This is a genomic window from Escherichia sp. KTE52, assembly GCF_000408325.1.
GTDB lineage: Bacteria > Pseudomonadota > Gammaproteobacteria > Enterobacterales > Enterobacteriaceae > Escherichia > Escherichia marmotae.
Window position 1 is genome coordinate 1080727 of sequence record NZ_KE138680.1, and the last position, 57671, is coordinate 1138397.

Here is a 57671-nt window from a genome sequence, read left to right on the forward strand (position 1 = left end):
GGGTCAGTACATTGATGGCAAACGGCAGCGCGCGCCAGCGACCGGTGCCTATTGCATAGCCATCACGAAAACGTGGGTGCGCTTCAGCCCAGTTAAGGATTTTCCGCGCCATAAATGACGGCATACGAATCACAATACCGAACATTGGTGCAGTTAGCGCAATGGCGTCACATACACCTGGATGGCGTTGCAGAAATAATGTGGAGATCGCGCCGCCCATCGAATGCGCCAGTATATAGCGTTTACGCCACGGGCCTGGCTGGATCTCTTGTTGCCAGAATGCCGCCAGGTCATCGACATAATCATTAAACTGGTTCACGTGTCCGAGATGCGGATCGGCTAACAGACGACCGGAGCGTCCCTGCCCTCGATGGTCGATGATTAACACATCAAACCCCAGATGGAACAGGTCATAGGCTAGTTCGGCATACTTTACATAGCTCTCAATGCGCCCCGGACAAACGACGACTACCCGGTCATGTTGCGGAGCGCAAAAACGGACAAAGCGCACCGGAATATCATCCACGCCAATAAACTCTGCCTCGTCCCGCTGACGCCAGAAGTCAGTCAGTGGCCCCATCGTAAAAGCAGCAAACGCTTTTTCTCTTGTTTCCCAGTCTTTTTGCTGCTGAAACATCGGGTAATCTGCCTCTTAAACCTTTTTTAAGCGTGTCTGACACAACGCCGCGACAGTAGCGTATTGTGGCACAAAAATAGACTATCCGGGAGATTCCCATGACCTTTGAATGGTGGTTCGCCTACTTGCTGACATCGATCATTTTAAGCCTCTCGCCAGGCTCTGGCGCAATCAACACCATGACGACCTCACTTAACCACGGTTATCGCGGTGCGTTAGCGTCTATCGCTGGACTGCAAACCGGACTGGCGATTCATATTGTATTGGTTGGTGTGGGTTTGGGTACGCTATTTTCACGCTCGGTTATTGCTTTTGAAATATTAAAATGGGCAGGTGCCGCCTACCTGATTTGGCTGGGAATTCAGCAATGGCGCGCCGCCGGAGCTATCGACCTCAAGTCGCTGTCCCCAACCCAATCTCGCCGTCATTTGTTTCAGCGAGCCGTGTTTGTGAATCTTACTAATCCCAAAAGTATTGTGTTTCTGGCGGCGCTATTTCCACAATTCATCATGCCCCAGCAGCCACAACTGATGCAGTATATCGTGCTCGGCGTCACCACCATTGTGGTCGATATTATTGTGATGATCGGTTACGCCACCCTCGCCCAACGGATTGCACTCTGGATTAAAGGGCCAAAACAAATGAAGGCGTTGAATAAGATTTTCGGCTCGTTGTTTATGCTGGTGGGAGCACTGTTGGCATCGGCCAGACATGCCTGAAAATCATGTCGGATACGGCGAAACGCCTTATCCGACTTACTCTGATGACGCGTCAGGTATCAACGCGAAATAATCAAATGTATGCCAAATCCGGCAAATAACGCTCCGGCAAAACCATCGATCCACTTCGACAGGCGCTGATAACCACGGCGCATCTTCGGCAAAGCAAACAGGCTGGCAACGACGGTAAACCACGCCAGCGTTTCGATAATGATCAGCGCGAAAATGCCCCAACGAGCGGTGGTGCCGACGTTATCACCGACAAACAGCGAGAACACCGAACCAAAGTAGATAATCGCTTTAGGATTGGCGAGATTCGTCAGCAAACCTTTCAGGAAACTGCGTCCACTTTTCGCCAGTTCCACCTGTGGTGCAGGCGCGGAAACCGTCTCTTTTTTCAGTGCGCCGCGCAGCATCTGGTAACCCATCCAGCAGAGATACAGCCCACCGCCAACCATAATCAGCGTATGCAGCCAGGCCATTTTTTCGATAATCAGATGCAAGCCAAGCAGCGCGATCCCTGCCCAAACCATTACACCACAGGTAATACCCAACACGCCCATCATCGCTTCTTTACGGGAACGACTAACGGCAGTCTGAGAGACAAAAAAGAAATCGGGACCGGGACTCATAAGCGCCACAATATGCACCATGGCAACGGTGAGGAATAACATCAACATACATTTGACTCGTGGGGAAAACGTTTACGGAATATTCATCCTGGCACTTTTTTATGCCGATGACTACTCTTCGTCGTCGCCGTCGACATGCGCGCGGATCAGCGTCATAAACGGTTTGCCAAAGCGTTCCAGCTTACGCATCCCGACACCGTTAACGCTCAACATTTCGCTGGCGGTGATCGGCATCTGCTCTGCCATCTCAATCAGCGTTGCATCGTTAAACACGACATATGGCGGAACATTGCTTTCATCAGCAATAGACTTCCGCAGTTTGCGTAATTTAGCGAACAGCTTGCGGTCATAATTGCCGCCGAATGATTTCTGCATCACCTTCGGTTTAAGCGCCACAATACGCGGCACGGCGAGTTGCAGAGGGGATTCGCCACGCAGCACCGGGCGCGCGGCTTCTGTCAGTTGTAGGGCAGAATGCTGGGCGATGTTTTGTGTCACCAGACCGAGGTGAATCAGTTGGCGAATTACGCTCACCCAGTGCTCATGGCTTTTCTCACGCCCCATGCCATAGACTTTCAGTTTGTCGTGACCGTAGTCGCGGATACGCTGGTTATTGGCACCGCGAATCACTTCCACCACATAGCCCATACCAAAACGCTGATTCACCCGGCCAATGGTGGAAAGCGCAATCTGCGCATCGGTTGAACCGTCGTATTGTTTCGGCGGATCGAGGCAGATATCGCAGTTACCGCACGGCTCCTGACGACCTTCGCCAAAATAGTTCAGCAACACCAGACGGCGACAGGTTTGCGCTTCGGCAAATGCGCCCATCGCATTGAGTTTATGGCGCTCGATATCCTGCAACTGCCCTTGTGGCTTTTCTTCCAGACAACGACGCAGCCACGCCATATCGGCCGGATCGTAAAACAGCATCGCTTCCGCTGGCAGGCCATCACGCCCGGCGCGACCGGTTTCCTGATAATAGGATTCAATGTTGCGCGGAATATCAAAATGCACCACGAAGCGAACGTTAGGCTTGTTGATGCCCATGCCAAACGCCACGGTCGCCACGACAATTTGCAGATCATCGCGCTGGAATTTCTCCTGCACATCGGCGCGGACATCGTTTTCCAGTCCGGCGTGATACGCTGCTGCGCTAATCCCCTTGCTTTGCAGACGCGCGGCGGTGTCTTCCACTTTCGCCCGACTGTTACAGTAAATAATGCCGGACTTACCCCGCTGTTCCTGCACGTAACGCATCAGTTGATCGAGTGGTTTGAACTTCTCCATCAACATGTAGCGAATATTCGGGCGGTCAAAACTGCTGATTTGAATCAGCGGATCGTTCAACCCGAGCAGGCGCACAATATCTTGTCGCGTGGTGTCGTCGGCGGTGGCTGTCAGCGCCATAAATGGCAGCATCGGGAAACGCTGGCGCAGTTGACCAAGCGCGGCATATTCCGGGCGGAAATCGTGTCCCCATTGGGAAATACAGTGCGCTTCATCAACGGCTAATAAGACAGGATTCCAGTGCGCCAGATGCTCAAGGAAGTTATCCAGCATCAGGCGTTCTGGTGCGATATACAGCAGGCGAATTTGCCCGGTACGGCAGCCAGTCATCACTTCAAGCTGCTGCTCGCGGGTTTGCGTTGAGTTAAGGCACGCCGCCGCCACACCGTTGGCTTGCAGTTGATCCACCTGGTCTTTCATCAACGAAATCAGTGGTGAAACAACAACGGTCAGGCCGTTCAATAACAACGCAGGAATTTGATAACACAGAGATTTGCCGCCGCCGGTTGGCATAACGACGAGGCAATCGCGACCGGAAAGTACGGTGTCGATAATTTCTTCCTGGCCTGGGCGAAACTGTTGGTAGCCAAAGGTTTCTTGTAAAACCTGTTTAGCTCCGGACTCCAGATTCAACACTTCCGCCTGCGCCACATTCACCCCGATTGCCTGAAATAAAAACAGGCGCTATTTTCAGCGCCTGAGCGAGAAACTGCAATGCTTTTAGCGCCAGGATGGATAACGTTGGAAGTAAGATTCCAGTTTTGCCTGCCGCTCAACTCGCATTAGAACAGGTCGTTTAGCATAACCCCCACACCGACGCGGGTCTGGTTAAAGTTATAGTCGATAAGTGATTCGCCGTAACCGCTGTAGACCTGAGTATAAAGACGCACATGTTTGGTGATTGGGTAACTTAAGCCTAACTCTGCGCCGCCGTAACCGGTGTTCCAGTTATACTGCCCTTTCGCGCTCAATACCGCATCACCGAGGTGATAGCCGATTTTAAGCTGGTAGTAACCCATATATTTGGTGATATCCGGGTTATCGTCCGTATTACCCACCACATACCACGGCTTCACTTCTACCAGCCAGTTACCGTGTTCTGCCATCAGGCGGGTATAAAGGCGGTTCCAGCTACGGGACGTCGGGTCAGAACGCCCGTTCGAGTCATGGTTGTAGCCCATCTCCACATCGCGCAGTGTCCAGCCTGCAAAACGGTAATCGGTAGCAAAACCGAGGAACAATTGCGGTTCATAGTTGGTTTCACGAAACGGCGATGACTCTTCGCTATTAGAAAGCTGCCACCAGGATTTCTGGGTGTAGGAAGCGCCCAGTACAGAGTTTGGCCCCAAAATCCCCCGCCACAGCGGAAACGCCAGACTCAACTGGAATTTCACTTCATCCTTACGCGCGTTTTCTGCCCAGTCGTAGCTGGCAATCGCTTCTTTATTCAGATCGCTGGTCTGGGTATAGATGATGTAGTTGGTGTCATAAGGATAAAGGGTGAAAGGATTATCATGCTCCTGCAACATATTGGCGATAATGCTGCCACGTACTGCAGGCGCATCATGCACATCTTTCACCGTTGCCTCTTGCGCATTTGCCACTATCGGCAGCATACACACCGGCAACAAGCAGCCCAGTAGAGTCCGCATCGATCGTGTTCTCCGTAACGAATTATTGATTAGATGAATATTTTTTCTGCGGGCTATTTTACATACTTAACTCAATTGCCGTTAGTTATCCCTTCCTAAAGTAGAAACCAACAACAAAGAAGCATAAAATCAACATTTCATTAACCACTGAAGTGTAAGGATGATATGTCTGCCGTACTGACTGCCGAAAAAGCCCTGAAATTAGTGGGTGAGATGTTTGTTTATCACATGCCGTTTAATCGGGCATTGGGGATGGAACTGGAGCGTTACGAGAAAGAATTTGCGCAACTGGCCTTTAACAATCAGCCAATGATGGTTGGTAACTGGGCACAAAGCATTTTGCACGGCGGGGTGATTGCGTCGGCGCTGGATGTCGCCGCTGGCCTGGTATGTGTAGGTAGTACCTTAACCCGCCACGAAACCATCAGTGAAGATGAACTGCGCCAGCGGTTATCGCGGATGGGAACCATTGATCTTCGCGTCGATTATCTGCGCCCAGGCAGAGGCGAGCGTTTTACAGCCACCAGCAGCCTGTTACGTGCGGGTAATAAAGTCGCCGTCGCCCGCGTTGAACTGCACAATGAAGAACAACTTTATATTGCCAGTGCTACCGCCACCTATATGGTGGGTTGAAAATCTAAAAGCAGGTAAACTGCTGAGACTGATAACAAACGCAAATTGCCTGATGCGCTACGCTTATCAGGCCTACCAGAGAAATGCAATATATTGAGTTTGCATGATTTTGTAGGCCAGATAAGGCGTTAACACCGCATCCAGCATGGGCAAAGCGCACTTTGTCAGCAATCTGAGCAGGTAAGCTGCCGTTAACAATTAAAAATGAGTTTTTCCAATGGATACCAAACAAACGCGGCAGGGCGTATTACTCGCTCTTGCCGCTTATTTTATTTGGGGTATTGCTCCTGCGTACTTCAAGCTGATTTATTACGTACCTGCTGATGAGATCCTGACGCATCGTGTAATCTGGTCGTTTTTCTTTATGGTGGTGCTGATGAGCATCAGCCGCCAGTGGTCCTATTTAAAAACCCTGATTCAGACGCCACAGAAAATCTTTATGCTGGCAGTCTCTGCTGTGCTGATTGGTGGCAACTGGCTACTGTTTATCTGGGCAGTGAACAATCACCATATGCTGGAGGCGAGTCTCGGTTACTTTATTAACCCGTTGGTGAACATTGTGCTGGGAATGATTTTCCTCGGTGAGCGGTTCCGCCGGATGCAGTGGCTGGCGGTAATTCTGGCGGTGTGTGGTGTGCTGGTCCAGCTCTGGACTTTTGGTTCGCTGCCAATCATCGCGCTGGGTCTGGCATTTAGCTTTGCCTTCTATGGTCTGGTGCGTAAGAAGATAGCGGTAGAAGCACAAACTGGCATGTTAATCGAAACCATGTGGCTGCTGCCCGTGGCGGCGATTTATCTGTTTGCTATTGCTGACAGTTCTACCAGCCATATGGGGCAAAACCCAATGTCGCTGAATTTACTGCTGATCGCTGCTGGAGTTGTCACCACCGTTCCGCTGTTGTGCTTTACCGCCGCCGCCACGCGCCTGCGTCTCTCCACTCTGGGCTTTTTCCAGTATATTGGCCCGACGCTAATGTTCCTGCTGGCAGTAACGTTTTATGGTGAAAAACCGGGTGCCGATAAAATGGTGACATTTGCCTTTATTTGGGTGGCGCTGGCGATTTTTGTGATGGATGCGATTTATACGCAGCGTAGAACGACCAAATAAAAAATAAATATATTCTGAAAAAATATGCCTGCTCTTGCACGAGAGTGGGCGTATTGTCATGCTGGCAGGAGATTAAGACAAGGATGTAAAATTAATGTTACGTGTATTTATTCCAACATCTGATGGTAGGATTTCCAGACGCCATTATATATTGTCATTTACTTTGACAAACCTAATCTGCACCTTTCTTATTGTCTTCTTTGCAAATGTGGAAGCAAATTTTCTTGTTATAGCCTCTACTCTCTTACTCCATTATCTCGTCATCAACATGAGTTGCCAACGACTCCGTGATAGTGGGTTCACGTATATAAAAACTTATATTTTTGGTACATTAGCAGTCTATATCGTCTCTTTCATCACAATGATTGCCGAACATTTTGACTGTTCAGGCACTGGTTCTATGATTTTCTTAATTTGCTACTTTTCCACTTTCAGTATGCTAATGCTTGCACCTACTGATTCATCAAAACAATAGTTAAGGGAGTATTTATGAGTAAGGAATATATGAACGATGGTTCATTAACTGAAAAATGGAAATTTCGATTTAATTTTTATGAAAAACATGGTTTTCCTGGATTCTGGGGAGCAACACCTGAATATAAAACAGCATATAAAGAATTAAAAATAAGACAACGATTAACTATTCAAATGAATTTTATTGCTTTCTTCTTTTCCTGGATATATTTATTTGTTCTCGGGTTATGGAAAAAAGCGATTATAGTTCTATTACTTGGCATTTTATCTCTATTTGTCGGTGCATTAATTGGCGTTAACATTCTGGGAATTGTTGTAGTAGCCTATGTTGCTGTTAACACGAATAAATGGTTCTATGAGAAAGAGGTAAAAGGATTAAATACCTGGAGCCTTTGAATGACCGGTGGCTTAGCCTGGCTAAACCACCATTCTCGTTTTTTACAACCAGTTCTTCCGCTTAAAGTACAGATACGGCGCCAGGCCCGCGAGGATCATAAAGATAATTGCGCCCGGGTAGCCGAAAGTCCACTTCAGTTCCGGCATAAACTCGAAGTTCATCCCGTAGCTGGAAGCGACCAGCGTCGGCGGCAGGAACACAACGGATACCACCGAGAAGATCTTGATGATGCGGTTCTGCTCGATGTTGATAAAGCCCATCGCCGCCTGCATCAGGAAGTTCACCTTCTGGAACAGAGACTCGTTATGTGGCAACAGGGATTCGATATCTCGCAGGATCTCGCGCGCCTGCTCCAGTTGCCCACCCGGTAAGCGCGCTTTGCGCACCAGGAAGTTGAGCGCACGCTGGGTATCCATCAGACACAGGCGAACTTTCCAACCGATATCTTCCAGTTCTGCCAACGTGGAGAGCGCCTCGTCGTACTCATCGCCCTGACGCCCTTCCATAATCACCCGGCTCAGTTGCTCCAGATCGCTGTAGATGTTTTCAATTTCATCTGCCAACTGTTCAATTTTGGTTTCGAACAAATCCAGCAGTAACTCGTAGGCGTTACCGTCAACCATCGACTGGCTACGGGCGCGCATACGATACAGACGGAATGCAGGCAACTCACGCTCACGCAGGGTAAACAGGCGGCCATCACGGATGGTAAATGCCACGGTGGAGTTACCGGCGTGATCTTCCGCATCTTCAAAGAAGAAGAAGGAGTGAATATGCAGGCCATCATCGTCTTCAAAGAAACGTGCCGATGCTTCGATGTCTTCCAGTTCCGGGCGAGTTGCCAGGCTCTGGCCAAGTTCAGATTGTACGCGCAGTCGCTCGTCGTCATCCGGTTCGACAAGATCAATCCATACTGCATTGACAAGGGGTTGTGACTCTTCGACTTCCAGCCGGGTCAGTCGGTTATTTTCCAGTTGAAATGCGCTCAGCATGACCGGGACTCCCAATGCTTAAAATATCGGACAGTTCGGTGGGCACACAGAAACATATTGGGTTTCAGACCATTAAACAGCCTGACTCAGCGCGACGGGAAAAATTGAGGTCGCTGACAACCGCTAAGGCTATCAGCAAAAGGGGATAGCCTTAGGAGTTGATCCTGGATGACAGGATAGTGAGCCAGTATCTACTGGGTGTGTCCAAGGCGAATGTCCTCTTAGAGTGATCGTGCGCGCATGTTACGCCAGCAAAATTTTGCCGTCAACACGCAACGGAACACCACAGAACAATAGTTGAACTTCGCGCTTTTCGGTACTCGTCAAGGTCATTAACAGGATAAAAAAATCCCACATCCAGAACCTATAATGGCGCATTGACTACTCATTGGTAAAGGAATGATCACCTTGAATCTCAAACGGATTTTTCTCACTCTCACCTTACTCCCCTTGTTTGCTGTTGCCGCTGATGACTGCACGCTCTCCGATCCGACGCTGACCGTACAAGCGTATACCGTCAATCCCCAGACAGAACGGGTGAAAATGTACTGGCAAAAAACTAATGGCGAAGCGTGGGGAACATTTCATGCGCTGCTGGCTGATGTTGACAGCCTGGGGCAAGTGCAGATGGTGATGAACGGAGGTATTTATGATGAAGGTTATGCGCCTCTCGGTTTGTACATCGAAAACGGTCAACAGAAGGTAGCGTTAAATCTCGCCTCGGGGGAAGGTAATTTCTTTATTCGTCCTGGCGGTGTGTTTTATGTTGCGGGAGATAAAGCCGCTATCGTTCCGCTGCAGGCATTTAAAGCCAGTAAAGATATTCAGTTTGCGGTGCAGTCGGGGCCGATGTTGCTGGAGAATGGCGTGATAAATTCGCGTATTCACCCCAACGTCGCGTCGCGCAAAATCCGTAACGGTGTAGGGATTAATAAACAAGGTAACGCAGTATTTTTGCTCAGTCAGCAGGCGACAAACTTTTATGATTTTGCCTGCTATGCCAAAGCGAAACTGGATGTCGGGCAGTTGCTTTATCTTGATGGCACTATCTCACATATGTATGTGAAAGGCGGCACGATCCCCTGGCAACGTTATCCCTTCGTCACCATGATTTCCGTCGAGCGGAAAAGTTAGAACGATAGTTTTATGTCAGATACTGAATATGGTGCAGATGCCGGATGCGGCGTAAACGCCTTATCCGGCCTACATGACGTTGCAATTTATTGAATCTGCATGATTTTGTAGGCCGGATAAGGTGCGCAGCACCGCATCCGGCAACGGAATCGTAAATTACACCGTCTCCAGCCGGGCGTAAGCCGCCACCAGCCATTTAATACCCTGGCCCTGGAACGCCACCTGCAGGCGGCTATGCTCGCCGCTGCCTTCCATATTGACGATAGTCCCTTCACCAAACTTGGCATGGCGCACACGCTGGCCGAGTTTGTAACCGCTGTCGTTCTCAGCCAGTGGCGTACCCATACGCTGATGACTGACCGGACGACTCACCGTAGCGCGTAATCGCACCTCTTCCACACATTCTTCCGGCAGCTCACCAATAAAGCGCGACGGGCGATGGTAAACCTCTTTGCCATACAGACGGCGAGTTTCCGCATAGGTCAGCGTCAGTTTCTGCATCGCACGGGTTACCCCAACGTAGGCCAGACGACGTTCTTCTTCCAGACGCCCACCTTCATCCAGCGACATCTGGCTGGGGAACATTCCCTCTTCCATACCGACGATAAATACCTGCGGGAACTCCAGCCCTTTCGCTGAGTGCAAAGTCATCAACTGCACCGCATCCTGCCAGGTATCCGCCTGCCCTTCACCCGCTTCCAGTGCCGCATGCGAGAGGAAAGCCTGCAGCGGCATTAAATCTTCATCTTCTTCGTTGTAGCTGAACTGGCGCGTTGCTGTCACCAGTTCCTCTAAGTTTTCAATACGCGTCTGGCCTTTTTCGCCTTTCTCCTGTTCATACATGGTACGCAGGCCAGAGTCTTTAATTACCCGGTCAGTCTGTACATGCAGCGGCATATCGGCAGTTTCTTGCGCTAAGGCGTCAATCAGTTCCATAAACCGTTGCAAGGCGCTGGCAGCGCGCCCAGCGAGGGCTTTTTCCTGTAACAGTTCACGACACGCCTGCCAGAGAGTTAGCTGGCGATCGCGCGATGTCTGGCGAACTACGTCCAGCGTCCGATCACCAATACCCCGCGTTGGCGTATTCACCACGCGCTCAAATGCCGCGTCATCGTTACGGTTGGCAATCAGGCGCAGATACGAGAGCGCATCTTTGATTTCCTGGCGTTCGAAGAAGCGCATACCGCCATAAATACGGTACGGCATACTGGCCTGCAATAAGGCCTCTTCCAGCACACGCGACTGGGCGTTGCTACGGTAGAGAATGGCGCACTCAGCGAGCGCCCCGCCATTGTCCTGCCAGGTTTTGATGCGGTTAACCACAAAACGCGCTTCATCGAGTTCGTTAAAGGCACAATAAAGGGAAATCGGCTCACCGTCCGCGCCATCGGTCCACAATTTTTTACCTAAGCGTCCATTGTTGTTTTCAATCAGGGCGTTGGCGGCGCTCAGAATGTTACTGGTGGAGCGATAGTTCTGCTCCAGACGAATAGTTTCGGCACCAGGGAAATCATTGAGGAAACGCTGAATATTCTCGACCTGCGCACCGCGCCAGCCATAAATTGACTGGTCATCATCACCGACGATCATCACTTTGCCGGTATCACCCGCCAGCAGGCGGATCCACGCGTACTGAATGTTGTTGGTATCCTGGAATTCGTCCACAAGGATATTGGTAAAACGTTCGCGGTAGTGCTGAAGGATATGCGGCTTGTTAAGCCACAGTTCGTGGGCGCGCAGCAGCAGTTCAGCGAAGTCCACCAGGCCCGCGCGGTCACACGCTTCCTGATACGCCTGATAAACCTTCTGCCAGGTTTGCTCTACCGGGTTACCGTAGCTCTGAATATGATGCGGCCGCAGGCCTTCATCTTTCTGGCTGTTGATGTACCACATTGCCTGGCGCGGCGGCCACTGCTTCTCGTCGAGGTTCATCGCTTTGATCAAACGCTTGAGCAGGCGCAGTTGGTCTTCGCTATCGAGGATCTGGAAATCCTGCGGTAGGTTAGCGTCCATATGGTGCGCACGCAGCAGGCGGTGCGCCAGCCCGTGGAAGGTGCCAACCCACATGCCGCCCTGGCTGGTGCCCATCAATTGCCCGATGCGATGCCGCATTTCCGCCGCCGCTTTGTTGGTAAACGTCACCGCCATAATCGAGTACGGCGAGCAGTTTTCCACGCTCATCAGCCACGCAATACGATGCACCAGAACGCGCGTCTTACCACTGCCCGCGCCCGCCAGCACCAGAAGATTGCTGCGTGGCGCGGCCACCGCTTCGCGCTGTTTGTCATTAAGGCTTTCGAGCAGGTAAGAAACGTCCATTGGCACCGCCGCGTAAAAATGTTGGGGCGGAGAAGCGCAACGCCCTCCGCCAAAAAGCTGGGTATATATACAGAGTTGCTGATTATATCAGCGAGGTCAGAGATGCCAACCGGGAAATTTCCAGATGCGGCAGTAAACGGCTGTCCCAGGTTTGCATCAGATCGCCATTTTCCGGTTTGATCCAGCACGCCTGCATTCCGCTGCGAATTGCCCCACCAACGTCGGTGGTGAGATCATCGCCAACATGCAGGATCTCACCGATCGGCACATTGAGTTTTTCTGCCGCCAGAAAGTACATATCGCTGAACGGTTTCGAGCGCCCGTGCGGGCCAGCACGCAGCACGAACTCAAAGTAATCGCCCAGGCCAAACAATTCAGGCTGGGCGTTACCGTTGGTGATCGCCACCAGCGGCCATTTCTTCGCCAGTTGTTTTAAGGTGTCGTGAGTTTGCTGCGGCACATCAATACGGCTGCGCCATTTAGCAAAGTTGATCATCGCCGCGTGTGCGCCTGCACTGGCCTCTTCGGCACTCAGCCCGGCGTCGAGCATGGCTTGTTCGATAGAACGAAAACGCCAGCGCGTCACATCATGATAAATCTCTGGTTCCGCTTCCCGTACCGCCTGGCGCAGACGTTGCAGATCTTCATTCTGGAAGCTACGCAGCGCCGGATGATAATTTTGCACAAAGATAAGTGCTTCTTGCTCGGTACGTTGGATCACCGGACGGTTATCGTAAAGGGTATCATCCAGGTCAAAAGTGAGCGCCGAGATGCGCCCCAAAGGCCGGTAAAAACGCATTATTTCCCCCGTTTAGCGCGTGGATGCGCCGCATCGTACACCGAGGCAAGGTGTTGAAAATCAAGATGAGTATAGATTTGCGTGGTGGAGAGGTTGGCATGACCCAGCAGCTCCTGCACACCACGAAGATCGCCGCTCGACTCCAGCATATGCGTGGCGAACGAGTGACGTAATTTATGCGGGTGAACGTGATTATTCAGCCCTTGTTTTATGCCCCATTCGGCAAAGCGTTTTTGCACATTACGCGCGGATATGCGTTTCCCCTGTTTCGACAGGAAAAGCGCATCGTCTTCGCAACCAAACAGGTCACGCAAATCAAGCCAGTGCTCAATCCACGCCACCGCGTTGCGACCAATCGGCAAACGACGTTCTTTGCTGCCTTTACCCATCACCCATACTTCACCGGACTCCAGGTCGAGGTGTTTGATGTCCAGCCCCACCAGTTCGGAAAGACGCAGACCTGCACCATACATCACTTCCAGCATTGCCCGGTCGCGCACGGCGAGGGGATCATTGATATCGATATCCAGCAGCCGATTCATATCATCGACATCGATATTTTTTGGCAGATGGCGTGCCGCTTTCGGTGCCGAAACACCTTTCGCCGGGTTGGCTTTGAGTTCGTTCTGGCTGACCAGCCAGTCAAAAAAGCTACGTAGCGCAGAGAGGCGTAATGCGAGGCTTGCTGCTCCCAGCCCTTTACGACGACTGCGTACAGCAAAATTACGCACCATCGTCACATCACATTGTTGCCAGCTTTGCAGGTCGTTTTCACTGGCAAAATTGATGATCGCCTCAAGCTGGCGTCGGTAGTTAAGCAGAGTTATCGGGCTAAGTTGACGCTCCACGCTCAGATAGCGTAGATAGCGTTCCACATCGGTATGTAAATCGATCATACGCGTTCAATCCAACGCTCCAGAAGCTCCGGCATCATCAGCGCAATTTCATGGAGTAACTGCGTTCCTTGCCCTTGTTGATAGTGACTGGCATCCCGGCTGGTGAACAGTACGACACCTAAATCAGCATCACTTCCCAACATCGACATCGCTACTGATCCCACCGCTTTCGCTTCCGGCAGCACCACCAGCAGTTCAGGCCCGTTAAGCGGCCCCAGATAATGCTGTTCCTGCCCCAGACGCTGAATACGCAGTGGTTCAAAAGCCTGACGACTCAATGCCAGATAGGTATAGTTCGACGGCGCGCCTAAACGCCAGCGATCCGGGAACAGACGCAGACTCGCGCCCGCCAGACCGAGATCGCGTGCCCAACGGTGAAAGCGCATTAGCATATCGTCGAGACTGCTGGCAGCAGTGAGAGTGCGCTGCAGATAAAGTAAGCGATAAAACAGGCCTTCGTTGGCGGTAGCCTGTTCCATCAACAGCGCCATATTCTCTTCCAGAACATGAATATGGTTACGCGCGCGGGCCATATGCCATTCGACGAGCGAAACGGTGCCACGTACCGGATGCGGCACCCGAATTGCCTCTACTGCGTGCGCATTGCGGATAAAAAACTCAGGATTTTTAATCAGATAATCGACAACCGCTCGGTCATCAAGCTCCGTGAGTGTTTCCTGTAGTTCTTCCCCTGGTTGCTTCATAGATGAATAAATCCGTCGTAAACATGTACTGCCGGACCCGTCATATATAACGGATGACCCGGACCTTTCCAGGCGATATCAAGGCGACCGCCAGGGAGTTCCACACGTACTTCTTCGGCCAGCAAACCTTGCTGAATCCCTACCGCTACTGCCGCACACGCGCCGCTGCCACAGGCCTGAGTTTCTCCTGCCCCACGTTCATAGACTCGTAAACGAATATGCTCGCGCTTAACCACTTGCATAAAACCGATATTGGCACGTTCCGGGAAGCGTTCGTGGTTTTCCAGAACAGGGCCTAGTGTTTCTACCGCCGCAGTATCGACATCATCGACCTGAATCACGCAGTGTGGATTACCCATTGACACCACGCCGCATAAGATTGTCTGCTCGGCGGCGCGCATAATATAGGTCTTTTCCGCTTTGTTGGCGCGAAACGGCACGGCGGAAGGTTCGAAATTTGGTTCGCCCATATTTACCCGCACCAGATCATCATCGGTGACGGTCAGCACCATCCGACCATTGGCGGTGCTAACGCGAATATCGCGCTTATTGGTCAGCCCTTTCAGGCGTACAAAGCGGGCAAAGCAGCGTGCGCCGTTGCCGCACTGCGCCACTTCACTACCGTCAGCATTAAAAATACGATAGTGGAAATCGAGTTCTGGATCGTAAGGCGGCTCGACCACCAATAGCTGATCAAAACCCACACCCAGGTGCCGATCCGCCAGACGACGAATCAGATCCGGTGAAAAAAAGACATTCTGCGTTACCGCGTCGACGACCATAAAATCGTTGCCAAGGCCATGCATTTTCGAGAACTGCATTATCTACTCCATTCACGCGGGTACAGAAACTGACTTTTAGTAATTCACCTGAGATGGGCCATCGCCAGTGGCGCGGTCGTTTTTATCCGGCAACGTGGATTGCGTTTGCGTATCTACCGGTTTGGTCGGCGGTGGCGCGTTTTTATCTGCGGGCGGGAAATAGAGCGGACCTTTCAGACCGCAGCCCGTCAGGCTGAAAAGAGTCAGTAATACAGTGAGTGCCTTAAACACGTTTTTCATTATGGATTGCCTGTAAAGTTCATCGCTTTCTGCTTTCTATCATCGCAGGAGAAGACGTAAAAGCAAGCGTTTAGCGACTCTTTATGAAGTCTGAAAAGTGAGGAATTGCTGCGAGTATAACGCTTACACGCAGGGATTTATGTTTTGCTGGTGGTTTCGTGATCGACACCTCGCGCCAGGATGGCTTTATGCACTATCGCAATGTGGTTTGTTTGTTGTCTTGTTCGTTGTTCTTATCATCAGCATGGGGATGTCGGCTTGATGAGCCGGAACATAATATTTACCAGAAACAGGGAAAAGGCGTGGTGTACCTGCGCCCTTATGAAAAGACCAATCTTTCGCTACCGCAGATTAACTACAAGCGTCTGCATCTGTTACCGAATTTGTTAATTGACCCAACAAAACTGGAAGATTGGGAAACGGTGCCCCCGGCAACCGATCTCACGACAGACGTTGTCTACAGCGGCGTAAACGCAACATTTCCCCATTACTCTTACTATAGCGATGGTCGCGCTATTCTCTACGCTGGTGAGGTGGTGCAAAACCCTCCAGGCACGCCGCCAGTCGATATCTCGTCATTTCAGGCATGGGGGGATTTTGCCGCAGATAAGTACAGCCTCTATTACGAAGGCAAACGCACCGATAGCAACCAGCAACTAAACCGCCGAACGTTGCGTCAGGTAGAATTTAACCCGCAATGGAAACCAGACTGGCTAGGTTTGATTCTCCGTGACAAGCACTATCTTTACGCAAATGGTCAGCGCCTTGATGATCCCAACACCTTTACGGTACTGGCACAAAAGTCATGGGATCAGCGCGGTAAATTCTCTACAGCATTCAATCCCTGCCTTCCTGCCCCATTTGGCCCCTGGGATACCCTTGCCCGAACACGGACCAAAATCCTGATCAACGGCGAACAACTGGATGCCGACCCGGACACCTTTTCCGTCGTGCGCTGGATGCCCGGCTCACTCTTGACCTGGCGTGATAAAAACGGGCTGCAGCGTAAGGTCCTCGACAAGGAAAATCTGGCCTGGTATGAGGATTTAACAAAGCACTGTCTGGATTTTTCTCTGCTGGAAAAGAAAGTGTTCTGGCGTAAAGGGCCTGCTTGTAAACAGGAAGAATTACCCGGACTCGATCCTGAACAGTTCCACCCCATCAGTGATGCTGTCGCCCAGTATCAGGACTCGCTTTATACCATCATCGAAACAGAGTCTGGTGACCGCAAGCTGGAGATCGTGAAACTTGATGATCCCAATCTTATTATCAACAAACGTTTCAACGCCGGGAAGCGCCACGGCTATTTACTTACGCGTGCCGAAGGGTGGCCAAACCATTCCAGTTTACACGTGTTTGAATCTGACGGACCGCTGATCTTACTGGATAACCGCTCTCCGGATGAACGCGAAGCCCATCTTAATGACCATCCCTTTTTACGCAGATGGTATGCCCGCGATAACCGCTACGTTTACAGCTTTGATGGCGCGCAGCTCTGGCGATACCGCACCGCTGATCCGAAACAAGTTCGCTTAATCTGGAAGGAACAACATTCGGGATATGGCTATGGCGTAGATTACAAAACGGGATATCTGGACGGAAAAATTACCGATGACGGCGAATTTATTCCTGCCCCGCGCAATGAGGCGACAAAATGAATAGTCAAATAATCACACTTGCACTCATCCTGTTGGGGCACGTATTTCTGACACCTGCCGTACAGGCCATAGGGTTCGACTATTACAATGATCACGGTGTCATGTCTTACGGTAAAGGTAATTGGGAGGATAAGAAAATCATTGCCCAATTTCCGGAGATGAACAGGGCCGATTTGCGCCTTGTGAAAAATATATCCGGGGAGACGGGTTATATACCTTCCGATGAAATAAGCATAGAAAATGAGGAATACCACTGGGTGACAGATGGCCGCGTTATTCTCTGGCGTGGCAAAATTGTTAGCAACCCACCGGGAACACCTACTGTCGATATTGCCAGCTTTCAGGCTATGGGCCGCTTTGCGGTCGATAAATATAGCCTCTATTTTGACGGACAACGCACCGAAAGTAATAGCGGCGCGTCACGTGTTGATCTGGCGACGCTAAAATCTATCGAAGGTAACACTACCACGTTGGTGGATAGTAAAAATCTCTATTTGTCTGGTCGACGTCAGGGAAGCAGCAGTGATGTTACTGTATTAGAAAAAAGATGGTGGGGTATTAATCCACGTCTTATGGGTGTAAACAGAGAAATGTATTCCAATGATCTGCTTATCCGCAGTGGGCAGAACATTTATTTAAATGGTGTTCGCCTTGCAGCGAATGCAGACTCATTTGAGATAATTCGCTGGATACCTCATTCACTGCTGGTTTTTCGCGACAACAATGGTTTGCATCGTTATCCCTTTGGTCAATTATCAGGCAAGGCAATACCCGTAGATGATGACGTCTCTTTTGAAGTAGGGGAAAGTCGCGTTCGCTGGCGTAAACAGCTCACGCCCGACCGTCAGTGGAGCCAGTGGATAGACCTACCAGGTATTGAACCTGAACAATTTCATCTGATTACTGGCAATATTGCGCAGTATAAAGATCGGCTGTATGTAACAAAATTATCGACATTTGGTGAAGACCAGCTTGAGATAATCCCGCTGGATACGCCAGACCTGGTCATTGATCGCTCATTTAATAGCGGCAAACAACATGCTTATTTTATCCGCCAATTACGGTCAAAAAGCGTGCAAATTATTCCAGTTAACGGTCCGCTAACTAAAAACGATCGCTTTGCTTATGACGATCGCAATGTTTATACATGGACCGATACAGAGGTAAGGATTACACCCTCCCCCTGCCCGGCGAAAACACGCGTCAGAGAAGAGAATGTCCGTGAAATTCATAACAACGACATTATGATTATTACAGAGGAACCAGGATGCAAAAAATAGCCTTACGGATTGGCATAGCTCTAAGCATAATGGCCGCAAGCAGCTTCAATTACGCGGCCACAAGCAAGATACAAAAACTAAACGTCATCCTGGATGCAACGACATTAAGCACTGACAGCGATGAGATTAGCCGTCCCCTCGACATTAATGATGATGGCATTTCCGAAACGCTTAACTGCACGTATTCACCTTCCACGCCTCCCGCTGCCTGCGGGAAAGATGATTGTGGATATACCGCGAGTGACGCACCAACTATGGCTTGCAGTATTATGACCCCAGATAACTCCAGAATTAACATTGATTATTTTTGTAGCAAAATTAGCCTGATGAAAGAAAAGAATCATGGCCTACACGACCTGTTATGCGACGAGGATACAATCTTGCGTTGGAATGGGACGAGGTATGAAGGTTAAGTTTTATAGCCGAACCATGTTGATTTCACTGTTAGACGAAACAACTTATACTGCCGCCATCACTTAAAAACAGGATACAACAATGAACGACAGTGAATTTCATCGCCTGGCAGATCAACTGTGGCTGACCATTGAAGAACGCCTGGACGACTGGGATGGCGACAGCGATATCGACTGCGAAATCAACGGCGGCGTGCTGACCATTACCTTTGAAAACGGCAGCAAAATCATTATCAACCGCCAGGAACCGCTGCACCAGGTGTGGCTGGCAACCAAACAGGGCGGCTACCATTTTGACCTGAAAGGCGATGAGTGGATTTGCGACCGTAGCGGCGAAACCTTCTGGGATTTGCTGGAACAGGCCGCGACGCAGCAGGCAGGAGAAGCGGTGAGCTTCCGCTAAAATTCTTTGCCGGATGCGGCGTAAACGCCTTATCCGGCCTACAAATCCTGCAAAATTATAGAGTTGGGTGAAAAGCGCATTTAGCGGATCATATAGGGAGTTTGCCGCTATACATCAGCTTCGCCATCTGGAATAACCACTCGCCACCGCGAAAATCCCCCCCCAACAAGAGCCACTATAAAAAAAAGAAAACCTGCTCCATATAACCACCAACTCAATTCATACAAAACGTGGTAGTTATCACAGGAAATCAGCACGTCGGGGCACTCAACACCGTACTTACCGCCATCACCCCATCGTTCATAATAAGACTCTCGCCATACCAGAATACTTACTCCACTCGCTACGAGCGATAACAAACAACCCGCCCATAACTTACGAAATATTGGGTAACTAAACATAAAGATGACGCTGAGCAGCGCCTCTATGACACCCCAAATAATAGACAGGCTCGTCATTCCCCAGTCACTGTGCATAATGTCCTCTCCCTGATGTAATTTCAGGGAGCAACTTTAGTGAGGGAAAATGAAATCAGCGTGAAGTCAGAGGCGGAAATTGAATTATCCGGCACGCTCATCACGAAAAATACTGCTGTAACAGCGGCGTGTCGTTGTCCTGATTAGCAGGCGGCATGTTACCGATAGATTTGGTACGGAACGGAATGACCTGTTCGCGACCATCGACCTTCACAATCTGGTAAAACTGCGGCAGGTTAAAGTTGATGAAACTGGAGCCGTAAGTGAAACGATCGTGCGATGACGAGTAGAAGCGACTGACATCACGCACCAACTCCTCTTTGCTACCCTCGCAGTGGTGATACACCTCAACGCGGTTACTTTCGTCGAGAATGTAGATATTAAAGCCGTTCTCATCGTGTGTTTCTTCGAAGAAGAACTGGATGATCCCTTCGCTGGCGAAGCCGTCCACCACCGCCGGTAATTTAACGTGATTAGTCTCAACCTGCACTGACAAACCATGCAGTTTGTTATGCGAGATCGCGCCATAAAACTCGATGGCATTTTCCAGTTTCTGTACCGATACATTCAGGCGTTCGAAGAACAAACCCCAGGTCTGGCCAGAAACGCGCAACGCTTTAAAGCGCCCGGTTTCCTGGCGAGTGCTGGAAAGACGCAGTTCAATGCACTCAGAAACCAGTTGCTGCACGCGAGTACGGATTAATCCGCGCAAATGCTGGCTATAACAGAACACTTCCACGCTATCAGGGGGTGCAGCGTCCTGATGCATTTTGCCGAGGATGGTTTTCAGGGCTTCAATCATCGACTGCTCGCCGTTGAAATGCAGCGTGCGCACTTCATTCCATGAGTTGCGATACAGCAGGTCAACACTACCCACCAGACATTTTTGCTCTTCGCCAAAGCTGAAGACGTCCAGCTTACGGAAATCGAAATGTACTACCTGATTACGAAACGCTGTCGTCGGGTCATATTCCAGGTTGACGATAATCGCCAGATGGCGGATCTCACAAGGACTGTAGAGCGCTTTCGGTGTCGGCGCAGGTAAGCGCAACGGGAAATGGTGCGACACATCAGCCACCATCTCTTGCAGCTTAGGCAGATCGACAATGCCGTTGCCTTTAATGTACAAACGGGTGCGCGAGGTCAGCAGTCCGTTAAACCATGCCCACGCCACCAATTTGTTCAGGTAACGGTTATATTCCAGCGGTTGATGGCTGATGATCGACTCAATTGTCGGCGCACGGTTATACAAATACCAGCCAGAGCGATTAGCACGCCCCGGCGGTACATAAATAAAGGTCAGATTTGGCTCGGAAAGATCCGGTGAAATCTGCGGGTTTACCAGCGTCACTTTCCCCGGTAATGCTTCAAACGCAGCGTACAGTTTACGCGTCAGCACACCGATATCCTGCGGGCTGGCAGAAACGCTAAGGTTATTGCGACGCGCAAAGCGGATCAGATTACGGTAACTCTGCATCATCGCATCGAGCAGTTCGTTGTGCGCTTCACGCACCTGATCAATCTTCCAGTTAGCGCGGTTATCCAGCATCGTCAGGCGAGATTCGTCCCAACTCCACTCTTTCACCAGTTGGCTTAACACTTCACGACGCCAGCCCACGCAGGCGCGTTCGCGGCTTAATTTTTCGCACACTTTTAAATAAAAGCAGCGGCGCACCAAATCCAGACGGGTGAAATCTTCAATCGCCGTCAAATATTCGGTAACGCGCTCCAGCATCATGCAGTACGGATCGAGGCCAAATGACACTATCTCGCCGTCGTGCAAACGCTGTTTGATATCTTTCGCCAGCAGGCGTGGATTAGGGTATTCCCAGGAATAGGCTTCCAGCAGCAGTGTTTTCAGCACCGCTTTGTACGGGGAGTCGATACTTTTGTAGAGCTGCCAAAGGCTGGCACCGAAGTACTCTTCAGCAGAAAGCGAGCTTAAACCACCGAGATCCAGCCATTCATTTGGCGTCAGTACGCCCTGCGCGTAAAGCGTCATTACATAATCATCGTAATGCTCTTCTTCGTCGCACGGCACCATATTCCACAGAATACGCTTACCGGCGAGACGCACGGCGGTACGGTAAAATTCATCAAGTAGCAGTATATGCTGGGTGGAGCCACAATCTTCGCCCCCCAGACTGCCACTTTCGTTGTGGCGGAAACGGTTTTCATCAATCAGGAAGAAGCTAACTTCCACCCCCAATGAGGCGGCCCAGCTTTCCAGCAAGCTGCATTTACGTTGCAGTAACTGACGCTCTTCGCTATCCAGCCACGATTGATGGCAGACCCAGATATCCAGATCAGAGGAACAACTTTGCCCTATGGACGAGGTGCTGCCCATTGTGTATACGCCAGTAATTGGAAGCTCGCCTTTTGGCGGGTCCTGTACTGACATTCCACGATACAGTTCCAGTTCGTTCAGGTAGTGGCGTTGGGTTTCATCAGGCGTATAAAGGCAAATGCCCTTGGGAACGTTACCATCAAGGTAACCCGGCATTAGCGGATGGTGATAGTGCAACAATGTCGGCAGCAGACTGTAGACCTGTTGGAATGCAGGCCCCATAGCAGCAAGCGCGCGATCCACGCGCAATTGATTTATGGCATCCAGTCTCTGTTTCAGAGTCTCAATATAGAGGTACAAGACGTATCGCCTGATTTGCTACCCGTCATGTCTGTGATTCCGGCAACATCAACGGAAACACGCGGCATTCGGGATATTTCGTATGTCAAAGGTAACCGTACCACTTTCCGCGCCTGGTTTTTTTAGTTTCACGACGAAAAAATGGTCTAAAACGTGATCAATTTAACACCTTGCTGGTTGACCGTAAAGAAAGATGCGCTACATACAAGTGTAGCACTGTTTATTCTCTGTAAATTCCTTATTACGACGGCTTGAAGCGCCTGTCAGGATCCACCGCCTGGCTATATTTTACGTTTTGCTCAGGCATCTACGTTTCACCACAACACTGACATCGCTCCGGCAAGGATGTTAGGATGGACCATGGATGATAATGACGGTAACAAGCATGTTAGACAATGTTTTAAGAATTGCCACACGCCAAAGCCCACTTGCACTCTGGCAGGCACATTATGTCAAAGACAAGTTGATGGCGAGCCATCCAGGGCTGGTGGTTGAACTGGTGCCGATGGTGACGCGCGGCGATGTGATTCTTGATACGCCGCTGGCGAAGGTAGGCGGGAAAGGCTTATTTGTGAAAGAGCTGGAAGTCGCGCTCCTGGAAAACCGTGCCGATATCGCCGTACATTCAATGAAAGATGTGCCGGTTGAATTTCCGCAAGGTCTGGGGCTGGTCACCATTTGCGAGCGTGAAGATCCTCGCGATGCCTTTGTCTCCAATAACTATGACAGTCTGGATGCGTTACCTGCGGGCAGCATCGTCGGAACTTCCAGCTTACGCCGTCAGTGCCAACTGGCTGAACGCCGTCCGGATCTCATTATCCGTTCTCTGCGCGGCAATGTCGGTACTCGTCTGAGTAAACTGGATAATGGCGAATACGATGCCATTATTCTTGCCGTGGCTGGCTTAAAACGTTTAGGGCTGGAGTCACGCATTCGCGCCGCGCTGCCGCCAGAAGTTTCTCTTCCGGCTGTAGGACAAGGTGCGGTGGGCATTGAATGCCGCCTTGATGATACGCGCACCCGCGAGCTTCTTGCCGCGCTCAATCACCACGAAACTGCACTGCGCGTCACCGCCGAACGCGCCATGAATACCCGTCTTGAAGGCGGTTGCCAGGTGCCGATTGGTAGCTACGCCGAACTTATTGATGGCGAAATCTGGCTGCGTGCACTGGTCGGCGCACCGGACGGTTCGCAGATTATTCGCGGTGAACGCCGTGGTGCGCCGCAAGATGCCGGGCAAATGGGCATTTCGCTGGCAGAAGAGCTATTGAATAACGGCGCACGTGAAATCCTTGCTGAAGTCTATAACGGAGACGCTCCGGCATGAGTATCCTGGTCACCCGCCCGTCTCCCGCTGGAGAAGAGTTAGTGAGCCGTCTGCGCACACTGGGGCAGGTGGCCTGGCATTTTCCGCTGATTGAGTTTTCCCCTGGTCGGCAATTGCCACAACTTGCCGACCGGCTGGCGGAGCTGAGCGAAGGCGATCTGTTGTTTGCCCTTTCGCAACATGCCGTAGCTTTTGCCCAGTCACAGCTACATCAGCAAGGTCTTAAGTGGCCCACCCTACCCACTTATTTCGCTATTGGCCGTACCACGGCGCTGGCGCTGCATACCGTGAGCGGACATGAAGTTCGTTATCCGCATGATCGGGAAATCAGTGAAGTCTTGCTACAATTACCTGAATTACAAAATATTGCGGGAAAACGTGCGCTAATTTTACGTGGCAACGGCGGTCGTGAGCTGATTGGGGAAACCCTGACGGCACGCGAGGCTGAAGTTACTTTTTGCGAATGTTATCAACGATGCGCCATTCATTACGATGGTGCAGAAGAAGCGATGCGCTGGCAGTCCCGCGAAGTGACAACGGTCGTTGTTACCAGCGGTGAAATGTTGCAACAGCTCTGGTCGCTGATTCCACGATGGTATCGTGAGCACTGGTTACTACGCTGTCGACTACTGGTCGTCAGCGAGCGTCTGGCGAAACTCGCCCGGGAACTGGGTTGGCAAGACATTCAGGTCGCTGATAACGCTGACAACGATGCGCTTTTACGGGCATTACAATAACTCTCATAACAGGAAGCCATAATGACGGAACAAGAAAAAACCTCCGCCGTGGTTGAAGAGACCAGGGAGGCCGTGGACACCACGCCACAATCTGTCACAGTAGAAAAAAAGAGTAATAACAGTACTGCTCTGATTTTAAGTGCGGTGGCTATCGCTATTGCTCTGGCTGCAGGTGTCGGTTTGTATGGCTGGGGTAAACAACAGGCCGTCAATCAGACGGCCACCAGCGATGTCCTCGCTAACCAGCTCACTGCGCTACAAAAAGCCCAGGAGAGCCAAAAAGCAGAACTGGAAGGTATCATCAAACAACAGGCTACGCAGTTAGAGCAGGCAAACCGTCAGCAAGAAGCGTTAGCAAAACAACTGGATGAAGTTCAACAAAAGGTCGCCACCATTTCCGGAAGCGATGCTAAAACCTGGCTGCTGGCGCAGGCAGATTTTCTGGTGAAGCTCGCCGGACGTAAGCTGTGGAGCGATCAGGACGTCACCACCGCCGCTGCGCTACTGAAAAGCGCAGATGCCAGCCTGGCCGATATGAATGACCCAAGTCTTATTACCGTTCGCCGGGCAATTACCGATGACATCGCCAGCCTTTCTGCGGTATCACAGGTCGATTATGACGGTATCATCCTCAAGTTGAATCAACTTTCTAATCAGGTAGATAACCTGCGTCTGGCCGACAATGACAGTGACGGTTCACCAATGGATTCCAATGGTGAAGAGCTTTCCAGCTCCATCAGCGAATGGCGTATCAATCTGCAAAAGAGCTGGCAGAACTTTATGGATAACTTCATTACGATTCGGCGTCGTGATGACACCGCCGTACCCCTGTTAGCGCCGAATCAAGATATCTACCTGCGCGAAAATATTCGTTCCCGTCTGCTGGTCGCAGCACAAGCTGTACCGCGTCATCAGGAAGAAACCTACCGCCAGGCGCTGGAAAACGTCTCTACCTGGGTACGTGCTTATTACGACACTGACGATGCCACTACCAAAGCGTTTCTCGACGAAGTGGATCAGCTAAGTCAGCAGAATATTTCGATGGATCTCCCGGAAACCCTGCAAAGCCAGGCAATGCTGGAAAAGCTGATGCAAACCCGCGTGCGTAATCTGTTGGCACAGCCTGTAGCACCAGCAACGGAAGCTAAATCTGCACCTGCACCTGCACCGCAAGCTGATACTCCGGCAGCCGCGCCGCAAGGAGAATAACCATGCTAAAAGTGTTGTTACTCTTTGTTCTGCTTATTGCGGGGATCGTGGTTGGTCCGATGATTGCCGGGCATCAGGGTTACGTACTGATTCAAACCGACAACTACAATATCGAAACCAGCGTCACGGGTCTGGCGATCATTTTTATACTGGCAATGGTGGTGCTGTTTGCTATCGAGTGGCTACTGCGACGGATTTTCCGCACCGGCGCGCACACCCGCGGTTGGTTTGTCGGGCGTAAACGCCGCCGCGCACGTAAGCAGACCGAACAGGCGCTGCTGAAACTGGCGGAAGGTGATTACCAGCAGGTTGAAAAGCTGATGGCGAAAAATGCCGATCACGCTGAACAACCGGTAGTGAACTACCTGCTGGCTGCTGAAGCCGCACAACAACGCGGCGATGAAGCGCGCGCCAATCAGCATCTGGAACGCGCAGCAGAACTTGCAGGCAATGACACCATTCCGGTAGAAATTGCCCGCGTGCGCCTGCAACTGGCACGCAATGAAAATCATGCTGCACGCCACGGCGTAGATAAGTTGCTGGAAGTCACGCCACGCCATCCTGAAGTGCTGCGTCTGGCGGAACAAGCTTATATCCGCACCGGTGCGTGGAGTTCGCTGCTGGACATCATCCCGTCAATGGCAAAAGCTCACGTTGGTGATGAAGAACATCGCGCAATGCTGGAACAACAGGCATGGATTGGCCTGATGGATCAGGCTCGTGCTGATGACGGTAGTGAAGGTTTGCGAAACTGGTGGAAAAATCAAAGCCGGAAAACGCGTCATCAGGTGGCGTTGCAGGTGGCAATGGCAGAACATCTTATTGAGTGTGACGATCATGACACCGCCCAGCAAATTATCATCGACGGCCTGAAACGCCAGTATGACGATCGCCTGCTGCTACCAATCCCACGCCTGAAAACCAATAATCCAGAACAACTGGAAAAGGTGCTGCGCCAGCAGATTAAAAACGTGGGCGATCGCCCGCTGTTGTGGAGCACATTGGGTCAGTCGCTGATGAAGCATGGCGAATGGCAGGAAGCATCTCTCGCCTTCCGCGCGGCGCTGAAACAACGCCCGGATGCCTACGATTATGCATGGCTTGCTGACGTGCTGGACAGACTGCACAAGCCGGAAGAAGCCGCTGCAATGCGCCGCGACGGTTTGATGCTGACGTTACAGAACAACCCACCGCAGTAATCCTTTCTCACCTGGAGGCGCAGAGCCTCCGGGCCTTTCCTGAATAGATAAAAAAACGCCTGCTCTTATTACGGAGCAGGCGTTAAAACAGGTCTGTATGACAACAAGTGGGTGCTTCACTCAACGTTGTGTCCATGGTGTCTGATGAGGCAAAAGCGACATCTGTCAGTGGACGATAAGCACCGTAAACGGCTCTGCGTCATTCCTGAGTTTATGAGGCACTAAGGCGAACATAAGAGATGGAATGAGCATCTACTCAGTTATTATGCCACAGAGGATGGGGTAATAACATCCCCTAATACTTGTTATGAGAAAAATCTGTAACCCTTTTTTCTTCATATTTAATAAATTACCGAGTAAATCCTTCCCTTAGCCTGATGCTTTTTTATATGTGATATGAATGATTAAATATAATCAATTAATGATACGCATATTAATTACAGACAAAACTAAAAACAGCATCAATAATCAACGCGATATAATAAACACGCCTTACATATCGCATGCACGGGGGGTAGGATTGAAAACGCTCTCCTGATATTTCAATTTATTCTTAAGATAAATAGATAATTTATTTTCATCATCATTATTTATGAAATCATCCTGTCAGGGAGAGGGACCTCAATTATCAATGCTTAACTACGCCATCATTTTGATGACATTAAATCGGAGCATTTTGCATGGAATTTTCGTTCTCACCCAAGCTTCTTGTTGTCGCTGTCGCCGCCGCTCTTCCATTAATGGCCAGCGCTGCAGATACCCCGTCAACCGCCACCGCACGCAAAGGATTTGCTGGTTACGATCACCCAAATCAATACCTGGTTAAACCGGCAACCACCATTGCCGATAATATGATGCCGGTAATGCAGCATCCGGCGCAGGATAAAGAAACTCAGCAGAAGCTGGCAGAATTAGAGAAAAAAACCGGTAAGAAACCGAATGTGGTTATTTTCTTGCTGGATGACGTGGGCTGGATGGATGTTGGCTTTAATGGTGGCGGTGTGGCGGTGGGTAACCCAACACCAGATATTGACGCCGTTGCCAGCCAGGGGCTGATTTTAACCTCCGCGTATTCTCAACCCAGTTCTTCACCAACCCGCGCGACGATTCTCACCGGACAGTATTCTATCCACCACGGCATTTTGATGCCGCCGATGTACGGACAACCAGGTGGTCTGCAAGGGTTAACTACCCTGCCGCAATTATTGCATGATCAAGGTTACGTCACTCAGGCCATCGGTAAATGGCATATGGGAGAAAACAAAGAGTCGCAGCCACAGAACGTCGGCTTTGATGATTTCCGCGGCTTTAACTCGGTGTCTGATATGTATACCGAATGGCGCGATGTTCACGTCAATCCGGAAGTCGCCCTGAGTCCGGACCGTTCTGAGTACATCAAGCAATTACCGTTCAGCAAAGATGACGTTCATGCGGTGCGCGGCGGTGAGCAGCAAGCCATTGCCGATATTACGCCGAAGTATATGGAAGATCTTGATCAACGCTGGATGGAATATGGCGTTAAGTTCCTCGACAAAATGGCGAAGAGCGATAAACCATTCTTCTTGTATTACGGTACGCGCGGCTGCCACTTCGATAACTACCCGAATACCAAATATGCCGGTAGTTCTCCGGCACGCACCTCTTACGGCGACTGCATGGTAGAAATGAACGATGTGTTCGCTAATCTCTATAAAGCACTGGAGAAAAATGGTCAGCTTGATAACACGCTGATTGTCTTTACCTCCGATAACGGTCCGGAAGCCGAAGTGCCACCGCACGGTCGCACACCGTTCCGTGGCGCGAAAGGTTCTACCTGGGAAGGCGGCGTTCGCGTACCCACCTTCGTGTACTGGAAAGGCATGATCCAAGCGCGTAAATCCGACGGTATTGTCGATCTGGCCGATCTCTTCCCAACCTCGCTGGATCTGGCAGGGCATCCTGGAGCGAAAGTGGCGAATTTAGTGCCGAAAACGACCTTTATCGATGGCGTAGACCAGACCTCTTTCTTCCTCGGAACAAACGGTCAGTCTAACCGCAAGGCTGAACACTACTTCCTCAACGGCAAACTCGCCGCTGTACGTATGGATGAGTTCAAATATCATGTTCTCATTCAGCAACCATACGCGTATACACAGAGCGGATATCAGGGTGGATTCACCGGTACGATAATGCAAACGGCCGGATCGTCGGTGTTTAACTTGTACACCGATCCGCAGGAAAGCGACTCTATCGGCGTGCGGCATATTCCGATGGGTGTACCTCTACAGACCGAAATGCACGCGTATATGGAGATCCTGAAAAAATATCCGCCACGCGCGCAGATTAAATCTGATTAATTCAGCGCTATCGCTACATCGGGCTGCGCTGCCCATGCCGGATGAGGCGCGAACGCCTTATCCGGCCTACAAATCTTGAAAATTCAATATATTGCATCATTCTGTAAGCCGGATAAGATGCGTCAGCATCGCATCCGGCAATCAATCACTTTTTACTTATTCACCACCATCAAATGTGCCTGCATAATGTCGCTGGCCGGGCGGCCGTGCGCCAGCAAATCAGCCATTGCTTTAAGATACGGAGGCAAATGGCGGAAATAGCGTTGATATCCGGCACACAAATAATTCAGCCCCGGTTTGCCGCTGGCATCGAGCATAAAGCGGTGTTTCGGGCAACCTCCCCAGCACGCTTTTAACACGTTGCAACTGCGACACTGCGCCGGTAACTGCTTAAATTTATCTTCACCAAACGCCTGCTGTTGCGGGGAATCTACCATTTCTGCAATCGTCTGCTGAAGCATATTCCCCAGTCGATATTGCGGATAGACAAAGTGATCACAGGTGTAAACATCGCCGTTGTGCTCAACAATCACCGAACGCCCGCAGGTTGGCTGATGATGGCAAACCGCGCCAGGCGCGCCGACAAAATTGGCAAATGCCCATTCGATATTCATCACGAAAATCTTACCGACGTCGCGTTTGATCCAGTGATCGAAAATCGTCACCAGAAATTCACCGAACTCTTGCGGGCGCACCGACCATTCCGTCAGTTCCCCCTGAATATCGCCAGGCGCTCGTAATTTCAGTCCGTCGTGGGCTGCTGTTTCATCTGCCAGACGTTCCACCACCGGAATAAACTGGATGAACTCAACGCCCGCATCACGCAAAAAGTCATAGACCTGCAACGGTTGCAGCACGCTGGTGCGATTGACGCACGCCAGAACATTATAATCAACGTGATATTTTTGCAGTAGTTTAAGCGCGCGCATCACCAGTTTATGCGTTGGTCTGCCGCCTTTGGTAACGCGGTATTGATTATGGATCTCTGCCGGGCCGTCCAGCGATAAGCCAACCAGAAAATGATTTTCTGCCAGAAACGCACACCATTCGTCATCCAGCAGCACGCCGTTAGTCTGGAAGCTATTACTTACCCGCCTGCCTGCACCATATTTTGCCTGTAGTGCCACAGCGCGGCGGTAAAATTCCAACCCCGGCAGCGTTGGCTCTCCGCCTTGCCAGGTAAAAGCAACTTCGTTTTGTGGTTCACTGGCAGCGATATAGTGGCGGACATACGCTTCCAGCGTGTCATCGTCCATATGTGTGACAGGATGTTCGCGGTAGAGAGAGTGTTTTTCGAGATAAAAACAGTAGTCACAGTTCAGATTACAATCGGAACCGCTCGGTTTCGCCATCACATGAAAAGCACGCGTTGGAACCTGTTGCAGCATAGTCGCTCCTTGCCTGAAATCGTCCTTCAATAAGTTAAGGGCGAAATCATACCGTGTGGCAATGAGTTACTACGGGCGTTTATTGCGAAGGGAGAGTGATGGAATACACAGAAAACAAAAAACCCCGCCGAAGCGGGGTTCAAAATTGGTCGGCGAGAGAGGATTCGAACCTCCGACCCACTGGTCCCAAACCAGTTGCGCTACCAAGCTGCGCTACTCGCCGAAATACTGCTTTTTGAATTTTTAGTTCAATTCTTTAAAGTCGTGGTGCGAGGGGGGGGACTTGAACCCCCACGTCCGTAAGGACACTAACACCTGAAGCTAGCGCGTCTACCAATTCCGCCACCTTCGCACAGTCATCTTACTTTTTTGATATCGCCTCGTTGGTGCGAGGGGGGGGACTTGAACCCCCACGTCCGTAAGGACACTAACACCTGAAGCTAGCGCGTCTACCAATTCCGCCACCTTCGCATTTTCACAACTTCTAATAATGGGGTGGCTAATGGGATTCGAACCCACGACAACTGGAATCACAATCCAGGGCTCTACCAACTGAGCTATAGCCACCACTACAAATCTTGTTACGCGGTATTACTACCACCGCAGCTCAAGCGCCGGGACTAAATGGCGCGCCCGACAGGATTCGAACCTGAGACCTCTGCCTCCGGAGGGCAGCGCTCTATCCAGCTGAGCTACGGGCGCTTAGCGCCGTTGCGGGGGTGGATAATACGGACTTCCCACCCCTCTGTCTAGTCCCTTTTTAAATAAAATGCGCGTTTGGTTACGCTTTGCGCATTTTGCTGCTTATTCCTCCAGTTTATGCGCTTTACCGTGGCGATTAAGCCCAAAAACTTTGTAAATCGCCGTCACCGCCAGCATGAAGATGATGCCGACAAACAGCGACATACGAGTATCTTCATTAAAGTACATGCCGATCAAAACGCAAATAAGGAACGCCATTGTCACATAATTTGCCCACGGGAACAGAATGGAGCGGAACGGATGGCTGGCAATCGCCGCTTTGTGCGCACGACGAAAACGCAGTTGGCTTATCAGGATCACAAACCACGGCACCATCCCCGGCAGCACGCTGGCGCTGTAGACGTAAACAAACACACGCTGCGGATTGGGAATGATGTAGTTCAGGCACGAGCCAATTAACAGGATGGCAATGGATACCGCTACTCCCGCAACCGGCACGCCGTGACGAGAAACTTTTGCCATCGCCGCCGGTAACTGACGGTTTTTCGCCAGTGCATAAAGCATACGTCCGCAACTGTACATACCGCTGTTACAGCCAGAAAGCGCCGCCGTCAGTACCACAAAGTTGATAATACCCGCGGCTGCGGTAATGCCAATTTTGGCGAAAGTCAGTACAAACGGGCTGCCATTGCTGCCAATTTCATTCCACGGGAAGATGGTGACGATAACGAAGATCGCGCCTACGTAGAAAATAAGGATTCGCCACAGCACTTTGCCTACCGCACTGCGCAACGTCACCTGCGGATTTTTCGCTTCACCGGCAGTAATGCCAATCAGCTCCACACCCTGGTAGGACGCCACCACGATACACAGCGCCGTCAGGAACCCTTTCCAGCCACCCGCAAAGAAACCGCCATGCTCAGTGAGATTGCCAAAACCAATCGACTGTCCGCCATTGCCAAAGCCAAAGAAAATCACGCCCAGGCCAATGACTATCATAACGATGATCGTGGTGACTTTGATCATCGCGAACCAAAACTCGATTTCACCATACAGTCTGACCGCCGCCAGATTCGCCAGCGCCACCAGCGCCACCGCGATCAATGCAGGTATCCACTGTGCCATCTCCGGGAACCAGAACTGGACGTAGACGCCAATGGCAGTGATTTCCGAGATCCCCACCGCCATCCACATGAACCAGTAAGACCAGGCAGTGAGATAGCCAAAAAACGGGCTCATATAACGATGTGCGTAGACGGCGAACGAACCGGTAACCGGCTCAAGGAATAACATTTCGCCCATTGAGCGCATGATGAAAAAGACGAACAGCCCGGCGATGATATAGGCCAACAATACAGATGGCCCAGCCCATTTTAGGGTGCTGGCGGCCCCCATAAACAGACCAACGCCAATGGTGCCCCCCAGGGCGATGAGTTCGATATGTCGAGCTTCCAGCCCACGCTGTAGCTCTGGTTTATTATCTGCCATAAATCCTCGTGTTGTGTTTGCATGTTTTTCCGGTGTTACCGGTTATCGTTATGGGTACATCGAGTGTTGCGAATGTTTTCGTAATTCAGGAGAAATGGCAAATGAAGCATTAAAAAATTGAATGCTTTGTGTAATAAAACAGCAGGAAGGTGAAGAACAGGCGACATTGTGAACACTTATGCCGCCAGCAAGAGAGGGAAAATCAGAGGTTGCCGGTGTAATGCCAGCGTAAATAGCGCAGTAAACGGAGCTGACGCTTAATGCGACTCGGCTGCGAAAGCAGGCGATAGAGCCACTCCAACCCCAGTTTTTGCCAGATTTTCGGCGCGCGTTTCACATGGCCAGTAAAAACATCGTACGTTCCGCCAATGCCCATATAAAGCGCATCAGGATGCACCTGACGGCAGTCGCGCATGAAGATTTCCTGTTTTGGCGATCCCATTGCGACAGTGACGATTTGCGCGCCACTGGCATGGATGCGCTCAAACAGCGCCTGACGCTGCTCGGGTTTGAAATAACCATCCTGGCTGCCAACGATATTCACATTCCACTGGCCGCGCAGTTTAGTTTCGGTCTGCGCCAGTACTTCAGGTTTGCCGCCAACAAGAAAAACGGGCGTCCCTTCTTTTCCTGCGCGAGCCATCAGCTCTTCCCAGAGATCGGCTCCAGCTACGCGGGAAACCTGTGACTGAGGATATTTTTTACGTACCGAACGCACGACGCTAATGCCATCGGCATATTTAAATTCGGCAGCGTTAATTAACGCCCTGACCTCGGCGTTATCTTCAATGGTCAGCATTTTTTCGGCATTAATGGCAACCAGCGTTCCCTGCTTAAGCTGCCCATCAGCGAACAGATAATCGAGGGCATGCTGCATATCACGCCAACCGATCAACTGTAAGCCACGCAGCGTATAGGTCGGTGCTGTGGTGTTGTTATTCATTGTTATCCTTCAATCTGCGTCCGGAGCGATGATTTTATTCGTTTATGAATGAGTCCGGCGCTATCAAAAAGCCAGTACAGTAGTTTTGCAATCATCAGGCTTGCACCGAAGACCACGATAAAAAAGACCACCCGCGAGACAAATGAATCCAGTCCTTCACGCGCCAGCACGATCATATTGAAGATCGCCCCAAAGCAGAAACTGTGCAAAATCGCTGCCTTATAGCGATTGGTTTCGCGGTTGCCCAGCTCATACAGCCAGTCGAACCATTTTATAATCAGGCCAACCACAATCGCCCCAAGCGGAATAAACAACACACCGCCCATCACCACCAGTGAGCCGATAAGCGTAGGTGAGATAGCCAGCCCGGAGTGATTATTCAGCACTTCCCAGGTGAAATAGTTGGCGGAGTTCAGCACCATACTGGGCCGACCCGGCCACAGCCAGGAAGGAATAAAGACATAGAAATCACGGACAATCGGTGCCAGCCCCTGGAAGTCGATGTTGTCGTAGTTCTGCAATAGCAACGCCAGATTCTCCCACGGCGAGAAAGTGTCGCGGGTGAGATAGAGAAACGTGTAGAAAGCTTCATCACCGCTCACGTTCATTCCGTAGCGTTTTAGCGCCAGCCAGAACATACCGACAATCCCCAGCACGCCTGCCGCTGCCAGCATCCACAGTGAAATCCAACCGCGAATAATGCCGATAAACAGGAAGATAGCGAACGCGATAATGATATTGGCGCGAGTGCCACCGACAATCATGTAGGTCAGCAATCCAAAGGCAACGGTACTGACGAGGAAAAACAGCCACGCTTTGCTGTCCTGGCGCAGAAAATAGACCACCAGCATCGCCGGGATAAAAAAGTAAAAGAAGCGCTTTAACGCCACGCCGGAGACTTCACTGGAAAAGATCTGACTGTAGGAGTTAAGTCGGAACAACAAAAAGCCGTTGTGCATGAAGAAGATGCCGACACTGACCAACGCGATGCCCATCAGGAGAAACCAGGTAAGATTGGTTTCCACGCGATTCATGGTAAACACTGGACGGCGCGGTGCATCGGCAACACTTTTGCGTAAGCGGGTTTTGTAGGTGACGTAATAAACCGCGTAAAAGCAGCCCGCAGAAAGCAACGCCTGCAACAAGATTTCTGGCGGCGCGACACCAACATCAAAGCGGAATACCAGTACGCTGGTCAGCGGAAATCCGAAGAAAAACGTCAGCAAAAAAAGCAATGAAAAGAAGATATTGAAGTTAAACCGCACGCGGCGAAACTCAAACCAGGTCAGCGTGGCGATAAACAGCGTACAGAGCAGCCAGACAACAAACAGGCCGCTGAATTGCAGCAGGCTCATGCGACCTCCCCAGCGGCAATTGCCAGCGCCCGATGCCAGCCTTGCAGATAGTTTGGACTAAAGAAGGCAATGTGGTTTTTATCTACCGACGCCAACTGGCGCTGCGCTTCACGCACAATATCCTCATTGAGATCGTCAGTGGTAAACAGCACCGGCAAATGTTGCTCCGTCATATCCTGCCAGAACGGGTTTTCCCGATTAAGTACGCAGGGAATACCAGCCTGAATCAACAAGCACAGCGTACCGATACCTTGCTGACGGGCAAAAATAAAGTAGCCGAGATCGCACTGGCGAAGTAGTGCCAGATAAGTGTCAAAATCCATTTTTTCGCTCAGAATTTGCAGATTTTCTTCGCTGAATAATTCCAGCCCCGCCTGACGAACTTCGTTGATATACGCATCGTTGTTGGCCGGATATCCCATCGGCACCACCACTTTCACCGTATCGCCAAACTGCCGATGCACAGCGCGTAAGGCAGCGATGTGTTCATTACTGCGATCGCCGGAGTTCCCCACCAGAATAGTCATTTTCCCTTCACGTTGCCGATCGTTAGCCATCGTATTGAGAGAAGGATCCATCCGGGTTGGGAAGTAAATCAGTTCGCCTCGCACCTTTGGATGCGTTCTGGCAAAAAAGCTCAAGTCTCCCCGAGTGGCAAATACACAGCCCACCCGCTTTTGTGCCAGGCGGCGCAGCGGATAAAAGAGCTTATATCTCAAGCCACTGGAAAGTTCATACAAATCAGCGCCCCATATATGCCAGTAAAACTGGCTGGGCTTGATTCCGCCGCTAAGCAGCGCCAGCCATAGTTTTGGATTGAACTGGCCATGGAAGAAAAACCGCTGTTGACGGTTAGCTTTCGCTTTCGCGATAACCGCTTCAGCCAGTGATTTTTTGTCTGCAAAAAAGCGGATAGTGAGCGCCGGACAGCTATCACTTAAGCCGTCGTCCTTGCCTGCAACCATAAACTCGCGCGCGTGCTCGCTTGTCGCAGCCAGCGCGTCGTTGAAAAACCGCAAAACGGTTTGGTTATGGTGAGGGATATCCGATCCCAAAACGTGAATCAGTACAGTCATGCCCGCCTACGCCAAAGTAAAAACACGCCACAACAAAGAGAAAAATAGACGATATAGGTTGCCATATATGCCTGCGCCGCGCCCAGCGCGCCATGCGCGGGGATCAACCAGTGGGCAAATACCATCAACAACGTGAACTGACTGACTTCCGCCAGAATATAAAACCGGAGCGACGCTTTGGCGATCACCAGATAACCAAAGACATAAGCGCCCACTTTTAACACATCGCCAACCAACTGCCAGGCAAAGAGATCGCGCATGGCGGTAAATTTGTTCGATAAAAGTAGCCAGATGGCAAAGTCACGCAGCAACCAGACTGTAAAACTCGCCGCTGCCACCGCCGGTAGAACGAATTTCAGCGACTTCACCACTTCGCGGGTGATATCGCGCTTTTCTGTTAGCCGCGACAGAGTGGGCAGTAAATACACGCTAAAAGAGGCGGTAATGAATTGCAGGTAGGCGTCGGAAATACTACTTACGCCTTGCCAGATCCCCACCTCATCCCAGCTATACTGCGCCGCCAGTAACTTACGCATCATGATGTAAGCAACGGGCAAGGTCACCGAAGTAATCAGCGCCATTAACGTGAACTTACTCAACTGCCCCGCCAGACCGCTATCCCAACTGGGTTTCAGATAGCTTAACGGGATAGCGCCACGTTTGATCAACATGATGGCAGCCGGAATCACCACCAACGCAGGAATCAGCGCCAGCCCAAGCAACGCGCCTTCATAGCCACCAAAACGGTAACTGACGTAGTAAGCGATAACACCAATCAGGCTGCCAACAATCAGCGATAACGCATTACCCGCGGCATCGCGAAAGCCTTTCATCAGCGCCAGCAACAGGTTGCCCCAGGCGATACCCATTTGCACCAGCGCCACTAAACGTACCAGCCCCTGGTAGTCAGTATTCCCGAACAATCCCTGGCTGATCGGAGCGGCTGCCAGCACAAAAATCAGCGCCATCAGCGTGGAGAAACCAAGCACCATCGCTGATGATGTACCCACCACACGACGTAGCTGCTGCGGATTATCATGATACTGGGCAACGTATTTGGTTACGCCGTTAAAAATGCCCGCCCCGGCAAGCACGCCGAGTACGGTAATCAACTGACGGAAGTTAGCCGCCAGCCCCAGCCCTGCCGGACCAAATGATACCGCCAGCAGCTTACCGACCAGTAACCCGGCACCAATCTTGACCAGCGTACTGGCCGCCGTCCATAAGGACGCTTTCGCCAGCGACATATCAGGAGAAGTAGTTCAGCAAGGTCGCAATTACCGTGCGTTGATTGACGGGCGACAGATTGTAGAACAGCGGCAGACGCAGTAAGCGCTCGCTCTCTTTGGTGGTGTAGCGATCTTCACCGTGGAACTCACCAAACCGTTCACCCGCCGGGCTTGCGTGCAGCGGAATGTAATGGAACACCGCCATGATTTCTGCTTCTTTCAGGAAGTTAATCAACGCATTCCGGTCATCAATATCACGCAGCTTAATGTAGAACATATGCGCGTTCTGCACGCAGCTATCCGGAATCGACGGCAGTTCGATACGCCCGGCTTTCGCCAGTGGTGCCAGTGCATCGTAATAGTTTTGCCACAGCGCCAGACGCTGCTGGTTGATACGATCCGCTGCTTCCAGTTGCGCCCACAGATATGCGGCTTGCAGATCGGACATCAAATAGCTGGAGCCGATATCGCGCCAGGTGTATTTATCCACCTGACCACGGAAGAACTGGCTACGATTAGTGCCTTTTTCACGGATGATCTCGGCGCGCTCAATCAATTTTTTATCATTAATCAACGTAGCGCCGCCTTCACCACCCGCGGTGTAGTTTTTGGTTTCATGGAAGCTAAAGCAGCCAATATGACCAATGGTTCCCAGCGCACGCCCTTTGTAAGTGGACATCACACCCTGAGCGGCATCTTCCACCACAAACAGGTTATATTTTTTCGCCAACGCCATAATGGTGTCCATTTCACAGGCCACGCCCGCGTAATGCACCGGCACGATAACGCGCGTTTTGTCGGTGATCGCCGCTTCAATCAGCGTTTCGTCGATGTTCATAGTGTTCGGGCGAACATCCACAAAAACGATTTTCGCTCCACGCAGCACGAAGGCGTTGGCGGTGGAGACAAAGGTATAACTCGGCATGATCACTTCATCGCCAGGCTGGATATCCAACAACAGCGCCGCCATCTCCAGAGAAGCGGTGCAGGACGGCGTCAACAGCGCTTTGGCGCTGCCAAAACGTTGCTCCAGCCACTGCTGGCAGCGACGGGTAAAACCACCATCGCCACACAGTTTGCCGCTACCCATTGCCGACTGCATATAATCGAGTTCGGTTCCCACCACCGGCGGTGCGTTAAATGGAATCATGTGATCACCTGTATAACCAGTACGCGGTGCTTTCTACATTTGCACCACTTTTTATGTATCGTTTAAGCGCGGCGGTGTTGCCCATCTGGGTCGCCACCCGCAATGTTGTTTTACCGCGAGCATACGCCCAGTTTAGCGCCGTTTGCATCAGCTCTGCACCTGCACCGCGTCCTGCCAGCAGGCCAATACGCACGTCTGTCGCATTGAGCTCACGTAAAGAGACATAGCCACGAATATCGCCGGATGGCGTGCGTAAGATCAGACATTGATGATCAAAGGTGCCGTGCACGGCGTTTTCAATCCACTGCGCATAAAAGCGCCCACTGGCTTCAGGCGCATACCACGGTGCACGAAAACGGCTTTGCGCAAATGCCTCACTCGCTAACTGGCGTAGTACTGGAATATCTGTCTCTTGTGCCACTTCTGCGCCGCTATCACTGGCTCTGGTCACGGGTAGCGCCAAATCAACTTCACCTTCTACCAGTGAGAATCCCAACTGTTGCAGGGCATCCAGTTCACCGATATTTGATGCGACTATTTTGGCCTGCACCCGTGACCACGGCGCTAAGGCATCTGGTGTCAGGAGTGGCGCGTCAGGGTTAATACGCACGATGGCGCTATTAACACCAAAGAAGGCATTTTCCCAGGTGAGTGGCTCAATACTGGCGCGGACGGGCATAGTGTGGCTCCCTCAAAACAGTCATTCACTGCAATCTGTATCAGCGCCAGACCCCTTTGGTATCGACTACATACTGCTGCTTAACATGATCGCCGCTGATGGCTTTGAACTGACTGTGATCGACCAACATCACCAGCACGTCTGCCGTCGCCAGCGCTTCGTCAAGCTGCGCCAGCGTGCAAAGCCCGGCCAGTTTTTTCGGCAACTGGTGAATGTTCGGTTCAACGACCAGCGTCTCGCCGCTATGCCACTGGGCGATCAGTTCAGCGATTTCCATCGCCGGGCTTTCGCGCAGGTCATCAATATTCGGTTTAAATGCCAGCCCAAAGCAGGCAATTTTCACTTCGCTGGCGCGTTTATCGGTAGCGGCCAGGCAATCGGCAACCGCCGCTTTCACCTGATCAATTACCCAAAAAGGTTTGTGATCGTTCACTTCCCTGGCAGTACGGATAAGCCGCGCCTGCTGCGGGTTCTGCGCTACGATAAACCACGGGTCAACGGCAATACAGTGGCCGCCCACGCCCGGGCCTGGCTGAAGAATATTGACGCGAGGGTGGCGATTCGCCAGACGAATCAGCTCCCAGACGTTAATTCCCTGCCCGGCGCAAATCAGCGACAGTTCGTTAGCAAACGCGATATTCACATCGCGGAAGCTATTTTCGGTGAGCTTACACATTTCCGCCGTCCGGGAGTTAGTGACAACACACTCACCTTCGAGGAAAATTTTGTACAGTTCACTGGCGCGCGCCGAGCAAACCGGTGTCATGCCACCTATTACACGGTCATTTTTAATCAGCTCGACCATCACCTGCCCCGGTAACACGCGTTCCGGGCAATAGGCAATATTCACGTCGGCCTGTTCGCCCACCTGCTGCGGGAAAGTCAGGTCCGGACGCATTTCTGCTAACCATTCTGCCATTTTCTCGGTTGAACCCACCGGAGAGGTGGACTCAAGGATCACCAGCGCACCTTTTTTCAGCACTGGCGCAATGGAGCGGGCAGCCGATTCGACGTAAGCCATATCCGGCTCATGATCGCCTTTAAACGGCGTTGGTACAGCAATCAGCCAGGCATCAGCCTCAACGGGCGTTGTGCTCGCTCGCAAAAAGCCACCTTCTACGGCAGTTTTTACTACACTCGCCAAATCAGGCTCGACGATATGGATTTCGCCACGATTGATAGTATCAACCGTTTGTTGGTTGATATCGACACCAATCACCTGTTTTTGCCGTGAGGCAAACGCAGCGGCTGTCGGCAGCCCAATGTAACCCAGTCCGATGACAGAAATGGTCGCAAAACTCATAGTGATATCCGATTATTTTTTAACGCTTCCAGAATGCGAGAGCATGCCTGACCATCACCATAGGGGTTATGGGCGCGGCTCATCATTTGATATTCGTTGTCGTCGTTGAGAAGACGTGTCACTTCCTCAACGATCCGTTGTTTATCCGTCCCCACCAGACGCACCGTTCCAGCGGTAACAGCTTCCGGGCGCTCGGTGGTGTCACGCATCACCAGCACCGGTTTACCCAGCGAAGGCGCTTCTTCCTGAATACCGCCAGAGTCAGTCAAAATCAACCATGCGTGATTCATCAGCCAGACAAACGGTAAATACTCCTGGGGATCGATCAGAATGACGTTTTTTACGTGCCCCAAAATGCGACTAACCGGTTCTCTGACATTCGGGTTGAGATGTACCGGATAAACAATCTGGATGTCCTGATGAGTGGTGGCTATTTCTGCCAGCGCATGGCAAATCTCCTCAAAGCCACGACCGAAGCTTTCACGCCTGTGACCGGTCACCAGAATCATCTTCTTATCAGGGTCGATAAACGGGTAATTTGCCGCCAGTTCTGAACGCAGCATCTCGCTGCTCATCACTTGATCGCGCACCCACAACAAAGCGTCGATAACTGTATTGCCGGTAATGAAGATTCGGCTATCAGCGACGTTTTCACGTAGCAGGTTTTGCCGTGAGGTCTCAGTTGGGGAGAAATGGTACATTGCCAGATGACCGGTCAGCGTGCGGTTAGCTTCTTCCGGCCACGGCGAGTAAAGATCGCCCGTGCGTAGCCCGGCCTCAACGTGACCAACAGGAATGCGCTGATAAAACGCCGCCAGACTGGTGGCCAGCGTCGTGGTGGTATCGCCGTGTACCAGTACAACGTCTGGTTTGAACTCGGCAAGAATAGGTTTTAATCCCTCAAGAATTCGACAGGTTATCTCTGTCAGTCCCTGTCCTGGCTGCATTATGTTGAGATCGTAGTCAGGTACAATGGAAAAGAGTTTCAGCACCTGATCGAGCATCTCCCGATGCTGCGCAGTGACGCAAACTTTAGCCTCAAAAAAAGGATCTTTTGCCAACGCATGCACCAACGGCGCCATCTTGATGGCTTCCGGGCGCGTACCAAATACAGTCAGTACTTTCACATCGATTCTCTTTGAATAAGCGGCGAGCGCCTTTGTGCTCACCGCAACTGTGTTGCTATTTCGAGCAACGGCGGGTTAATGCGACACCAGCCCCGATCAGCCCCCCGACAATGCCCCACATAATCATCAGGAAGGCACGGCGTGGGCTATCGCGTTTTACCGGTTCTTCCGGTGTACGCAAATAGCGATAGGTCTGAAAACGCGGATCCAGGGTTGGACCAACATTAAGGGTGTTTAACATGGCCCGATTCTGATCATAGTCGAGATCAAAGGCCGGGCCGACGGCCTGTAAATTTTCTAATCGCGCCTGCAGCATCGGGCGACCCAACAAAAACATTTCTGAATCAGGCAATTCATCCGCCGGGACATCTGTCGCGCTGCGAGAGATATTATGTTGCTCAGCGATTTTGAGTGCCTGCTCAATGCTGTTTACCCGGCGGTCGTAGATCGCTTTCGCGACTTCTTCCTGACGCTTCACCTGGGCTTTCATTTGGATAGTGCGCGCTGCCCATGCACCTTTCAGCTCATCATTCAGATGGCTGGCCGCGCGCTGACTGGCGAATGCGACATATTGACGCAGCAGATTATTGGCATCGGGGGCAGTTTCAGCAATCAATTTAACGTTATCGTTGATCGCTCGGGTGAAATCACCGGGAATAAACTGGATGTTGTTGATCATTTCATCCAGCAGAGCCGCATCTACTTTGCTGTTGCCAACCATCCGCTGTTTGTAATAGTCGGTCTGCAACCAGAAATCGCGGCGGGTGTCCCACGACGCCAGTTGCATAACAAACTCTTTATAGGCTTCGTCCATGACCGATGGTTGATCGGCAGAAGCCATGTTCGAACGAACATCCAGGTTACGTAGAAACTGCTGCTGCGAGTAGTATCCGCCCAGCATATTGACCGTTGGACGATCGGTAATCGCCGTCGCGCTCCACTCCTGACGGGCGAAAAATGTATACGCCAGCGCAATTAACGCAAACGCCAGCCCCATGCCAACAATCCACAGCTTCCCAGCCCACAAGGTACGAAACAACCCACGAATATCCAGTTCATTTTCAGCATTTTCGGCTGGTTTCCCAGGCATTGGTTGCGTCATTACATCCTCGTTTATTTGGTTAAGTTGGGGCTGCCACCACGATTTCTGCGCAGTCGGCGTTTCACACGCTTAATAAAGCGAGCAACCTTCCAGGCGCGCTTAATGCAATAGCCATAGAGGAAGAATGCTAGCAAAAAGAGCACCAGCATGACCCATTCAGGGACAAAATGAGAATATTCTGCCAGTACGCCAATGGAAGCAAGCAGTGCAGCAGCAAGGGTAATCAGCACAAATGCCTGACGAGAAGTAAAGCCGGCACGCATGATCAAATGATGAATATGCTGGCGATCAGGCGAGAATGGACTCATGCCTTTACGCAGGCGACGATACATAATCGCCACCATATCCATCAGCGGAATAGCGATAATCCATAATGCAGTCACCGGGCTAATCGGATGTGTTTTGCCCTGAGTAGTTTCAAGCAGGATCCAGATTACGGTAAAACCAATCAATGTACTGCCCGCATCGCCCATAAACACTTTGTAGCGACGCCCCAGAATACCGAGGTTGAGCATGATGTATGGCAGGATGGCGGCGATCATCGCAAAGCACCAGATAGCGAGGCTGGTTTGCCCGTCGAACCACAAAATCATGCCTATTGCCGCAAACGAGACGCAGGACAACCCACCCAGCAGACCATCAATGCCATCAACCATGTTGAAAGCATTAATTGCCGCCCAGACGGCAAACAGCGTCAGGAAATAACCAAACGGCCCAAGCACCATCTCCCAGGAGCCAAAAATATAGCCCAGGCTACTGAGATAAAGTTTGCCAAACACCATCATAACGATGCCAACAGCAGCCTGTATGGTGGCACGGATTTTTACACTAATATCGAAACGGTCATCCAGTGCGCCGATGAACACCAGGACGCCCGCACAGGCGAGGTAGAGAGCTGCATGCGGAATGTAGTAATCAACAATTCCGAACGTAAAGCAAATCCCTGCGAAAACTGAAATACCCCCAACGAGCGGTATCAATCCCTGGTGACGTTTGCGGAAGTTAGGTTTATCCACTAAACCGACTTTTTTTGCCACCTTACGGGCAAAAAACAGAAACAGTGTCGTGAATAAAAAAATACTGATGAGATCAGTACTCACTGTCAGTAAATTCACAATGCATGCTCTCAGAGAAAATTATTAGCAGAAGTATACCCACGAAGACCTTTATTCAGAAGGGAAACTCCTTTCTGAGCCTATCAGCCCTGTGCAAAAATTAATCATTCACCATAAAAATTGTATAAAATACCCGCAATAACCAGGAATTTTCCCACTATCACAGGCATGCCGCTAAGATTACAGATATAAAAGCAAAACGCCACGTAAACACGTGGCGTTTTTGGCATAAGACAAATTTATGAACGTTTCATCATATCGAAGAAATCGTCATTGGTCTTGGTCATTGCCAGTTTATTAATGAGGAATTCCATTGCATCGATTTCGCCCATCGGGTGAATGATTTTGCGCAGGATCCACATTTTCTGTAGCTCTTCCTGAGTGGTGAGCAACTCTTCTTTACGCGTACCGGAACGGTTGTAGTCGATAGCCGGGAAGACGCGTTTTTCTGCGATCTTACGAGAAAGGTGCAGTTCCATGTTACCTGTACCTTTAAACTCTTCGTAGATAACTTCGTCCATTTTGGAACCGGTGTCGATCAACGCCGTCGCGATGATGGTCAGGCTGCCGCCCTCTTCTACGTTACGCGCCGCACCGAAGAAGCGTTTCGGACGGTGCAGTGCGTTAGCATCCACACCACCGGTCAGCACTTTACCAGACGCAGGAACAACAGTGTTGTAGGCGCGCGCCAGACGGGTGATGGAGTCGAGCAGAATGATAACGTCTTTCTTATGCTCAACCAGGCGTTTTGCCTTCTCGATCACCATTTCCGCAACCTGAACGTGGCGAGATGCCGGTTCGTCGAAGGTAGAAGCGACAACTTCACCTTTAACCAGACGCTGCATCTCGGTTACTTCTTCCGGACGTTCGTCGATCAGCAGAACCATCAGCACACAGTCTGGGTGGTTGTAAGCAATGCTCTGGGCGATGTTCTGCAGCAGCATGGTTTTACCCGCTTTCGGCGGTGCCACAATCAGACCACGTTGGCCACGCCCGATTGGTGAAGCCAGATCCAGCACGCGTGCGGTCAAATCTTCAGTAGAACCGTTACCACGTTCCATACGCAGACGAGAGTTTGCGTGCAGCGGGGTTAAGTTCTCAAAGAGGATTTTGTTGCGAGCGTTTTCAGGTTTGTCGAAGTTAACTTCATTAACTTTCAGCAGCGCAAAATAGCGTTCACCTTCTTTCGGCGGGCGAATCTTACCAGAGATGGTATCACCAGTGCGGAGGTTGAAACGGCGGATTTGGCTGGGAGAAACGTAGATGTCATCAGGACCGGCGAGGTAGGAGCTGTCTGCGGAACGGAGGAAACCAAATCCATCCTGCAATATCTCCAGTACGCCATCACCAAAGATATCTTCGCCACTCTTTGCGTGCTGCTTCAGGATGGCAAAAATAATGTCCTGCTTACGCATACGGGCCAGATTTTCCAGCCCCATATTTTCGCCGAGAGTGATCAGCTCAGAAACCGGCGTATTCTTTAATTCGGTAAGATTCATAGTGGTGTGAGTTCTTAAACTTGGGGTAAATCTCGAACTTAATGTTGTGAATGGTATGGCAGGATCATCCATGCCTGTTTACGGTCATCGACTCATGTCTTTTCGCTGTCTGGTCACAGGAGAGTACGCAGAACTGAAACGACAAGACGGATTGAGTGACAAACCAGAAATCTGTTCACTTCGCATTAGATAAAAACGGGAAGCGTTGGATATTACAAGATTCAAACTTAATAAGGTAAGTTTAATACGAAGTCAACATTAAGTTAGCATGGCTCACGCCGGGCGTCCAGTTTTTAGCGACGGGGCACCCGAACATGACGTTCCCTTATGCCAGGTTGGCGTCGAGGAACTCTTTCAACTGACCTTTGGACAGTGCACCCACTTTGGTTGCCGCGACTTCACCGTTTTTGAACAGCAACAGAGTCGGGATACCACGGATGCCATATTTCGGCGCAGTGCCAGGGTTTTGATCGATGTTCAGTTTTGCAACGGTCAGTTTACCCTGATATTCGTCAGCGATTTCATCCAGAATCGGGGCGATCATTTTGCACGGACCGCACCACTCTGCCCAGAAATCGACGAGGATCGCCCCGTCCGCTTTGAGTACATCCGTATCAAAACTGTCGTCAGTCAGGTGAATAATTTTATCGCTCATATATAACTCCACAGGAATAAGCCTGGCGTGTTGGTTTCGTTGTTGGTGTAACATTAACCAACTAAAGGTTGACTTTATTTCACCGGATACGCTTTCGTAAAGCAATAGTAAGCTGATATTCTATCACACTATGAGCAAAACACATTTAACAGAACAGAAGTTTTCCGACTTCGCCCTGCATCCGAAAGTTGTAGAAGCCCTTGAAAAAAAAGGGTTTCATAACTGTACGCCCATTCAGGCACTGGCCCTTCCGCTAACGCTGGAAGGTCGTGACGTAGCCGGGCAGGCGCAAACCGGTACTGGGAAAACGATGGCGTTCCTGACGTCAACGTTTCATTACCTTCTCTCTCATCCCACCATTGCCGATCGCAAGGTGAACCAGCCACGTGCCTTAATTATGGCACCGACGCGTGAACTTGCCGTGCAGATCCACGCCGACGCGGAGCCGCTGGCGCAAGCTACCGGTCTGAAGCTGGGCCTGGCTTATGGCGGCGACGGCTACGACAAACAGCTAAAAGTGCTGGAAAGCGGCGTTGACATCCTGATTGGCACCACGGGTCGTTTAATCGACTACGCCAAACAGAATCACATTAACCTTGGCGCTATTCAGGTCGTGGTGCTGGACGAAGCCGATCGTATGTACGATCTGGGCTTTATTAAAGATATTCGCTGGCTGTTTCGCCGTATGCCGCCAGCAAATCAGCGCCTCAACATGCTGTTCTCCGCCACGCTTTCGTACCGGGTACGTGAACTGGCGTTCGAGCAGATGAATAACGCCGAATACATCGAAGTGGAACCGGAACAGAAAACGGGCCACCGCATTAAAGAAGAGCTTTTCTACCCTTCTAACGAAGAAAAAATGCGTTTGCTGCAAACGCTGATCGAAGAAGAGTGGCCAGACAGAGCGATTATTTTCGCCAACACCAAACATCGTTGCGAAGAGATCTGGGGTCACCTGGCGGCAGATGGTCATCGTGTCGGGCTGTTGACGGGCGATGTGGCGCAGAAAAAACGTCTGCGTATTCTTGATGAATTTACCCGTGGCGATCTGGATATTCTGGTTGCTACCGACGTAGCCGCACGTGGTTTGCATATTCCGGCCGTAACCCACGTCTTTAACTACGATTTACCCGATGACTGTGAAGATTACGTTCACCGTATCGGCCGTACTGGCCGCGCTGGTGCAAGTGGTCATTCCATCAGCCTGGCGTGTGAAGAGTATGCATTGAATTTGCCTGCCATTGAGACCTATATTGGTCATTCTATTCCGGTAAGCAAATACAATCCGGACGCATTGATGACCGATCTGCCAAAACCGCTACGCTTGACGCGCCCGCGCACAGGCAACGGTCCGCGTCGTACAGGCGCTCCACGTAATCGTCGTCGTTCAGGTTAAATAAATAATGTCATACTCAAAATCATTCAAACTGCATCAAGATGGCAAGAGAATGAATCCCGATGAGCTTACTGTAGTAAGTGATTCGGGTGAAAGAACACAGCCAACGCAGAGACAGATTGAAGGATGAAGAGTATGAGTTCCACCTCGTCGCTTTATGCAGCCATTGATCTCGGTTCGAATAGTTTTCATATGCTGGTTGTGCGCGAGGTGGCTGGTAGTATCCAGACGCTGACGCGAATTAAACGCAAAGTACGTCTGGCTGCTGGTCTGAACAGCGAAAATGCCCTGTCTAATGAAGCAATGGAGCGCGGCTGGCAATGCCTGCGCCTGTTTGCTGAACGTCTGCAAGATATCCCTCCTTCGCAAATTCGCGTTGTTGCTACGGCGACGTTACGTCTTGCTGTCAACGCTGGTGATTTTATTGCCAAAGCGCAGGAAATTCTTGGTTGTCCGGTGCAGGTGATCAGCGGTGAAGAGGAAGCTCGTCTGATTTATCAGGGCGTTGCTCACACTACCGGTGGAGCCGATCAGCGCCTGGTGGTGGATATCGGGGGAGCCAGTACTGAACTGGTAACCGGCACGGGTGCACAAACCACCTCTCTGTTCAGTCTGTCGATGGGCTGCGTCACCTGGCTGGAACGCTATTTTGCCGATCGTAATCTGGGGCAGGAAAATTTTGATGCCGCAGAAAAAGCGGCACGCGAAGTGTTACGTCCGGTTGCCGATGAATTGCGTTATCACGGCTGGAAAGTGTGCGTTGGCGCTTCCGGAACCGTGCAGGCCTTGCAAGAAATCATGATGGCGCAGGGAATGGATGAACGCATTACCCTGGAAAAGTTGCAACAACTGAAACAGCGCGCCATTCATTGCGGTCGGCTGGAGGAGCTGGAGATCGACGGGCTGACGCTGGAACGCGCGTTAGTATTCCCGAGTGGTCTGGCGATCCTGATAGCCATTTTTACCGAACTGAATATTCAGTGTATGACGCTGGCTGGCGGCGCACTGCGTGAAGGCCTGGTTTACGGCATGTTGCATCTGGCCGTCGAGCAGGATATTCGCAGCCGTACGCTGCGTAATATTCAGCGCCGCTTTATGATCGATATTGATCAGGCACAGCGCGTAGCCAGCGTTGCGGCTAGCTTCTTCGATCAGGTGGAAAATGCATGGCATCTTGAAGCAATTAGCCGCGATTTGCTAATCAGTGCCTGTCAACTTCATGAAATTGGCCTGAGCGTTGATTTCAAACAAGCGCCGCAACATGCTGCTTATCTGGTGCGAAACCTGGATCTTCCCGGTTTTACTCCCGCGCAGAAAAAACTGCTGGCGACGCTGTTGCTCAACCAAACTAATCCGGTCGATCTCTCATCGCTGCATCAACAAAATGCCGTCCCTCCGCGCGTTGCGGAACAACTCTGTCGTTTACTGCGCCTGGCCATCATTTTTGCCAGCCGTCGCCGTGACGATTTAGTGCCGAAGATTCAATTACAGGCCAGCCATGAACAGTTGACCTTGACGCTGCCGCAAGGGTGGTTAGCCCAACATCCGCTGGGTAAAGAGATTATCGAGCAAGAAAGCCAATGGCAGAGTTATGTTCATTGGCCGCTGGAAGTATATTAACGAGTAATGTGCCGGATGCGATGCTAACGCATCCTGTCCGGCGATAATTCCGTGCCCCTTAACTATTTCCCTCGTTTTGCTGCCATCATCGCTTTCAGATTTGCCAGATGGCTTTGCCCTTTCTGCATCCGTTCTTCCGCGCTGACCACTTTGCGCTCCTGCTCCCAAATCAGATCATCCTGCGGTAACTCTAACAGGAAGCGACTCGGCTCCGGGCGCACCAGTTCACCGTACTGACGACGCTCTTTACACAGCGTAAAGGTCAATTCCTTCTGGGCGCGGGTGATCCCTACATAGGCCAGCCGCCGCTCCTCATCAATATTGTCTTCATCGATGCTGCTCTGGTGCGGTAAAAATCCTTCTTCCATACCGACCATGAAAACATAGGGAAACTCCAGCCCTTTCGATGCGTGGAGAGTCATCAGTTGCACCTGATCCAGTTCTTCCTCGCTTTCACCTCGCTCCATCATGTCGCGCAGAGTAAAGCGCGTCACCACCTGGGTTAACGTCATCGGCTCATCCAGTTCGCTGCCTTCCAGCATCTCCGTCATCCAGCTAAACAGTTGGTTGACGTTCTTCATGCGCATTTCGGCGGCTTTCGGGCTGGGCGATGTTTCGTACAGCCAGGATTCATAATCCATGCCGTGGATCAGATCGCGCACCGCAGCAATCGGCTCCCGCTCCGCCAGACGCTGGATTTCCGCCAGCCAATGAGTAAAGCGAGTCAACGCTTCATAACCACGCCCACTCAGTGTTTGACTCAATCCCATATCAAAACTGGCGGTAAACATACTTTTATTGCGGGTCATCGCCCACTCGCCCAGCTTTTTCAGCGTTGCCGGGCCAATCTCTCGTTTCGGCGTGTTGACGATACGCAGGAACGCACTGTCATCGTCCGGGTTAGTCAGCACACGCAGATAAGCCAGCAAATCCTTGATTTCCGGGCGGGAGAAGAATGAAGTACCGCCGGAAATTTTGTACGGGATGCGGTTTTGCATCAGGAATTTTTCAAACACTCGCGACTGATGATTACCGCGATAGAGAATGGCGTAATCTTTGTACTGTGTTTTATTGACGAAGTGATGCGCAATCAGCTCGCCAGTAACGCGCTCGGCTTCATGTTCTTCATTATTCGCGCTTAATACTTTTAGCTCCGCGCCGTAGCCCAGTTCGGAGAACAGGCGCTTTTCAAAGACGTGCGGGTTATTAGCGATAAGGATGTTGGCCGCTTTCAAAATACGTCCGGAAGAGCGGTAGTTCTGCTCCAGCTTAATCACCTTCAACGCCGGGAAATCCTGGCTCAACAGCACCAGATTTTGCGGACGGGCACCACGCCATGAGTAGATTGACTGATCGTCATCGCCCACCACGGTAAAGCGCGCGCGGCTACCCACCAGCAGTTTCACCAGTTCATACTGGCTGGTGTTGGTGTCCTGATACTCATCCACCAGCAGGTAGCGAATTTTGTTCTGCCAGCGTTCGCGTACTTCTTCATTGCGTTGCAACAACAACGTTGGCAGCAAAATCAGGTCATCGAAGTCGAGAACGTTGCACGCTTTCAGGTGCGCATCATACAGTCCATAACAATGGGCAAAAATACGATCCCGCTCGCCCTTTGCCTCTGCCGCCGCCTGCGCCGGAGTTTTCAGATCGTTCTTCCAGTTAGAGATGGTCGAAATCAACTGTTGCAGGAGAACTTTGTCATCTTCAATCAGACCCTCGGTCAGCTCTTTGAGCAACGCCATCTGATCGGTATCGTCAAACAGCGAAAAGTTCGCTTTCATTCCCAGCGCCGCATATTCGCGCTTGATGATATCCAGCCCTAATGTATGGAAGGTGGAGATCATCAACCCACGCGCCTCTTTGCGCCCCAGCGTCTGCCCAACACGCTCTTTCATCTCGCGTGCCGCCTTATTGGTAAAGGTCACCGCTGCAATATGTCGCGCCTGGTAACCGCAACCGCGGATCAGATGGGCGATTTTATTGGTGATAACACGAGTTTTACCGGAACCCGCGCCCGCCAGCACCAGGCAGGGGCCGGTAACGAATTCGACAGCTTGTTGTTGGCCGGGGTTTAGACGCATAGAAAAATCGCTCAATGAAAGTCGGGAGGGGAAAATAACAGCGTGGTAGTATAGCCAGCCTCATCCATACCACTCAAGGCACGATCATGGCAAAAACGGCAGCAGCACTGCATATCCTTGTAAAAGAAGAGAAACTGGCTCTGGAACTTCTGGAACAGATTAAGAACGGCGCTGATTTCGGCAAGCTGGCGAAGAAGCACTCCATTTGCCCGTCAGGCAAACGCGGCGGTGATTTAGGTGAGTTCCGCCAGGGTCAGATGGTTCCGGCATTCGATAAAGTGGTTTTCTCTTGTCCGGTACTGGAGCCAACCGGCCCGCTGCACACCCAGTTCGGCTATCACATCATTAAGGTGCTGTACCGTAACTAACAAAAAAAACCGGTGCATTTGAACACCGGGTTTTTGCCTGATGGCGCTGCGCTTATCAGGCTTACAGAACGTGCACTTTTTGTAGGCCGGATAAGGCGTTTACGCCGCCATCCGGCACCGTATGTAGCCGCTTAGCCTGCAACCGCAATACGTTTCATATCCGTCATATAGCCACGCAGTTTCTTACCTACCTGCTCGATAGCATGGCTGCGAATGGCTTCATTCACATCACGCAGTTGCGCGTTATCAACGGCACCTTCCGGAATAGCTTTACCCAGATCGCCCGGTTGCAGCTCTGCCATAAACGGTTTCAGCAGCGGCACGCAGGCGTAAGAGAACAAGTAGTTACCATACTCGGCGGTATCAGAGATAACGACGTTCATTTCGTACAGACGCTTACGGGCGATGGTGTTGGCAATCAGCGGCAGTTCGTGCAGTGATTCGTAGTAAGCCGACTCTTCAATGATGCCGGAATCAACCATGGTTTCGAACGCCAGTTCAACGCCTGCTTTTACCATCGCGATCATCAGTACGCCTTTATCGAAGTACTCCTGCTCACCGATTTTGCCTTCAAACTGCGGCGCGGTTTCGAACGCGGTTTTGCCGGTCTCTTCACGCCAGGTCAGCAGTTTCTTATCATCATTGGCCCAGTCAGCCATCATGCCGGAGGAGAATTCGCCGGAGATGATGTCGTCCATATGTTTCTGGAACAGCGGTGCCATGATCTCTTTCAGTTGTTCAGAGAGCGCATAAGCACGCAGTTTTGCCGGGTTAGAGAGCCTGTCCATCATCAGGGTGATGCCACCCTGCTTCAGAGCTTCGGTGATGGTTTCCCAACCGAACTGAATCAGTTTTTCTGCATATGCCGGGTCGGTGCCTTCTTCCACCAGCTTGTCGAAGCACAGCAGAGAACCAGCCTGCAACATACCGCACAGTATGGTTTGTTCGCCCATCAGGTCAGATTTCACTTCCGCAACGAAGGAGGATTCCAGCACGCCCGCACGGTGACCACCGGTAGCCGCAGCCCAGGCTTTGGCAATCGCCATACCTTCGCCTTTCGGATCGTTTTCCGGGTGAACGGCAATCAGCGTCGGTACGCCAAACCCACGTTTGTACTCTTCACGCACTTCAGTGCCCGGGCATTTCGGTGCAACCATCACCACAGTGATGTCTTTACGGATCTGCTCACCCACTTCTACGATGTTGAAGCCGTGGGAGTAACCCAGCGCCGCACCGTCTTTCATCAGCGGCTGAACAGAACGCACTACGTCGGAGTGCTGCTTATCCGGCGTCAGGTTAACCACCAAATCCGCCTGCGGGATCAGCTCTTCGTAAGTGCCGACTTTAAAACCGTTTTCGGTCGCTTTACGCCAGGAAGCGCGTTTCTCAGCGATCGCCTCTTTACGCAGGGCATAAGAGATGTCCAGACCAGAATCACGCATGTTCAGACCCTGGTTCAGACCCTGTGCACCACAACCGACGATGACCACTTTTTTACCCTGAAGGTAGCTCGCGCCGTCAGCGAATTCTTCGCGGCCCATAAAGCGACATTTACCCAACTGCGCCAGTTGCTGGCGCAGATTCAGTGTATTGAAGTAGTTAGCCATGGTGATTCCTCATGATGTTGTGCTTCTTATTGTTCGGTTCGCGTTTGCGAGATTAAATTCACTATATGTCAGGAAACTTATTGCGGAAATTGATATATTCACAACGTCACATTGCAATTTCTGCAACGTCAAAATCGAGGGCTGTGCCTGTGGATTTACGCGATCTGAAAATGTTTCTACATCTGGCGGAAAGCCGTCATTTTGGGCGCAGCGCGCGGGCGATGCACGTCAGCCCATCGACACTTTCACGGCAGATTCAGCGCCTGGAAGAAGATCTCGGCCAACCGCTATTTATACGCGATAACCGGACGGTAACGCTGACCGAAGCGGGCGAAGAGCTGCGTGTTTTCGCCCAGCAAACGCTGTTGCAATATCAGCAACTGCGCCACACCATCGACCAGCAAGGGCCGTCGCTCTCTGGCGAGTTACATATTTTCTGCTCGGTGACCGCTGCTTACAGCCATCTTCCGCCGATTCTTGATCGCTTCCGCGCGGAACACCCGTCGGTGGAGATCAAGCTCACCACCGGTGATGCGGCGGATGCGATGGAAAAAGTTGTCACCGGCGAAGCGGATTTGGCGATTGCCGGTAAGCCAGAGACGTTACCCGGTGCAGTGGCATTTTCGATGCTAGAGAATCTGGCGGTAGTGCTGATCGCACCTGCGCTGCCCTGCCCGGTTCGTAATCAGGTATCTGTAGAGAAGCCGGACTGGTCGACGGTGCCGTTTATCATGGCCGATCAGGGACCAGTGCGCCGCCGCATTGAACTGTGGTTCCGACGCAATAAAATCAGCAACCCGATGATTTACGCCACGGTCGGCGGGCATGAAGCGATGGTATCGATGGTGGCGCTAGGCTGTGGCGTGGCATTGTTACCGGAAGTTGTGTTGGATAATAGTCCTGAACCTGTACGCAACCGTGTGATGATTCTTGATCGCAGCGATGAGAAAACACCGTTTGAACTGGGCGTTTGCGCACAAAAAAAGCGGCTACATGAGCCGCTGATTGAGGCGTTCTGGAAGATTTTACCCAACCACAAATAACGTTGACGCGTGGGTAGGCCTGATAAGCGAAGCGCCATCAGGCATTTTTCCCTAACCCGCCAAAAAGAACCTGAACGCCGGGTTATTGGTTTCGTCGTGACAATCGTAGCCCAGCTCATTCAGCCGGGTTTCGAAATCCGGTTCATGGTCGCCAAGTTCGAACGCCGCCAGTACGCGCCCGTAGTCGGTGCCATGACTGCGATAGTGGAACAAAGAGATATTCCAGTGCGTACCCAGCGTGTTAAGAAAGCGCAGCAGCGCGCCCGGTGATTCCGGGAATTCGAAGCTGTAGAGGCGTTCCTGCAACGGATGCGATGGACGCCCGCCGACCATATAGCGCACATGTAGCTTCGCCATTTCGTCATCGGAGAGATCAACCACGCTGTAGCCGCCTTCGTTGAGCATCTGCAAAATTTCTTTGCGCTCCTCAAGGCCGCGGCTTAAGCGCACGCCGACAAAAATGCAGGCATTTTTGGCATCTGCAAAGCGATAGTTGAACTCTGTGACCGAGCGCCCACCGAGTAGCTGGCAAAATTTAAGGAAACTGCCTTTTTCTTCCGGAATGGTCACCGCCAGCAATGCTTCGCGCTGTTCACCCAGTTCGCAACGTTCCGAGACGTAGCGCAGGCCGTGGAAATTGACGTTAGCTCCCGAGAGCACATGCGCCAGGCGCTCACCACGAATGTTGTGCTGGGCGATATATTTTTTCATTCCCGCCAGCGCCAACGCGCCAGACGGCTCCGCCACCGCGCGCACATCTTCGAACAGGTCTTTCATCGCCGCACAGATGGCATCGCTATCAACGGTGATGATGTCGTCGAGATACTCCTGACACAGACGGAACGTTTCGTCACCAATGCGCTTGACCGCGACCCCCTCAGCAAACAAACCTACGCGCGGCAGGTCAACAGGATGACCTGCATCCAGCGCCGCTTTCAGGCAGGCTGAATCTTCCGCTTCCACGGCTATCACTTTGATTTGCGGCATCAGTTGTTTGATCAGCACCGCCACCCCCGCCGCCAGACCGCCGCCGCCGACCGGCACAAATACGCGATCAAGATGGGCGTCCTGCTGGAGCAATTCCAGCGCCAGCGTGCCCTGTCCGGCAATCACCATCGGATGATCAAATGGCGGAACCCAGGTGAAGCCCTGCTGCTGCGACAGTTCAATCGCTTTGGCTTTTGCTTCATCGAAGTTCGCACCGTGAAGCAACACTTCGCCGCCGAAGCCGCGTACCGCATCAACTTTGATATCAGCGGTGGCGGTTGGCATGACGATTAGCGCCTTCACGCCTAATCGTGCGGAGGAGAACGCAACGCCCTGCGCGTGGTTACCCGCAGAAGCAGTGATCACGCCGTGCGCTTTCTGTTCTTCCGTCAGGCCCGCCATCATGGCGTATGCGCCGCGCAGCTTAAAGCTGTGCACTGGCTGGCGGTCTTCGCGCTTTACCAGAATGACGTTATCAAGACGCGACGAGAGTTTTTCCATTTTCTGCAGCGGCGTGACCTGCGCCGCTTCATAGACCGGCGCGCGTAGCACCGCCCGTAAATACTCAGCGCCTTCCGGTGCGCCAGACAGGGGTAGTGAGTCTGCCATTATTAACCCCCCAGTTTCGATTTATCGCGTACCGCACCTTTGTCGGCACTGGTCGCCAGGCTGGCGTAAGCGCGCAGAGCAAAGGAGACCTGACGTTCACGGTTTTTCGGCGTCCAGGCTTTATCACCACGGGCTTCCTGCGCTTCACGACGTGCCGCCAGTTCTGCATCACTTACTTGTAACTGAATGCTGCGGTTCGGAATGTCGATGGCGATCAGGTCACCGTCTTCAATCAGGCCAATGCTGCCGCCACTTGCCGCTTCCGGTGAGACGTGACCGATGGAAAGGCCAGAGGTGCCGCCAGAGAAGCGACCGTCGGTGATCAGTGCACAGGCTTTACCGAGGCCCATCGATTTCAGGAAGCTGGTTGGGTAGAGCATTTCTTGCATCCCCGGACCGCCTTTCGGCCCTTCGTAGCGGATCACGACTACGTCGCCTGCCACAACTTTGCCACCGAGGATCGCTTCTACCGCGTCGTCCTGACTTTCATACACTTTCGCCGGACCGGTAAATTTCAGGATGCTGTCATCGACGCCCGCTGTTTTAACAATACAGCCGTTTTCCGCGAAGTTACCGTAAAGTACAGCCAGACCACCGTCCTGGCTGTAGGCGTGTTCCAGTGAGCGGATACAACCGTTAGCACGGTCGTCATCGAGGGAGTCCCAACGGCAATCCTGCGAGAACGCCTGGGTGGTACGGATACCCGCCGGACCTGCACGAAACATATTTTTTACCGCATCATCCTGGGTCAACATGACGTCGTAGTGTTCCAGCGTTTGCGGCAACGTCAGACCGAGCACGTTTTTCACATTGCGATTCAGTAATCCCGCGCGATCCAGTTCCCCGAGGATACCGATAACGCCACCAGCACGGTGAACATCTTCCATATGGTATTTCTGAGTGCTCGGCGCAACTTTGCACAACTGCGGGACTTTGCGTGAAAGTTTATCGATATCACTCATCGTGAAATCGATTTCTGCTTCCTGCGCCGCTGCCAGCAGATGGAGAACGGTGTTAGTGGAACCGCCCATCGCGATATCCAGCGTCATGGCGTTTTCAAATGCCGCTTTGCTGGCAATATTACGCGGCAGGGCGCTTTCATCGTTTTGCTCGTAGTAACGTTTGGTCAGCTCGACAATGCGTTTACCGGCGTTAAGGAACAATTGCTTACGGTCAGCGTGGGTTGCCAGCAGTGAGCCGTTACCCGGCTGCGACAAGCCCAGCGCTTCGGTCAGGCAGTTCATCGAGTTGGCGGTGAACATCCCGGAGCAGGAGCCGCAAGTTGGGCAGGCTGAACGCTCAACCTGATCGCTCTGGGAGTCAGAGACTTTCGGATCTGCCCCCTGGATCATCGCATCAACCAGATCAAGTTTGATGATCTGATCGGACAGTTTGGTTTTTCCGGCCTCCATCGGACCACCGGAAACAAAGATCACCGGAATATTCAGGCGTAGGGAGGCCATCAGCATCCCTGGGGTGATTTTGTCGCAGTTGGAGATACAGACCATCGCGTCGGCGCAGTGGGCGTTCACCATATACTCAACGGAATCAGCGATCAGTTCGCGAGATGGCAGTGAATAAAGCATGCCCCCGTGGCCCATGGCGATCCCATCATCCACCGCAATGGTGTTGAACTCTTTGGCAACACCGCCAGCCGCTTCAATTTGTTCAGCGACCAGTTTACCGAGATCGCGCAGATGGACGTGGCCCGGTACAAATTGGGTGAACGAGTTCACAACCGCGATAATCGGTTTGCCAAAATCGGCGTCGGTCATTCCGGTGGCGCGCCACAGCGCACGAGCCCCCGCCATATTACGGCCATGAGTGGTGGTGGCGGAACGGTACTTAGGCATACTTTATTTACTCCCAGTGTCTGTCTCGTAAATGGGACGGTGCGTGCCATCCCATTTTTGTATTTATTGATTAACTTGATCCAACCAGCCCCATTTATCTTCGGTTTCGCCGGTGAAGAGGCCAAAGAAGGCTTGCTGAATACGTTTGGTAACCGGGCCAC

At 51.5% G+C, this 57671-nt stretch carries 53 protein-coding genes and 5 tRNA genes (2 of these 58 only partly in view); 19 read left to right on the forward strand and 39 right to left on the reverse strand.

Translation table 11 applies throughout. From position 1 onward, the window contains the following. Window positions 1–637 carry the 5' portion of a lysophospholipase L2 gene (pldB, locus tag A1SC_RS06525; RefSeq protein WP_016262690.1) on the reverse strand. Its footprint begins 380 nt before the window's first position, so 637 of the gene's 1017 nt are visible here — the first part of the coding sequence; the start codon lies at window positions 635–637; the stop codon falls past the left edge of the window. Window positions 638–735: 98 nt separating this feature from the next. On the opposite strand from pldB, the gene rhtB reads away from it, so the two are divergent. Further along, window positions 736–1356 (forward strand): homoserine/homoserine lactone efflux protein, encoded by a 621-nt coding sequence (gene rhtB / locus A1SC_RS06520; protein ID WP_000142511.1) that lies wholly within the window; start codon window positions 736–738, stop codon window positions 1354–1356. Window positions 1357–1415: 59 nt separating this feature from the next. Here the strand turns inward: rhtB and rhtC are convergent, their stop codons facing one another. The 3 genes from rhtC to pldA form a co-directional block, all read right to left on the reverse strand. Next, entirely contained in the window at window positions 1416–2036 is a 621-nt protein-coding gene (rhtC, locus tag A1SC_RS06515) for a threonine export protein RhtC (RefSeq protein WP_000928833.1), read from the reverse strand. A gap of 63 nt (window positions 2037–2099) precedes the next feature. Continuing rightward, complete coding sequence (gene recQ / locus A1SC_RS06510) at window positions 2100–3929, reverse strand: ATP-dependent DNA helicase RecQ (protein ID WP_024191924.1); 1830 nt, start codon at window positions 3927–3929, stop codon at window positions 2100–2102. A 131-nt stretch (window positions 3930–4060) separates the two neighbouring features. Then, a complete protein-coding gene (gene pldA / locus A1SC_RS06505; protein ID WP_016262691.1) occupies window positions 4061–4930 on the reverse strand; it encodes a phospholipase A in 870 nt (289 codons plus the stop codon). A 165-nt stretch (window positions 4931–5095) separates the two neighbouring features. Here pldA and yigI point away from each other — a divergent pair, with 165 nt between their 5' ends. From yigI to A1SC_RS06485, 4 genes are all read left to right on the forward strand, one after another. Beyond that, window positions 5096–5563 carry an acyl-CoA thioesterase YigI gene (gene yigI, locus A1SC_RS06500; RefSeq protein ID WP_001277134.1) on the forward strand — a complete coding sequence of 156 codons (468 nt, stop codon included), beginning with the start codon at window positions 5096–5098 and terminating at the stop codon, window positions 5561–5563. A 217-nt stretch (window positions 5564–5780) separates the two neighbouring features. Beyond that, on the forward strand, window positions 5781–6671 hold the full coding sequence (gene rarD / locus A1SC_RS06495; protein WP_000380004.1) for an EamA family transporter RarD: 891 nt from the start codon (window positions 5781–5783) through the stop codon (window positions 6669–6671). A 94-nt stretch (window positions 6672–6765) separates the two neighbouring features. Then, window positions 6766–7146, forward strand: coding sequence for a hypothetical protein (locus tag A1SC_RS06490; RefSeq protein WP_001517380.1), 381 nt, complete (start codon window positions 6766–6768; stop codon window positions 7144–7146). Between the two features lie 14 nt (window positions 7147–7160). Beyond that, on the forward strand, window positions 7161–7541 hold the full coding sequence (locus A1SC_RS06485) for a DUF2628 domain-containing protein (protein ID WP_000032592.1): 381 nt from the start codon (window positions 7161–7163) through the stop codon (window positions 7539–7541). A 42-nt stretch (window positions 7542–7583) separates the two neighbouring features. Here the strand turns inward: A1SC_RS06485 and corA are convergent, their stop codons facing one another. Next, complete coding sequence (gene corA, locus A1SC_RS06480; protein WP_000947160.1) at window positions 7584–8534, reverse strand: magnesium/cobalt transporter CorA; 951 nt, start codon at window positions 8532–8534, stop codon at window positions 7584–7586. A 151-nt stretch (window positions 8535–8685) separates the two neighbouring features. Further along, complete coding sequence (gene ysgD / locus A1SC_RS25675; protein ID WP_211180520.1) at window positions 8686–8742, reverse strand: protein YsgD; 57 nt, start codon at window positions 8740–8742, stop codon at window positions 8686–8688. A gap of 191 nt (window positions 8743–8933) precedes the next feature. Between ysgD and A1SC_RS06470 the strand changes: the two genes are divergently transcribed. Next, the gene (locus A1SC_RS06470; protein WP_228936767.1) at window positions 8934–9668 is read left to right on the forward strand and encodes a phosphodiester glycosidase family protein; all 735 of its coding nucleotides are present in this window, start codon (window positions 8934–8936) and stop codon (window positions 9666–9668) included. A 156-nt stretch (window positions 9669–9824) separates the two neighbouring features. Here A1SC_RS06470 and uvrD read toward each other — a convergent pair whose 3' ends face one another. From uvrD to lptM, 6 genes are all read right to left on the reverse strand, one after another. Beyond that, entirely contained in the window at window positions 9825–11987 is a 2163-nt protein-coding gene (gene uvrD / locus A1SC_RS06465) for a DNA helicase II (RefSeq protein ID WP_001517382.1), read from the reverse strand. Window positions 11988–12069: 82 nt separating this feature from the next. Beyond that, the gene (yigB, locus tag A1SC_RS06460; protein WP_001213593.1) at window positions 12070–12786 is read right to left on the reverse strand and encodes a 5-amino-6-(5-phospho-D-ribitylamino)uracil phosphatase YigB; all 717 of its coding nucleotides are present in this window, start codon (window positions 12784–12786) and stop codon (window positions 12070–12072) included. Next, on the reverse strand, window positions 12786–13682 hold the full coding sequence (xerC, locus tag A1SC_RS06455) for a tyrosine recombinase XerC (protein ID WP_000566225.1): 897 nt from the start codon (window positions 13680–13682) through the stop codon (window positions 12786–12788). The genes yigB and xerC overlap by 1 nt, the downstream gene beginning before the upstream one ends. Next, a complete protein-coding gene (locus A1SC_RS06450; protein WP_001517383.1) occupies window positions 13679–14386 on the reverse strand; it encodes a DUF484 domain-containing protein in 708 nt (235 codons plus the stop codon). Before A1SC_RS06450 ends, xerC begins: the two co-directional genes overlap by 4 nt. Then, window positions 14383–15207 (reverse strand): diaminopimelate epimerase, encoded by an 825-nt coding sequence (dapF, locus tag A1SC_RS06445; RefSeq protein WP_001160644.1) that lies wholly within the window; start codon window positions 15205–15207, stop codon window positions 14383–14385. The genes A1SC_RS06450 and dapF overlap by 4 nt, the downstream gene beginning before the upstream one ends. A 36-nt stretch (window positions 15208–15243) precedes the next feature. Then, window positions 15244–15447 carry an LPS translocon maturation chaperone LptM gene (gene lptM, locus A1SC_RS06440; protein ID WP_000799886.1) on the reverse strand — a complete coding sequence of 68 codons (204 nt, stop codon included), beginning with the start codon at window positions 15445–15447 and terminating at the stop codon, window positions 15244–15246. Between the two features lie 188 nt (window positions 15448–15635). On the opposite strand from lptM, the gene A1SC_RS06435 reads away from it, so the two are divergent. The 4 genes from A1SC_RS06435 to cyaY all read left to right on the forward strand — a co-directional run bounded on the left by A1SC_RS06435 (window position 15636) and on the right by cyaY (window position 19201). Next, window positions 15636–17105, forward strand: a complete 1470-nt coding sequence (locus tag A1SC_RS06435) for a hypothetical protein (protein WP_016262693.1) — start codon at window positions 15636–15638, stop codon at window positions 17103–17105. Beyond that, window positions 17102–18385 (forward strand): hypothetical protein, encoded by a 1284-nt coding sequence (locus A1SC_RS06430; RefSeq protein ID WP_016262694.1) that lies wholly within the window; start codon window positions 17102–17104, stop codon window positions 18383–18385. The genes A1SC_RS06435 and A1SC_RS06430 overlap by 4 nt, the downstream gene beginning before the upstream one ends. Next, complete coding sequence (locus A1SC_RS06425) at window positions 18373–18798, forward strand: hypothetical protein (protein ID WP_001517387.1); 426 nt, start codon at window positions 18373–18375, stop codon at window positions 18796–18798. Before A1SC_RS06430 ends, A1SC_RS06425 begins: the two co-directional genes overlap by 13 nt. Window positions 18799–18880: 82 nt before the next feature. After that, window positions 18881–19201 (forward strand): iron donor protein CyaY, encoded by a 321-nt coding sequence (gene cyaY / locus A1SC_RS06420; protein WP_001517388.1) that lies wholly within the window; start codon window positions 18881–18883, stop codon window positions 19199–19201. 107 nt (window positions 19202–19308) lie between these two features. Here the strand turns inward: cyaY and A1SC_RS06415 are convergent, their stop codons facing one another. Both A1SC_RS06415 and cyaA read right to left on the reverse strand, forming a co-directional pair. After that, window positions 19309–19677, reverse strand: a complete 369-nt coding sequence (locus A1SC_RS06415; protein WP_001517389.1) for a hypothetical protein — start codon at window positions 19675–19677, stop codon at window positions 19309–19311. A gap of 100 nt (window positions 19678–19777) precedes the next feature. After that, on the reverse strand, window positions 19778–22324 hold the full coding sequence (cyaA, locus tag A1SC_RS06410; protein WP_001517390.1) for a class I adenylate cyclase: 2547 nt from the start codon (window positions 22322–22324) through the stop codon (window positions 19778–19780). Between the two features lie 385 nt (window positions 22325–22709). Here cyaA and hemC point away from each other — a divergent pair, with 385 nt between their 5' ends. The 5 genes from hemC (at window position 22710) to aslA (ending at window position 29132) form a co-directional block, all read left to right on the forward strand. Continuing rightward, entirely contained in the window at window positions 22710–23651 is a 942-nt protein-coding gene (gene hemC / locus A1SC_RS06405; protein WP_010377386.1) for a hydroxymethylbilane synthase, read from the forward strand. Beyond that, window positions 23648–24388, forward strand: a complete 741-nt coding sequence (gene hemD / locus A1SC_RS06400) for a uroporphyrinogen-III synthase (RefSeq protein ID WP_000026081.1) — start codon at window positions 23648–23650, stop codon at window positions 24386–24388. The genes hemC and hemD overlap by 4 nt, the downstream gene beginning before the upstream one ends. A 21-nt stretch (window positions 24389–24409) precedes the next feature. After that, entirely contained in the window at window positions 24410–25597 is a 1188-nt protein-coding gene (gene hemX / locus A1SC_RS06395) for a uroporphyrinogen-III C-methyltransferase (protein ID WP_016262695.1), read from the forward strand. Window positions 25598–25599: 2 nt separating this feature from the next. Further along, window positions 25600–26796, forward strand: coding sequence for a protoheme IX biogenesis protein HemY (gene hemY, locus A1SC_RS06390; protein ID WP_000921776.1), 1197 nt, complete (start codon window positions 25600–25602; stop codon window positions 26794–26796). A gap of 680 nt (window positions 26797–27476) precedes the next feature. Next, window positions 27477–29132 (forward strand): arylsulfatase AslA, encoded by a 1656-nt coding sequence (aslA, locus tag A1SC_RS06385; protein WP_016262696.1) that lies wholly within the window; start codon window positions 27477–27479, stop codon window positions 29130–29132. Window positions 29133–29284: 152 nt separating this feature from the next. Here the strand turns inward: aslA and A1SC_RS06380 are convergent, their stop codons facing one another. From A1SC_RS06380 to trxA, 20 genes are all read right to left on the reverse strand, one after another. Beyond that, window positions 29285–30520, reverse strand: coding sequence for an anaerobic sulfatase maturase (locus tag A1SC_RS06380; RefSeq protein WP_016262697.1), 1236 nt, complete (start codon window positions 30518–30520; stop codon window positions 29285–29287). 146 nt (window positions 30521–30666) lie between these two features. After that, window positions 30667–30743, reverse strand: a tRNA-Pro gene (locus tag A1SC_RS06375). A 42-nt stretch (window positions 30744–30785) separates the two neighbouring features. Next, window positions 30786–30872, reverse strand: a tRNA-Leu gene (locus A1SC_RS06370). A 32-nt stretch (window positions 30873–30904) separates the two neighbouring features. Next, window positions 30905–30991: transfer RNA gene (locus tag A1SC_RS06365), tRNA-Leu, on the reverse strand. Window positions 30992–31011: 20 nt separating this feature from the next. Continuing rightward, window positions 31012–31087, reverse strand: a tRNA-His gene (locus tag A1SC_RS06360). 58 nt (window positions 31088–31145) lie between these two features. Then, window positions 31146–31222 (reverse strand) — tRNA-Arg (locus A1SC_RS06355). Between the two features lie 102 nt (window positions 31223–31324). Then, window positions 31325–32710 (reverse strand): bifunctional threonine/serine APC transporter ThrP, encoded by a 1386-nt coding sequence (gene thrP, locus A1SC_RS06350; protein WP_000774725.1) that lies wholly within the window; start codon window positions 32708–32710, stop codon window positions 31325–31327. Window positions 32711–32912: 202 nt separating this feature from the next. Then, window positions 32913–33653, reverse strand: coding sequence for a lipopolysaccharide N-acetylmannosaminouronosyltransferase (gene wecG, locus A1SC_RS06345; RefSeq protein WP_001064030.1), 741 nt, complete (start codon window positions 33651–33653; stop codon window positions 32913–32915). Window positions 33654–33655: 2 nt separating this feature from the next. Further along, window positions 33656–35008, reverse strand: coding sequence for an ECA oligosaccharide polymerase (wzyE, locus tag A1SC_RS06340; protein WP_000055110.1), 1353 nt, complete (start codon window positions 35006–35008; stop codon window positions 33656–33658). Next, on the reverse strand, window positions 35005–36084 hold the full coding sequence (gene rffT / locus A1SC_RS06335) for a TDP-N-acetylfucosamine:lipid II N-acetylfucosaminyltransferase (protein ID WP_016262698.1): 1080 nt from the start codon (window positions 36082–36084) through the stop codon (window positions 35005–35007). The genes wzyE and rffT overlap by 4 nt, the downstream gene beginning before the upstream one ends. Then, window positions 36081–37331: a lipid III flippase WzxE gene (gene wzxE / locus A1SC_RS06330; protein ID WP_016262699.1), complete on the reverse strand. Its 1251-nt coding sequence runs from the start codon at window positions 37329–37331 to the stop codon at window positions 36081–36083. Before wzxE ends, rffT begins: the two co-directional genes overlap by 4 nt. A 1-nt stretch (window position 37332) precedes the next feature. Then, window positions 37333–38463: a dTDP-4-amino-4,6-dideoxygalactose transaminase gene (rffA, locus tag A1SC_RS06325; RefSeq protein WP_016262700.1), complete on the reverse strand. Its 1131-nt coding sequence runs from the start codon at window positions 38461–38463 to the stop codon at window positions 37333–37335. 4 nt (window positions 38464–38467) lie between these two features. Continuing rightward, window positions 38468–39142, reverse strand: coding sequence for a dTDP-4-amino-4,6-dideoxy-D-galactose acyltransferase (gene rffC / locus A1SC_RS06320; protein ID WP_001517401.1), 675 nt, complete (start codon window positions 39140–39142; stop codon window positions 38468–38470). Between the two features lie 40 nt (window positions 39143–39182). After that, the gene (gene wecC, locus A1SC_RS06315) at window positions 39183–40445 is read right to left on the reverse strand and encodes a UDP-N-acetyl-D-mannosamine dehydrogenase (protein WP_000006637.1); all 1263 of its coding nucleotides are present in this window, start codon (window positions 40443–40445) and stop codon (window positions 39183–39185) included. Then, window positions 40442–41572 carry a non-hydrolyzing UDP-N-acetylglucosamine 2-epimerase gene (gene wecB / locus A1SC_RS06310; protein ID WP_001517404.1) on the reverse strand — a complete coding sequence of 377 codons (1131 nt, stop codon included), beginning with the start codon at window positions 41570–41572 and terminating at the stop codon, window positions 40442–40444. Before wecB ends, wecC begins: the two co-directional genes overlap by 4 nt. A 55-nt stretch (window positions 41573–41627) precedes the next feature. Further along, window positions 41628–42674 (reverse strand): ECA polysaccharide chain length modulation protein, encoded by a 1047-nt coding sequence (wzzE, locus tag A1SC_RS06305; RefSeq protein ID WP_016262701.1) that lies wholly within the window; start codon window positions 42672–42674, stop codon window positions 41628–41630. Window positions 42675–42685: 11 nt separating this feature from the next. After that, window positions 42686–43789 (reverse strand): UDP-N-acetylglucosamine--undecaprenyl-phosphate N-acetylglucosaminephosphotransferase, encoded by a 1104-nt coding sequence (wecA, locus tag A1SC_RS06300; protein ID WP_001050950.1) that lies wholly within the window; start codon window positions 43787–43789, stop codon window positions 42686–42688. Between the two features lie 239 nt (window positions 43790–44028). Next, entirely contained in the window at window positions 44029–45288 is a 1260-nt protein-coding gene (rho, locus tag A1SC_RS06295; protein WP_001517407.1) for a transcription termination factor Rho, read from the reverse strand. 84 nt (window positions 45289–45372) lie between these two features. Next, window positions 45373–45474: a rho operon leader peptide RhoL gene (gene rhoL, locus A1SC_RS0122265; RefSeq protein ID WP_001445787.1), complete on the reverse strand. Its 102-nt coding sequence runs from the start codon at window positions 45472–45474 to the stop codon at window positions 45373–45375. A gap of 139 nt (window positions 45475–45613) precedes the next feature. After that, window positions 45614–45943, reverse strand: a complete 330-nt coding sequence (gene trxA / locus A1SC_RS06290; protein WP_001280776.1) for a thioredoxin TrxA — start codon at window positions 45941–45943, stop codon at window positions 45614–45616. Window positions 45944–46073: 130 nt separating this feature from the next. Here trxA and rhlB point away from each other — a divergent pair, with 130 nt between their 5' ends. Next, window positions 46074–47339 (forward strand): ATP-dependent RNA helicase RhlB, encoded by a 1266-nt coding sequence (gene rhlB, locus A1SC_RS06285; protein ID WP_000047512.1) that lies wholly within the window; start codon window positions 46074–46076, stop codon window positions 47337–47339. Window positions 47340–47474: 135 nt separating this feature from the next. Further along, a complete protein-coding gene (gppA, locus tag A1SC_RS06280) occupies window positions 47475–48959 on the forward strand; it encodes a guanosine-5'-triphosphate,3'-diphosphate diphosphatase (RefSeq protein ID WP_016262702.1) in 1485 nt (494 codons plus the stop codon). Between the two features lie 62 nt (window positions 48960–49021). Here gppA and rep read toward each other — a convergent pair whose 3' ends face one another. Next, entirely contained in the window at window positions 49022–51043 is a 2022-nt protein-coding gene (rep, locus tag A1SC_RS06275) for a DNA helicase Rep (RefSeq protein ID WP_001238901.1), read from the reverse strand. 86 nt (window positions 51044–51129) lie between these two features. Here rep and ppiC point away from each other — a divergent pair, with 86 nt between their 5' ends. Continuing rightward, a complete protein-coding gene (gene ppiC, locus A1SC_RS06270; protein ID WP_001140258.1) occupies window positions 51130–51411 on the forward strand; it encodes a peptidylprolyl isomerase PpiC in 282 nt (93 codons plus the stop codon). A 131-nt stretch (window positions 51412–51542) separates the two neighbouring features. On the opposite strand, the gene ilvC is transcribed toward ppiC, so the two are convergent. Then, window positions 51543–53018, reverse strand: a complete 1476-nt coding sequence (ilvC, locus tag A1SC_RS06265) for a ketol-acid reductoisomerase (protein WP_001517409.1) — start codon at window positions 53016–53018, stop codon at window positions 51543–51545. 149 nt (window positions 53019–53167) lie between these two features. Between ilvC and ilvY the strand changes: the two genes are divergently transcribed. Beyond that, window positions 53168–54061 (forward strand): HTH-type transcriptional activator IlvY, encoded by an 894-nt coding sequence (gene ilvY / locus A1SC_RS06260; RefSeq protein WP_000365754.1) that lies wholly within the window; start codon window positions 53168–53170, stop codon window positions 54059–54061. Window positions 54062–54112: 51 nt separating this feature from the next. Here ilvY and ilvA read toward each other — a convergent pair whose 3' ends face one another. The 3 genes from ilvA to ilvE all read right to left on the reverse strand — a co-directional run. After that, the gene (gene ilvA / locus A1SC_RS06255; protein ID WP_000785507.1) at window positions 54113–55657 is read right to left on the reverse strand and encodes a threonine ammonia-lyase, biosynthetic; all 1545 of its coding nucleotides are present in this window, start codon (window positions 55655–55657) and stop codon (window positions 54113–54115) included. 2 nt (window positions 55658–55659) lie between these two features. After that, on the reverse strand, window positions 55660–57510 hold the full coding sequence (gene ilvD / locus A1SC_RS06250; protein WP_001127407.1) for a dihydroxy-acid dehydratase: 1851 nt from the start codon (window positions 57508–57510) through the stop codon (window positions 55660–55662). A gap of 63 nt (window positions 57511–57573) precedes the next feature. Beyond that, a protein-coding gene (gene ilvE / locus A1SC_RS06245) for a branched-chain-amino-acid transaminase (RefSeq protein WP_000208520.1) crosses the window boundary here: on the reverse strand, window positions 57574–57671 show its end. The gene runs 832 nt beyond the window's last position; 98 of the gene's 930 nt are visible here — the last part of the coding sequence; its start codon lies off the right edge, out of view; its stop codon occupies window positions 57574–57576.

Excerpts from the sequence above, each read along its gene's own strand:
- rffC (WP_001517401.1), bottom strand. The coding sequence starts at position 39,142 with ATGCCCGTCCGCGCCAGTATTGAGCCACTCACCTGGGAAAATGCCTTC.
- rffT (WP_016262698.1), bottom strand. The coding sequence starts at position 36,084 with ATGACTGTACTGATTCACGTTTTGGGATCGGATATCCCTCACCATAAC.
- A1SC_RS06435 (WP_016262693.1), top strand. The coding sequence starts at position 15,636 with ATGCACTATCGCAATGTGGTTTGTTTGTTGTCTTGTTCGTTGTTCTTA.
- ilvD (WP_001127407.1), bottom strand. The coding sequence starts at position 57,510 with ATGCCTAAGTACCGTTCCGCCACCACCACTCATGGCCGTAATATGGCG.
- hemC (WP_010377386.1), top strand. The coding sequence starts at position 22,710 with ATGTTAGACAATGTTTTAAGAATTGCCACACGCCAAAGCCCACTTGCA.
- trxA (WP_001280776.1), bottom strand. The coding sequence starts at position 45,943 with ATGAGCGATAAAATTATTCACCTGACTGACGACAGTTTTGATACGGAT.
- A1SC_RS06485 (WP_000032592.1), top strand. The coding sequence starts at position 7,161 with ATGAGTAAGGAATATATGAACGATGGTTCATTAACTGAAAAATGGAAA.
- A1SC_RS06490 (WP_001517380.1), top strand. The coding sequence starts at position 6,766 with ATGTTACGTGTATTTATTCCAACATCTGATGGTAGGATTTCCAGACGC.
- hemD (WP_000026081.1), top strand. The coding sequence starts at position 23,648 with ATGAGTATCCTGGTCACCCGCCCGTCTCCCGCTGGAGAAGAGTTAGTG.
- wecC (WP_000006637.1), bottom strand. The coding sequence starts at position 40,445 with ATGAGTTTTGCGACCATTTCTGTCATCGGACTGGGTTACATTGGGCTG.
- corA (WP_000947160.1), bottom strand. The coding sequence starts at position 8,534 with ATGCTGAGCGCATTTCAACTGGAAAATAACCGACTGACCCGGCTGGAA.
- rhtC (WP_000928833.1), bottom strand. The coding sequence starts at position 2,036 with ATGTTGATGTTATTCCTCACCGTTGCCATGGTGCATATTGTGGCGCTT.
- A1SC_RS06415 (WP_001517389.1), bottom strand. The coding sequence starts at position 19,677 with ATGCACAGTGACTGGGGAATGACGAGCCTGTCTATTATTTGGGGTGTC.
- xerC (WP_000566225.1), bottom strand. The coding sequence starts at position 13,682 with ATGATCGATTTACATACCGATGTGGAACGCTATCTACGCTATCTGAGC.
- A1SC_RS06450 (WP_001517383.1), bottom strand. The coding sequence starts at position 14,386 with ATGAAGCAACCAGGGGAAGAACTACAGGAAACACTCACGGAGCTTGAT.
- aslA (WP_016262696.1), top strand. The coding sequence starts at position 27,477 with ATGGAATTTTCGTTCTCACCCAAGCTTCTTGTTGTCGCTGTCGCCGCC.
- rarD (WP_000380004.1), top strand. The coding sequence starts at position 5,781 with ATGGATACCAAACAAACGCGGCAGGGCGTATTACTCGCTCTTGCCGCT.
- rhtB (WP_000142511.1), top strand. The coding sequence starts at position 736 with ATGACCTTTGAATGGTGGTTCGCCTACTTGCTGACATCGATCATTTTA.
- wecG (WP_001064030.1), bottom strand. The coding sequence starts at position 33,653 with ATGAATAACAACACCACAGCACCGACCTATACGCTGCGTGGCTTACAG.
- rffA (WP_016262700.1), bottom strand. The coding sequence starts at position 38,463 with ATGATTCCATTTAACGCACCGCCGGTGGTGGGAACCGAACTCGATTAT.
- rho (WP_001517407.1), bottom strand. The coding sequence starts at position 45,288 with ATGAATCTTACCGAATTAAAGAATACGCCGGTTTCTGAGCTGATCACT.
- wzzE (WP_016262701.1), bottom strand. The coding sequence starts at position 42,674 with ATGACGCAACCAATGCCTGGGAAACCAGCCGAAAATGCTGAAAATGAA.
- pldA (WP_016262691.1), bottom strand. The coding sequence starts at position 4,930 with ATGCGGACTCTACTGGGCTGCTTGTTGCCGGTGTGTATGCTGCCGATA.
- ilvC (WP_001517409.1), bottom strand. The coding sequence starts at position 53,018 with ATGGCTAACTACTTCAATACACTGAATCTGCGCCAGCAACTGGCGCAG.
- yigB (WP_001213593.1), bottom strand. The coding sequence starts at position 12,786 with ATGCGTTTTTACCGGCCTTTGGGGCGCATCTCGGCGCTCACTTTTGAC.
- ppiC (WP_001140258.1), top strand. The coding sequence starts at position 51,130 with ATGGCAAAAACGGCAGCAGCACTGCATATCCTTGTAAAAGAAGAGAAA.
- A1SC_RS06425 (WP_001517387.1), top strand. The coding sequence starts at position 18,373 with ATGCAAAAAATAGCCTTACGGATTGGCATAGCTCTAAGCATAATGGCC.
- hemY (WP_000921776.1), top strand. The coding sequence starts at position 25,600 with ATGCTAAAAGTGTTGTTACTCTTTGTTCTGCTTATTGCGGGGATCGTG.
- hemX (WP_016262695.1), top strand. The coding sequence starts at position 24,410 with ATGACGGAACAAGAAAAAACCTCCGCCGTGGTTGAAGAGACCAGGGAG.
- dapF (WP_001160644.1), bottom strand. The coding sequence starts at position 15,207 with ATGCAGTTCTCGAAAATGCATGGCCTTGGCAACGATTTTATGGTCGTC.
- yigI (WP_001277134.1), top strand. The coding sequence starts at position 5,096 with ATGTCTGCCGTACTGACTGCCGAAAAAGCCCTGAAATTAGTGGGTGAG.
- A1SC_RS06430 (WP_016262694.1), top strand. The coding sequence starts at position 17,102 with ATGAATAGTCAAATAATCACACTTGCACTCATCCTGTTGGGGCACGTA.
- gppA (WP_016262702.1), top strand. The coding sequence starts at position 47,475 with ATGAGTTCCACCTCGTCGCTTTATGCAGCCATTGATCTCGGTTCGAAT.
- lptM (WP_000799886.1), bottom strand. The coding sequence starts at position 15,447 with ATGAAAAACGTGTTTAAGGCACTCACTGTATTACTGACTCTTTTCAGC.
- rep (WP_001238901.1), bottom strand. The coding sequence starts at position 51,043 with ATGCGTCTAAACCCCGGCCAACAACAAGCTGTCGAATTCGTTACCGGC.
- A1SC_RS06380 (WP_016262697.1), bottom strand. The coding sequence starts at position 30,520 with ATGCTGCAACAGGTTCCAACGCGTGCTTTTCATGTGATGGCGAAACCG.
- thrP (WP_000774725.1), bottom strand. The coding sequence starts at position 32,710 with ATGGCAGATAATAAACCAGAGCTACAGCGTGGGCTGGAAGCTCGACAT.
- cyaY (WP_001517388.1), top strand. The coding sequence starts at position 18,881 with ATGAACGACAGTGAATTTCATCGCCTGGCAGATCAACTGTGGCTGACC.
- rhlB (WP_000047512.1), top strand. The coding sequence starts at position 46,074 with ATGAGCAAAACACATTTAACAGAACAGAAGTTTTCCGACTTCGCCCTG.
- wzxE (WP_016262699.1), bottom strand. The coding sequence starts at position 37,331 with ATGTCGCTGGCGAAAGCGTCCTTATGGACGGCGGCCAGTACGCTGGTC.
- ilvA (WP_000785507.1), bottom strand. The coding sequence starts at position 55,657 with ATGGCAGACTCACTACCCCTGTCTGGCGCACCGGAAGGCGCTGAGTAT.
- rhoL (WP_001445787.1), bottom strand. The coding sequence starts at position 45,474 with ATGCGAAGTGAACAGATTTCTGGTTTGTCACTCAATCCGTCTTGTCGT.
- A1SC_RS06470 (WP_228936767.1), top strand. The coding sequence starts at position 8,934 with ATGATCACCTTGAATCTCAAACGGATTTTTCTCACTCTCACCTTACTC.
- wzyE (WP_000055110.1), bottom strand. The coding sequence starts at position 35,008 with ATGAGCCTGCTGCAATTCAGCGGCCTGTTTGTTGTCTGGCTGCTCTGT.
- uvrD (WP_001517382.1), bottom strand. The coding sequence starts at position 11,987 with ATGGACGTTTCTTACCTGCTCGAAAGCCTTAATGACAAACAGCGCGAA.